Raw genomic sequence first — 53877 nt, forward strand, 5'->3', positions numbered from 1 at the left:
AATGAAACCGAGCTGGCCGGGTGGGCGGGGCACGCCCTCGATTCCGATGCCCAGCGCCATGCTGCTGCCCAGCGTCTTCATGCCAGCGGTATCGAACACGCGCTGATTTCTGCCGGTGCCGAAGGCGTCTTGTGGGCCAGCCAGTACGGCACCTGGCACTCGACGCCGCCCAGCGTTCACGCAGTCAACACCGTGTGCGCGGGCGATACCTTCGTGGCGGGCATGCTGCATGGGCTGCTGAGCCAGCACGACCCCGACGCCACGCTGCGCTTCGCCACGGCGCTGTCTGCCGAAGCCGTTCGCCATGTTGGCGTGGGCAATCCCCACGCCGACGATTTCGACTCACTCCAACAACAGACCCGGGTACGGCGTCTTGACGACACCCACACCGAGGGAGCCACGCGATGAACCTGATCCTGATTACCGCCTGCCCCAGCGGCATGGCGACCACCTTCCTGGCCGCCAAGCGCCTGGAACAAGCCGCCACCCGGCTGGGCTGGCACGTCCATGTGGAAATGCATGGCGAAATTGCCCCTCTGCAGGCGGCTACCGCCGAACAGATTGCCAACGCCGACCTGATCGTGGTTGCCGCCGACCAGGTACCGGCCCCGGAGCGTTTCGAAGGTAAGCGGCTGTTCAAGGCGCCGATTGCCAGCGCTCTTCCCGACCCTACGGCGTTTTTGACCCAGGCAAAACGCGACGCCCCCCTGTACAGCGCCCCGGCCACCACCGCAGCGGCCCCCGCTGGCAGCCCAGGCGGCCAACGTATCGTTGCCGTCACCGCCTGCCCCACCGGCGTTGCCCACACCTTCATGGCCGCCGAAGCGCTGGCCGAGGCGGGCAAAGCCATGGGCCACCAGATTCGCGTGGAAACCCAGGGCTCGGTGGGTGCACAAAACCAGCTCACCGATGAAGAGATCGCCGCTGCCGACGTGGTCGTGCTGGCCTGCGACATCGAAGTGGACCCCTCCCGCTTTGCGGGCAAACGCATTTATCGCACCTCCACCAGCAACGCGCTGAAAAAGCCCCGCCCGACGCTGGAAGCCGCGCTGACTGACGCAGCGGTGGAAGATGGCACCAGCGCCGCTGGCGGTGCCTCGGCCAAGAAGGGGATCAAGGAGAAAGGCGTCTACAAGCACCTGCTGACCGGCGTTTCCTTCATGCTGCCCATGGTCGTGGCGGGCGGCCTGTTGATTGCCCTGTCATTCGTGTTTGGTATCGAAGCGTTCCAGGAAGAAGGCACCCTGGCGGCAGCATTGATGCAAATCGGTGGCGGCACCGCCTTCGCACTGATGATTCCCGTGCTGGCAGGCTACATTGCCTACTCGATTGCCGACCGCCCCGGCATTGCCCCCGGCATGATCGGCGGCATGCTGGCCGCCAATATCGATGCCGGTTTCATCGGCGGCATTCTGGCCGGTTTCCTGGCAGGCTATGTGGCGCTGGCCGTGACGCGGTACGTCAAGCTGCCTGCCAGCGTGGAATCCCTCAAGCCGATTCTGATCATCCCGTTCGTGGCCAGCCTGGTCACCGGCCTGACCATGATCTACGTGATCGGCGAACCCGTGGCCGCCATCATGGCCGCCCTGACCGGTTTCCTCTCCTCCATGGGCTCTACCAACGCCGTACTGCTGGGCATTCTGTTGGGCGCCATGATGTGCTTCGACCTGGGTGGGCCCGTCAACAAAGCCGCCTACACCTTCGGCGTGGGCCTGCTGGCATCGCAAACCTACGCGCCCATGGCGGCCATCATGGCAGCAGGCATGGTGCCTGCCATTGGCATGGGCATCGCCAGCTTTGTGGCGCGCAACAAGTTCTCTGCCCCTGAGCGGGAAGCGGGCAAGGCATCGTTCGTGCTGGGCCTGTGCTTCATCAGCGAAGGCGCGATTCCCTTTGCCGCGAAAGACCCGCTGCGGGTGATTCCGGCCTGTATCGCGGGTGGCGCGGTGACCGGCGCGCTCTCCATGCTGATCGGCGCTCAGCTGATGGCGCCCCACGGCGGCATCTTCGTGCTCCTGATCCCCAACGCCATCACCCCGGCGTTCCTCTACCTGGGGGCGATCATTGCGGGCTCCTTGATTACTGGCCTGGGCTATGCGTTCATCAAGCGCGGTGCTGCACAGGTAGCAGTGGCCAGCTAACGGTTGCACACTGGCCTTACCAGGGGCGGGCCCAGGCCCGCCCTTTTTGTAGCCAAGTCCTTCAGCTGGCCCAAACTCTCGTTTTATTACTCATTTTCAAGCGATTCAAGCCGTACAGCGCTTCCATGGCGCCCAATATGTAGTATTTTTACATAAACAAGAATCACGATTGGAGGCACGCCCTCTGATTCGGAACAACGATGTAAAAACAAATAGGACCGCCCGTTATGTTTCAACTCACCCGCAGCGTTACCTGGCAGGCCCTGGAGCGCCTGCGCGATCAAACCGCCAACGATCGCATTCGCGACTATTTTTCCCACGACCCGAAGCGCTTCGAAAAAATGAGCCTGCGTGTCGGAGGCCTTTTTCTGGACTACTCCAAGCACCAGGTGTCTGATGCGGTACTGGCCAAGCTGATCGAACTGGCCGACCACTCGGCCCTGGTACAGCGCCGCGCTCAGATGTTCTCCGGCGACATCATCAACGTCACCGAAAACCGCCCGGTACTGCACACCGCGCTACGCCATTTGGGCGACGAGCCGGTCTACGTGGACGGCGAAGACGTGATGCCCGAAATCACCCGCACCCGCGAGCAGATCAAGGTGTTCTCCGAGGCAGTGCGTAACGGCGAGTGGAAAGGCTACAACGGCCAGCGCATCAAGGACGTGGTCAATATCGGCATTGGCGGCTCGGACCTGGGCCCCAACATGGCGGTGCGGGCGCTGCTGAAATACCGGCATCCGGAGCTGCACTTCCACTTCGTGTCCAACGTGGACGGCACTCACATTCAGAAGGTGCTCTCACGGCTCGACCCCGCCACCACGCTGTTCATCGTCTCTACCAAGACCTTCTCCACTCAGGAGACCCTGCTCAACGCCAAGACTGCGCGGCGCTGGTTCCTGGAGAACGCCGGGGAAGACGCCGACGTAGGGGCGCACTTCATTGCCGCCTCCACCAACCGCAAAGCGGCCATGGAGTTCGGCATTCGTGAAGAGAACGTGTTCGAATTCTGGGCCTGGGTGGGCGGCCGCTACTCCATGTGGTCTTCCATTGGCCTGCCCATTGCGCTCTCGATTGGCTTCGAAGGCTTTATCGAGCTGCTGGAAGGCGCCCACGAGATGGACCGCCACTTCATCGAAGCGCCGTTCGCCCAGAACATGCCCGTATTGATGGCGCTGATCGGCATTTGGTACATCAACTTTATTGGCGCCGAAACCCAGGCCATCGTGCCCTACGACCAGGCGCTGAACCAGCTGCCCTCTTTCCTGCAGCAGCTGGATATGGAGTCCAACGGCAAGTCGGTGGATATTTTCGGCCACCCGGTGAATTACAAGACAGGCCCCATCGTGTGGGGGCAAACCGGCTCCAACGGCCAGCACGCGTTCTTCCAGCTGTTGCACCAGGGCACCCGCTACGTGCCCATCGACTTCATCGCTTCGCTCAAGCCGGAGCCGGGCGTGGAAGACCACCACTTTGCCCTGCTCACCAACATGCTGGCCCAGGCCAACGCCTTCATGGAAGGCAGCCAGGGCGACAGCAAAGAACTGAGCCAACTGGACCCCTACAGCTGTCCCGGCAACCGCCCTTCCAGCACGCTGCTGCTGGACGAGCTGACACCGAAAAACCTCGGCGCGCTGATTGCGCTGTATGAGCACAAGGTGTTCGTTCAAGGGGTGATCTGGAACATCAACTCCTTCGACCAGTGGGGCGTGCAGCTCGGCAAACGCATTGCCGGTGAGATCAGCGAGCGCATCGACGCCAACGCCGCCGACTTCGACGCCTCCACCCAGGGCCTGCTGGAACTCGTCCGCGCCCACTTCCCGGGCACCGCACACCGCGCAGACCCCGAAGCCGGAGACAAAAAGCCCGCTCGCAAGAAGCGTTAGGCTCAAGCGGCACTGACTGATGGCCTCCACTACGGTGGGGGCCATTTTTTATGCCCAGACTTACGCAGTGCCAGGTAGCGAATCGTTACAGCCCACCGGCCACGCTTTCCCCATAGGGATAAAATCACCGCTTTTCACTGACACTGCCTCTTATTTTCCCTATCGGGAAAGTTCGGCTACTATACGTATTCCAGTCCGGTAATTTTCCTTATAGGGAAACGGGAGCGTATATGCCTACCCTACCTGCCCCAACCAACACAGCGCTTTATTCGATTGAATCCGCCAGCAGTCTTGGCCTGATCATCCGTCAGGCTCGTAAACGTCAGCATCTGACCCTGGAAACTCTGGCGGGACTGTGCGGCGTCAGTATTCGCTTTTTAAGTGAACTCGAAAACGGCCGCGACACATGCGGCATGGGCAGAGTATTGCGCGTCCTGGAAACACTCGGTATCGAGCTTTTGGCACAGCCAATGGAAGAAGGCTAATCGATGAACCACCTTTACCAGGCAATCCAACGCTGCCCCCGCGTGGCGGTATATGGCACGTTAAAGCACGGTCATCGCAATCATCATTGGCTGGGCGACGCAGACATGCTGGGCCAGGACTGCTTGACGGCGATTACGCTTTACGACCTGGGACCCTACCCCGGCGCCAAGCTCATGCCCTCCACAGGCGTTGTGGTGGAAGTATATGCCATCGATGCCGAGCGGCTAGCCCAGCTTGATGAGCTGGAAGATTACCTGCACCACTCCCCCCAAAAAGGGACCTACGACCGGGCGGTGCTGGCGACCTCTCATGGCGATGCCTGGTGCTACCTCTACAACCCCGCCGTCGAGGAAGCATCGCTCATTCGCCGCGGCGAGTGGTAAACCGCGCCAGCGCTCCTTCCGTATCCACGATCTGCGCATACTCCCCCGCCAGATTGGCCAGCGACATGGCGTGCACCTCATCGGCGGTACGCTCCGTGCCCGCGTAATCGCACTTGGCAAACGTAAACGTCGCGTCGCTCACGACCCAGGTACCGAAACCAAGATTGCCTGCGGTGCGCAAACAGTTGATGGCGCACCGATGTCCCTTGCTTGCAGAGCACGACAAACACCCTATACTGTATGGATAAACATATTTTTGGTAGCTCAGTGCGAGGCTCCCGATGACGGCTCATAACCTTCCCCGATACGCCGTGCATAAAGGTCGCGGTGCCACTTACGACCCCCATAACCGTTTTTCACCGACCCGCAGCGTCATGGAGGACGATGGCTGGTGGCAAGAGGAAGCTCACCCATCGCTGGCTACCGAAGTGCGCGAAGAGCCCAGCAAAAGCGCGCTCTCCTGGAACCGCTCACCCGATCTGCCCTTTGACCGCTCCCTGAACCCTTACCGTGGCTGCGAACATGGCTGCGTGTATTGCTATGCCCGCCCTTCCCACGCCTATTGGGACCTGTCGCCGGGGCTCGATTTTGAAACCCGACTGATCGCCCGCAGCGGCCTGGTCGAGCATCTGAAACAGGAGCTTTGCCATCCGCAGTATGTCTGCCGCCCTATCAACCTGTCTGGCAACACCGACTGCTACCAGCCGCTGGAAGCCACTTACCAGACGACCCGGCGCCTGCTGGAGCTGCTGCTGGCCTGTCGCCACCCGGTCACCCTGGTGACCAAGAGCACGCTGATCCTTCGCGACCTGGACCTGCTGGCGGAAATGGCGGAGCACCGTTTGGTGCGGGTATTCGTCAGCCTGACCAGCCTGGACGCCAACCTCAAGCGCACGCTGGAGCCTAGGGCGGCGTCGCCCCAAGCACGCTTGAGAGCCATTCGCGAGCTGAACACGGCAGGCATACCGGTAGGCACGCTGGTGTCACCGATCATCCCGGGACTCACCGACCATGAAATCGAGCGCATCCTCGAAGCGGCCAGCCGGGCGGGCGCACGTACCGCGACCTGGATGCTACTGCGACTGCCCCATGAAGTCGCGCCCCTGTTCGAAGCCTGGCTGAACGCCCATTACCCGGAGCGCGCCGCCAAGGTCATGAGCTTGATGCGCCAATGCCGCGGCGGCCAGAACTACGATGCACGGTTTGGTAAGCGCTTTCGTGGGGAAGGGGTCTTTGCCGACCTGATTGCCCAGCGTTTCCAGCGCGCCAGCCGTCAATGGAACCTGCAATCGCGTACCGAGCAGGGCTTGAACACCCGCGACTTTCGGCCACCGCGGGCACAGGGGGATTTATTTGACTAAGCGGCACGCCTGAATAGGCAAAAATGTTTTTTGCCTTTTTGCACTACCCAGAAGGTATCGAAAAGCGCGCCTGTATCTTCTACATAGGCCTGTGCTGCCAGCGCTCCATTGATACGTACAGCTCCGTGCTTGATAAACTCCCGCGCTTGCCGTTTTGAGCTTGCCAGCCCCCCTTTGACCAGGGCGCTATCCATGGCTTCGCTTGGCGATATGGAGCAGCAAGGCAGGCCATCCAGTGCCAGTTGCTCAAGCTCTTGAAGGGTCAACGCCGTCACGTCTCCGCTAAACAACGCCTGTGAAATACGCTGAGCGGCTTTCAACCCCTCTTCACCATGGACAAATCGCGTCATGCTTTCCGCCAGGATCCGTTGGGCCTGGGGTTTACCCGACAAACGTCGGTCACTCGCCTCGAGTTCGTCGATCTCGTCGCAGGTCAAGAACGTGTAATACCGCAAAAACCGGTATACATCCTGGTCATCGGCTGCCAACCAAAACTGGTAGAAATGGTATGGTGACGTCTTATTCGGATCGAGCCATACCGTTCCTGATTCTGTCTTGCCAAACTTGGTACCATCGGCTTTGGTCACCAAGGGAAGCGTCAACCCCATCACCTGCTCACCGTTCAAGCGCCGGGTCAAATCGACCCCACTGACGATATTTCCCCACTGATCGCTGCCACCAATCTGCAAACGGCAGCCCAGGGTGCGATTCAAATGAGCAAAGTCATAAGACTGTAGCAGCGCGTAGCTGAACTCGGTAAAGGACATCCCTTGCTCAGGCCGCTCGAGGCGCTGCTTGACGGATTCTCGATTGATCATGGCATTCATCGAAAAGTGCTTGCCCACATCACGAAAGAAATCCACCACGCTCAGCCCTTTCATCCACTGTGCGTTGTCGACCACGCTAAAGGGCGCTTCCAGATGCGTTGCCATCAACCAGTAGATCTGTTCATTGAGTGACGTGACCCACCCATTGACGACTTCCGGGGCGTTCAAGGCTCTCTCGGCCGCTTTGAAGCTGGGATCTCCGATCATTCCTGTAGCACCACCCACCAGCACGACGCCTTGATGTCCGGCGTCCTGGAAGCGCTTTAACATCAATAGCGGCACAAGGTGGCCAATGTGTAAGCTACCCGCCGTGGGATCAAAACCACAGTAAACGACTTGCGGCGTACCGAGTAATTCCTTTAACGATGCCTCATGTGTCACTTGAGACATCAGTCCCCGACGATGCAAGTCGTTGAGCAATAACGTTGCGTTCACGCCAAATACCTTTATGTGCCTGATTTATCTAGCGAGGCTACTGGGCGGGGTGGCGTCACACCATATCCCCAAAGGGACAGAAACAGGCTTCAATTCGTTGAGGCGGAGCTGGCAACGATATGATTCAGGAACAGACCAAACAGCTCACCAAGGGAGCTGATCTGCAACTGAGCATAGATCCGCTTCCGATGATTTTTAACCGTGCCATGGCTTATCGCCAGATACTCGGCTATTTCATGACTATCCATGCCTTGTACCAATAGAGCGGCAATTTGCTGCTCCCTGGGTGTCAGCCGAGATTTGCCGAAGCTTTCCACCGACTCACGCAATCTGGCAGCAACATCGCTATCCACCATGGCATTGGCGAGGTGAAACGGACCACGCCAATGCTGCCTACATAGCGAGGAAAGCGTGCTCAGAAATAGACTCAGGCGTTGACATTCATGGTGATGAAAACGCTCCGACAGGGCCGAACGGTCGCCTAGCTTACCTAAATAGACGACCAGCCAACGGTTGCCATCGAGAGCCAAAGCGATACAAATCTCGTCTTTCCAACCTGTTTGATGATAAAAGTTCTGCAGGTAGTCGTCTCGTTCCGACCCTGAACAGAAAACATCGTCGATACCATACACTCCCTGCTCCTGCCGCTCGGCCAGTGAGAGCAAGAAGGGGTCTTTCTGATAGGCGTCCAGTAGATAGCGCTGAAACAATAACTCTCGATGTTCCAGCAGCGAATCAAAAAGATAGATGGGATGTTTGTCAGGCCGGTAACCCACCACCACGGCGCAATCGAAAGCGGCGAGAACCTGCAAGACCCTCATCAGGCAAGAGGTGAACCGAGGCGTATGCAGTGCATCGACGGTATTGGCAAGCGATTGATTGAGCTCAAGTAGCCAGGAATCGTTGGCACCCTCGCCCGAGACTCCATTGATCATGATGTCAGCCCCCTCGCATATTGAACTATGCTAGCGTTAACGCCTCTCGACCATGTTTGACACTCGCCAAGGATATAAATGACGCTCACGCTCAGCAAAACCCGGTCCAGCTTTTACCGCCGCCTATACGTGGCCCACTTGATCGAACAAGGTATTTCCAGCGTGCCTGCGCTGATGGAAGCCACTGGCATGCCCAGGCGCACGGCTCAGGATACCATCGCCTCGCTGAGCGAACTGGACATCGAGTGCGTGTTCGAAAAAGGCGACGGCGAGCGCCATAACATCGGCCACTACGTCATCAAGCAGTGGGGCGCGATCGATCCGCGCTGGGTGGCGCAACATGCTCAGCGGCTGGGTGAGGCGTTGGGCTACCGTGAGTAGGCCCAGGCGCATCGGGCTCGGCCCAGGTCAGCCTCGCGGCGTTGAGTGTGACGCTGAGGGAGCTGGCGGCCATGGCCAACACGGCGATCAGCGGGGGAATGGCCATGATGACCACCAACCCCAGCGCCAGGGTGTTATAGAGCGCCGATAGCAGCAGGTTTTGGACCATGATGCGACGCGTTCGCTGGGCAACCCTCAACAGCCTGGCGACCCCCGCAATACCGGGAGACAGCAGCTGAGCAGCGGCCCCTTCCCGAGCAGCGTCGCTGGCGTGCAGCGGGGCCACGCCCACCGCCGCCGCCGCCAGGCTCAGCGTGTCGTTGACCCCATCGCCCACGTACAGGGTGGGCGATGGCAACGCCTCCAGCAGGCGTGCCTTGGCCTCCGGGGAGCGCTGGGCATAGCACGCTTCCCGCGGTAGCCCAACGCGCTGGCCCAGCCACTGCACCGGGCCCTGGCGATCTCCACTGATCAGTGCCAGCACGTAACCGGCGCTCTGCAGCTGGGCAAGCGTGATCTGGGCATCCGGCACGGGCTGGTCGGCCAGGTACAGGGTGGCCAGCCATCCTTGCTCATCCGCCACCAGCACCTCGGATGCAAAGCCATATGCCGGGTGCTGTGCAGCGGCGGGGATCTCCTTGCCCTGCTGGGCCAGCCACGCGGTACTGCCCAGCCACCAGGTGTGGCCATTGGCGAAGGTGATGGTTTGCCCGGCCCCCGGCGTTTCATGAACCTCCACCTGATCCCGAGAAGTGCCGCTTGCCCAGTGGCGCAGTCCGTTCGCCAGCGGATGCTCACTCTGCCTGACTGCCACGGCCAGCTGTTGGCGGAACAGTTCCTCGTCTTCCCCATCACGGAGCATCGCGTGCAGTACGCGATGCTGCCCCTGGGTCAAAGTACCGGTCTTGTCGAACGCCACCGAGCGTACCTTGGCCAACACTTCCAGCGCGGCAGGGTCGCGCAGCGCAATACCCTGCTGGGTGGCCTGGCTGCTGCCCGCCAGGCTTGCCAGCGGCACGGCCAGACCCACGGCGCAGGGGCAGGCCACCACCAGCACCGAGAGCGCGCGCACGCTCGCTTCATCCCACCCCACGCCCAACAGCCAGGCAATGGGCAGAGTCACTGCCGCCAGCACCAGCGCGGCGGGGCTCAGCCAGGCGGCAAACCGCTCGGCTAGGGTGTGCAGCTCGCCTTTTTGCGTTTGAAAGCGACGCATCTGGTCACACAGTTTGTCCATTCGCCGCTGGCCCGCCGTGGCGGTCACGGTCAGTTCCAGCGAGCCGCCCTGCCCGCCACGGCCCATAAAACGACAGCCTGCATACACTGGCTGCCCGGCACCCACGAAGCGCGGCTGGCTTTCACCGGACAGCGTGGCGGTGTCCAGCCAGCCGTCGGTCTCCAGGCTGCCATCCAGCGGCACCACGTCGCCTGGGGCAACGGCAATGCGTTGGCCCAGCGTGACCTCCTCGATGGCAGTTTCCTGAACCTGCCCTTGATGCAGCACCTGCACCGACGTATCGGGCAGCGCCAGCGCATCGAAGGCTTTCAAGCCCCGCTGACGACACAGCGTTTCGACCAGTCGCCCCACCAATAGCAGGACGATCAGCATCACCGCCGTATCGAAATAGACCTCTACCGAGCCACGCCACAGAAGGCCCAGCGATACCACTACGGCGCCCAGCACGCCCAGGCTCACCAGCACGTCCATGCCGGGCCGCCTTGCCCGCAGTGTGCGCCAGCCCGCCCGGTAAAAAGGCAGCCCGGCATAGCTCACCACGGGAATCGCAAAGGCACCCGACACCCAGGCCAGCACGCTCTCCAGCGCGGCCGTGGGCATGGCCCCGGCGTAGATCAGCAGCGAGGCCAGCATGGTCCACATGCCAAACACCGAGCCGACGATCAAGCGCAGGGTCAAGTAACGGCTTTCCTGCTCCAGCCGGGCATGGGCGTCCTGCAGGTCTTCCAACGGCGCCAGCCGATAGCCCAGCCGCGCCACGTTGGGCGCCAGTGCGTCCAGCGCCGTGGCATCGGGCTCACCCTTCACCCACACGGTGGCGGTCGGGTAGTGGACGCTGGCGTCGAGCACGCCTGGCTGCTGTTTGAGCGCTCCTTCCACCGCCAGCGCACAGCTGGTGCACCACATGCCGTGCAGCGTATACAGCGGTGCTTCCAGGCCGTCGGGTTGGGCCGCGTGCGTGGCCGATGCGTCGCTCAAGGCCACGTTACACGCAAGGCGGAATGCCTATGATCGGCAGCGCCACGAACACCACGCTGAGCGCCGAGAACAGATACAGCCCCGCCGAGACCACGGCATTGAACCGGGCGCGCCCCTGATGGCGCTGGCCCGCTTGCCAGCACCACCAGGTAAGCGCCGCCAGCAGCGCGGTCGTGACGAGACTCAGCAGCAGCATCCAGCCATTGAGCAGCGTGAACACGCCACGCTCCGTGGCGGGAGCCGCCACCTCGCAGGCCACGGCGTGGCCTCCATAAACGGCGATGAACCAGATGCACCACACGGTCAGGCCCACCACGAAGTGGATGGGATGCGTCAACCTCAAGCGCTCGAGTAAAGGTGACATGGCCTCAACCTCCAATGACGCGGGGCAACACAGCGAGCGAGCCCACCAGGATCCAGAACACCACGGCGTTGTAGCGCCACAGCTGTACCACCACGGCAGGTTCGAACGGCGCATGGGCCCCCACGTAGCCGTAGCGCACCCGCAGCGCCTGCATGACCGTCAGCACGACCGCCAGCCCGCCGTGGAACAGGGCATAAATCAGGCCCAACAGCAGCACGGCATCGTGGGTGGTCTCGGTGGGAGCCAAATCGGCGGCCAGCATCACCCAGGTGGTCACGGCCACCTGCACGGCCCCCAGCGCACCGGCCAGATAGAAGCCGCTGGCAAGCCCGGCATCCTGCTGGCGACGCAGCCCACGGATCATTTTGACCATCACGATGTAGCCCGCCGTCATGGCCAGACCCGCTACCACTAGCCCCACCAACGACAGTGGCGACGTATCGGGCATGCTCCACGCCGGGGAGACGGTCCACAGGTAGAACCAGCCAAACAGGTACGAGAGGAAGAACGAGCCGTTGGCAATCAGGAAGGTGCCCATGGCCCACACACCCGGGCCATCCATGGTGCGAGAGTGCAGCGGCGGGTCACCGGGTGACACATCGGCATCCGGCGCGGCCTTGGGATGCGCGCCGTTCTCCCAGGACCAGCGCAGCAGGAACACCCCGGCAATCAGCACGAAGACACCGGCCAGCGCATAGACCCGCACCAGCAGGCTGATACACACCACCGCCAGCGCCATGGCCGCAAACAGCGGCCACCAGGAGTTACCCGGCAGGTGGATGATTTCACGCACCTTGCCGGAGATAGGGTCAGTGCCCCACATCTCACGCCGCCCGTGGGTGGCCACCGCCAGCGAGTGCTTCCCTTCTGCCATGGTGACAGGCAGGTTGGGGTCATCCCACAAGGGGTGACGGGTTTCGATCCTGGGCAGGCTGACGAAGTTATAGGCACTGGGCGGCATGGTGTTGGCCCACTCCAGCGTATCGGCGTTCCAGGGGTTCTGCTTGGCGGGTTTGCCAAAGCGGAAGTGCAGCGCAATATCCAGCAGCACCATGGCAATACCGGCAGACATGACAAAGCTGCTGACCGACGAAAGCAGGTTGTAGATATCCCAGCCCATGCCGGTATCGTAGGTGTAGACCCGGCGCGGCATCCCCAGCAGCCCGGTCCAGTGCATGATCAGGAAGGTGCCGTTGAAGCCCAGGAACGTCAGCCAGAAACCCCAGCGTCCAAGGTTCTCAGAGGGCATGCGCCCGGAAAACAGCGGCAGCCAGTAGTAGAGCCCGGCAATCAGCGGGAAGAACATGCCCCCCACCAGCACGTAGTGCATGTGCGCCACCACGAAGTGGGTATCGTGCACCTGCCAGTTGAACGGCACCAGCGCCAGCATGACGCCGGTCAAGCCACCGCAGACAAAGATGATCAGAAAGCCCAGCACCCACAGCATGGGCAGCTTCATTTTGGGCTTGCCCAGCCATAGCGTGGCCAGCCACACGAACACCTGAATGGCCGTGGGCACTGCCACCAGCATACTGGCCGCCGAGAAGAAGGCTTGCGCCAGCTGGGGAATGCCCACGGTGAACATGTGATGAACCCACAGACCGAAGCTGATGAACCCCGTGACGATAATGGCAAAGACCACCCAGCCGTAGCCGACGATGGGCCTGCCAGCGAAGACTGGAATCAGCGTCGAGATGATCCCCGCCGCCGGCAGGAAGATGATGTAGACCTCAGGGTGCCCGAACAGCCAGAACAGGTGTTGCCACAGAATCGGATCGCCACCACTGGCCACTTCGAAAAACGGCATGCCGACGGCGCGCTCCAGTTCCAGCATGACACTGGCCAGAATCAGCGGCGGAAAGCCCACCACGATCATCAGCGCCATGGCGAGGATGTACCAGGCAAACAGCGGCATTTTATGCAGCGCCATGCCCTGGGTGCGGGTGCGCAAGATGGAGACGACGATTTCCACCCCGGCAGAAAGCGCCGAGATTTCCACGAAGGTAATCCCCAACAGCCAGAAATCAGGGCCAAGGTCAGGGGAGAACTCGCTGCTGCTGAGCGGGGTATACATGAACCAGCCGCTGGAAGGAGCGATTTCCAGAATCAGGCTGGAGGTCAGAATGATGCCGCCAAACAGGTAGCACCAGTAGCCCAGCGAGGTCAGCCGGGGGCACACCAGGTCCCGCGCGCCGATCATCTTGGGGATCATGTAGATCGCCAAGCCCTCCAGCATGGGGATGGCGAACAGGAACATCATGACCGTGCCGTGCATGGTCGTGACCTGATTGTAGATATCCGGCGACATGAAATCCTGATCGGGCATGGCCAGCTGGGTACGCACCAGCATGGCCAGGATGCCGCCGATCAGGAAAAACACCATCCCGGTGATCATGAAGCGCAGGCCCAGCGTCGTATGGTTGACGATGGTCAGTGCCTTCAACCCCTTGGGGTTGCCCCAGATATCGTGCAGGTCTTCGTGGAGCTGCTTCGGGTCCTGCTCAACGGCTTTTTGACTAACGCTACTCATGGGTTCAAGGTCTCCAACCAAGCACCCAGGCTGTCCAGGGTGTCCGTGTCGATATCATCGTGGGACGGCATCAGGTTACCGGGCTTCAGCGTCTGATGATGCTGCAGCCATTGGCTGATGGCGCCATCGTCCATGGCCATCACGCCAGCGCCCAGCGTCGCTCGGCTGCCCACGTCGGAAAGGTCGGGCCCCAGCGTGCCACCACTGATCCCGGCCACCGTATGGCAGCTGGCACAGTGAGTCATGAACGCGCTGCGCGCCTCGTCATCGGCGGCATCGGCCGTGGCCGCTGCTGCCAGCGCATCCTGCTGACGCTCGGCCAGCCAGGCGTCGTACTCTTCTCGGGGCAGGGCTTCGACGAACAGGTGCATGTGGGCATGCCCGATGCCACACAGCTCGGCGCACTGGGCACCAAAAACGGCAGGAATGTCTGCTTGCAGGCGAATACGGTTTTCCCGTCCGGGAATCATGTCGACCTTGCCGCCCAGGCGCGGAATCCAGAAACCATGGATGACGTCGGCGCCGGTCACGTGGAAGTCCACCGGCTCGCCGACCGGCATCACCAGATGGTTGGCGGTGACCACCTCGCCGCCTTCGGCATTGGGGTAGCGCACTTCGAACCACCACTGGTGGCCGATGACTTCGATCACCTCGCCGGGTTCGCCAATGGCCAGCATGCGCTGACCGGCGGGCACGCCAAAGGCGAGCAGCGCCACGATGCTGGCCACGGGCAGCAGGATACCGCCGCCCAGAATCCAGTGGCGAGCCACCTTGCGCTCCTGTGCAGGTGTGCGGGTGACGTCCCTGGGCTTGAAGGCAAACAGCCACAACCCCGTGATGACCGCCAGCACCACGGTGCTGAAGGTCAGCATGATCCACCAAATCAGGGCAACATCTCGTGCAGCCTGCCCAGCGGGGTCTAGAATGGACTTATCGCCCGCACAGCCTGCGGTCAACAGGGCCAGCCCGAGAACCGCCAAAATGGCTATCCGGTTGACCCGCCGACCCGTAACGCGTTGAATGTTGGGCGAGGCTATATTGCTGTTGCGTTCCCTCATATGCTGTTTCCCTTTAGTCTGCCCACAGGAAGTGACCATGGCGCCAACTCCCCAACGTTCGATCAAAAGCCGCGCCTCTTTGGCTGGCCACCCGCTGCACCCCGTAATGATTCACTTCCCCGTTGCTGCCCTGATGGCCCTGGTGGCAAGCGACCTGGCCTACTGGTATACCGAAGACCCCTTCTGGATGCGCAGCGGCCTGTGGCTGGCGGGCGTCGGTGCCTTTGGCGGCTGGGTCGCCTCGATAGCCGGTATCATTGATCTGGTCACGGTGTCGCGCATTCGGCGTCTGATTACCGGCTGGAGCCACGCCATCGTGGCGGTGGTGATGCTCTCGCTGGCGTCGTTCAACTGGCTGCTGCGCTTCAACGAGCCCGACGCGATCCTGCCCTGGGGGCTGGCGGTATCGCTGCTGACCGGAGGACTGATTGCGCTGGCCGGCTGGCTGGGCGGCCAACTGGTTTATGAACACGCCGTGGGCGTGGATGTCGACTGACCACCTGCTCATGGGCATCGGCTAACTCCAATCAAGTGGTTTGGCCAGCACGAATCCCAGTACGGCCAGAATACCCGCCACTGCCAGCAACAGCGCCAGCAGGTTGGCGGGTTTCACACCGCGATAGATGCCCATTTCCAGGCGTAGGATCAGCCAGCCAAAACAGCCGTGGGCAGCCACCATGACCACCACCGCGGCCAGCTTGAAGATCAGCCACCCCCCCATTAACCCGTGAAGCAGGAACAGCAGCGTGCCCGACGCAATGGCCAGCAGCGCGGCAGGGGTGGCAACGGAGTTGTAGAAGTAGCGCGGCATGGGCGGTGAGCCCTGCGCAAAGCCAGCGTCCTTGCGCAGCTGAAGGGCGTGACTCAGCAGCGCAGGTAAGTAAAGCAGCGAACCGCACCAGATAACCAGTGCGGCAATGTGAAGCAATTTTAGCCAGGGCATTGCGGCTTCCTTGCGTTGCATTGGGCAGGGGGAGAAATAACTCCGTTAACCTTAGACAACACTGGCCACTCTGGCTAGCCGTTTAGCTAACGATAATCTCGTAACCCGTGAATTTACGAAGATTTATCACGCCGGTATCGAGTATCAGGTACTGCCCTTTCACGCCCTGCAAGACACCCTCTACCTGTGGCTGCTTATCGAAATTGTGCGACACCACCTTGCGTGGAAAAGCCTCCACCGGGTAGTGGAAGTGGTAAGGCGTTTCATCCAGTTCACGAATGGCATCCTCACCGTGCACCTGGCGCAGTTGCGCCAGCCCATCGGCCAATACGCTCAACAGACGGTCTCGCTCTGCACACAGGTCCAGCGTGGCCACCTCGCCTTTCAGCATCGCCCGCCAGTTGGTGCGGTCGGCGACCTGCTCCTTGAACAGCATTTCGACCATGCCGGACTGCTGCCGCGTATTGACCTCCAGAATGGGCAACGCCTGAATGGCCCCCTGATCCAGCCAGCGGGTGGGCATCTGGGTTTTGCGGGTGATGCCCACCTTCAGCCCCGAGGAGTTGGCAAGATAAACGATATGGGGCTGGAAACAGTGGGCTTCGCCCCACTCGGGTTCGCGGCAGGTGCCCTGGTAGTAGTGGCAGGTTTCCGGCTTCATGATGCAGGTATCGCACTGGGCCAAGCGCTTGAAACACGGGTAGCAATACCCCTGAGCAAAGCTCTTGTTGGTGGCGCGCCCGCAGTGAGTGCAGGCAATGGCCCCGCTCCAGTGCAGGCGTATGAACGACCCTACCCGCTCGTTCAGGCCGACCCGATGCTCCCCGGCACGCAGGTGGTACACCACCTCGGCATCCTTGCGGCCTGGCACACTGGCCGCCATTTTCTGCAGACACCCCTGCACCGGCGTAGCATCGGTGGCAAACAAATCATCAGTCACGGGTGGCATCCCGCGCCAGGCCTGCCATTTCCGGGCTGACGCCCGCTCCCGTGGCACCCGCCCCACAGGTGCGGCGCTCCAGGTAACCCACCCGGTTGGCTTCGGGCACGTTGTTTTCCATTTCATAGCGCATCACCGCCTCAAGGCAGAGCTCAGTCTGCTCGGCGGTCAGGCGACGCCCATCCGGCCACTTGCGCAGGGCAACCGCCTGCTTGAGGCTTTCATAGATGGTGGGCGTCATTTGATGAATCATCTTGTCGAACGTCATGTCACTCACGGTCAGCACCTCTTTTGCGGGTTGCTCAAAGCTTTTTGAAGCGGGAAGAATAATACCAGCCGGTTGCCAGCCCCACGAGCAGGCCACCCAAATGCGCCTCGTTGGCAACGTTGCCAAAGCCCACGGTGCCTGCAATGCCAGTCATGGTAAAGACCATCCAGCCCAGCATGAAGACCACCAGCATTTGCGGCACAAAAAAACCGCTGCCTGGGGCACGCCGGGACATCAGCCACACATGCGCCAGCAGCGCATAGACGACCCCGGACATGCCGCCAAACAGCACCGTGCCGGTCATGTACTGGGCAAGGTTGGCACCAATGCCCGCCAGCAACAGCAATAGCAGCATCGTTTTGCTGCCCTGGCGCCGTTCGATCTGCTGGCCGAAATACCACACCCACATCAGGTTGAAGATCAGGTGCATCCAGCCAAAGTGGAGAAAAGCCGGTGACAGCAGGCGCCACACCTGACCGCCGAGCAAGGTATCGGGCAGCGAACCGTAGACCAGCTGCCCCCCAGAGACACCCACCGGCACGATGGTCAAAGAGACGATCAACAGGTCGCCCCAGATCCCGGTCAATGCAAATACGGCCAGACTGATCAGAATCATCAGCGCCGTCACCGGTACTTGTCGCAGAGTCGCGACCAGCCCTTGGGTGGGCAGCGAGCGCTTGGGTGGCGCCGCGTCGCTGATCAGCTCGTCGCCTCGCTCCCAGCGAGCCACCAGGGCACGGAGCTCATCGTATTGGCGCGGGTCAGCCACCCAGAGGAGCTGGCCGTCTTCTTCATCGGTGATGCGATGGCCTATCCGGTAATGCCATAGGGCCTTGCGCAGCGCTTGAGTGTCTGCATCGGGGGGCAAGAGCATGACGGGGTGCATGACATCTTCCTTTTAACCAGTGGTCATGACGCTTACGCGCACGTTTGCCATCGGATACGCAAAAAAATCCGGCGGAGGGGGCCGCCGGATAAAAGCAAGGGATCATTCAAGGGAACACTTACTCTGATAGCCGGCAGCAGGGTTAGTTCAGCAGTTTTGCAAAAATTATGTAACCAATTGTAATAATTGCTCAAAAGGGTCAATCAAAATCGATCTCCCAGGGCTTGGGCAATGCCCGCTCTTCTCTAGGCACTTGAATCCAGACGAAATGATCGGCATTCAACTGTTGTTCACCGCTCCAACGATAGGCCACCAGTCGACCAAATTTTACCGCACTGTAGTCCAGACAAGCGATATTGGCGGCGGGCAAGGCGGGAATGCCCTCGCACCAGTAGTGGCCGATGAACAGCGGCGGCTGTTCCGGGCCGTAATAGCTGAGCCGCTCGCGCTCCTGCAGCGTCAATGCCCGCGTCTCCAGGTCGCCCGGCAGGTTATCCGGCTGGAATACCACATCGCCCCACTGCTGCGGGTTGGCCGACCAGAAGTGCGCGCGAAAGGTCTGCCGGGTAAAACCGTCGCCCGAGTGGATGGCCACGCCTTCCGGTAGCCGAATGTGCGGGCCACGGGTCAGGCGGTCGAGAATTCGGAACGCCTGGGTCGAGGGGTCGGTGGACTCCACCAGAAAGCGGTCGTCCAGTTGGGCAGACGGTGAACGCAGACGGAGCTGGCGAATCAGCTCATCGTCCCAACAGGCGTGCACCACCCGGATACCGTCCAGTTCCAGGCACAGCGGAATGGTCTTGAACCATGCCAGGGTATCTTCCCACTCGTTGGTATGGTCACGATACTGGTCGAGGGTATCCTGAATGATGCGATTATGGCGCGGCGTATGCTCGCGCAGCCAGCGCTTGGCGCTGCCTGGCGGGGCCGGGTGCATATAGGCCAGGGCGTTGTATTCATGATTGCCCATGACGATATGCGCCTCGCCCTCCTCGACCATGCGCCGCGCGATGGACACCGCCAGCCGAATGCGTGGGCCGCGATCGATCAGGTCCCCCAGGAAGATCACCTTGCGGCGCGGGTGGCGATACACGCCCTTGCGCTGATGGTAGCCCAGCTTCTCCAGCAGCGCGGCCAGGGTGGCACCACAGCCGTGAATATCGCCAATGAGATCGTAGCCCTCCATGTCAATCTCCTAGCCGATGGCTCCAACCGAGTTTGCTGCGCAGCACTTCATAGAAGTTATGCCCCAAGGGGTGTACCAGTTGAACGCGCTCCGGCTTGCGGGTGATCACCAGCACATCGTCGGGCTTGGCCACCGCGCGGGTTTGCCCGTCGCAACTGATATGCGGGTAGGTCTGGTTGGTTTCGCCAATGTGTATACGAATCTCGCTGGCGGCATCGATCACGATCGGTCGGCTGGAGAGGGTATGCGGGAACATGGGCACCAGCGTGACCACTTCCAGCTTGGGATGCATGATGGGGCCGCCACCGGAAAGCGCATAGGCCGTCGAGCCAGTCGGGGTAGCGACGATCAACCCATCGCTGCGCTGGCTATAAACGAACTGGCCGTCGATGAACAGCTCGAATTCGATCATGCGAACCGCTTTGCCCGGGTGCACGACGACTTCGTTGAGCGCTTCGCCGTCACCCACCGCCACGCCATTGCGGTACAGCACGGCATCCAGCAGAAAGCGCTCTTCTATTTCGAACTCGCCTGCCAACACCTCCCCCACGCGCTGCTCCAGCTCATCGGGGGAGATATCGGTCAGGAAGCCAAGCCGCCCGCGATTGACGCCCAGAATCAGCGTGCCACTGCGGCACAGGGTGCGGGCGGCCCCCAGCAAGCTACCGTCGCCGCCCACCACGATGACCAGATCGCACAGCTCGCCCAGCATGCGACGACTGGCTTCCGGCTGGCCATGATGCGGCAGCGCGGTGGCGGTACGGTCCTCGATCAGCACCTTGTAGCCATGGCCAACCAGGTAATCCACCAAGCGCTGGAGCGAGTCCAGCACCTTGTCGCTGCCCAGGCGGCCAATCAGGCCAATGGTCTTGAACGGCGGCGTGGCTGGACGCTGGCGCCCGGCGGCGGTTTGTGAGGTTAAGGTATGAGACATGGGCGACTCTCGCTGGCATCAGCCCACATTATGGGGAGTCACGGGGTATCGGGCAAATCCGACGGCGTGGCGATGACCCTCGCCACGCCGTAAAATCAGCAGCTTGAGTCAGGCCAGGGCAACCTTGCGGCGCTGCAACCACCAGTGGTTGAGCCACAGAGACGCCACCATGATGGCAGCGCCCAGCAACAGCTTGCCCAGGTCTGCATCGCGGTTCCAGATGACCAGGTTGACCACCAGCCCAGCAGGCACCAGCGCGTTGTTCATGATGGCCAGGGTGCCCGCATCCACCCGGGTGGCGCCCTGGTTCCAGGCGAAGTAGCCCACCCCGGAGGCCACCAGCCCCAACCACGCCAGCACGCCCCACTGCACCGGAGTGCTGGGTAGCGCTGACACGTTGCCGAACAGCAGGAAGGCCGGCAGCGCCACCAGCATGGCGCCGATGAAGAACCAGCCAAACACGTTGTGCCAGGCCAGGGTGGGCGGCAGGTCTGCCGCTAAACGGCGATAGCCTACTTGACCAATCGCAAAGCACAGGTTGGCCCCCTGAACGACCAGAAAGCCCAGCCAGAAGCCGCTGTCAATGCCGTCGTAGCGGATCACCCCGGCACCCAGCACCGCCAGCAGCGCAGTGAACAGATAAATAGGCGTGAATCGCTTGAACATCAGATCATCCAGCAGGGCGATATACACGGGGGTGAAAATGGTGAACAGCAGGACTTCCGGCACCGACAGCAGCAGGAAGGATTGGTAGAAGAAGGTGTACATGACGCCCAGCTGAATGGCGCCCAGCGCCATCAGTGCCAGCCGCTGCTTACCCCGCAGCAAGCCTGGCCGTAGAAACGGCAGGAACACCAGTGTAGCAAGTGCCACCCTGATCAGAACGGCAAAGTAGCTATCCACCTGCCCCGCCAGGTAGACGCCAATCAAGGAGAAAGAGAAGGCCCAAAGCGCCGTGACACCGACCAGATAGCTCATCAGTAAACCCCGAAAAACATAAAAGTTGACGGAGATTATACGCAGTTATCGTTGGCTGCCAATGGCCACGGCAAGGAAATCAGCGCTCAGCGTGATGTTTGCCGAGCCAGCGCCAGGCGTAGATCACCCCGGGCAGCCAACCCAGCAGGGTCAGGAGCGTCGCCGTGGCCACCCGCTGCCCGCCGCCATCGGTCAGCCCCACCGCCAAAGGCGGCAGCAATATGGCCAGCGCGCGATAGGCCAGGCGCAAGGCAGCTGGTTCCTGCACGGGGGGCTGCCCCGGAGATGCCTGCGATGCGCTCAAAGAAGCAGGCTGCGCCACCGCTGGCGGCGTGTAGTGCCCCACCGGGTCCGGGGCATGGGCTAGCGTGTTTGTGACCTGCGTATTTGGGGCCTTCGCCTCTGACGCTGCCTTCTCCTGAGCGCGGGCCAGCGCTTTGCGGTGCGCTTCCTTGTTGATTTTCTGCTCCAGGGTTTCGACGCCTTCGGTCAGGTCATCGTGAAAACGCTCCCAGTCTTCCCAGTCATGGGGCGTACCCGCCTTGGGGCGATGGTTACCGGAGCCGCGTGCCCGCTCCCAGGCTTTTTCTTCCAGGGTATTGGGGCGCTCCGGCTCTCGTTCCAGACCGACTCCCTTGCGGTTGAGGTATTCACGTGCGTCCATAAAAGCTCCTGACTACGTCGCTGACGATTCGACCATGGTCAACCGTTGAATGTCTGAAGTATGGGGGCAAGGCAGGGCAAGTTAAATCTCCTACAGTAAATAGAGTTGGCCGTGCCTGGCGGCCACTGCGTCACGCTCGAGGAGACTGCCCATGAACAACAAGATTCCGGATACCGTACGCGACATCATGTCCCGCGATTGCTACCGCGTCTCGGGGGAGACGTCCATCACCAACCTGGCGCAAGGCCTGGCGCTGCATCGCCTGCCTGGCGCACCGGTCGTCGATGCAGCCGACCGGCTGATCGGCTTCATTTCCGAACAGGACGTGCTTGGCCGCGTACTGGACAGCATATATCATGACGACGAGGCGCCATTGGTCAAAGAGCTGATGCGCCAGGACGTGCTGACCACGTCGCCCAACCAGAGCATCACCGACCTGGCTCAGGAGATGCTGGGCAAGAAGCCCAAGATCTATCCGGTGGTCGAACAACAGCGGTTGGTTGGCATCGTCACCCGCCGCGACATCCTGATCGCCCTGTTGACCATTCGACGTCATTGAGCCGACATTTTCTTGATCGCAAAAAAAACCGCTGCTTGAAAAAGCAGCGGAAGCAAGGGATCGAAAACAATAGCCAGAACAACACTATTAGCGACTGCCATCGCGATGTTGCCTGTACACTATCAGACACTGCCCAGAGGAAAAGTTCGCACAAAGGTCAAAATTTTCGTCTTCCCCGGGGTACGCGTATACTGGGCACTCCCCTACTCACCGCGACACAGGGAGCGTGACATGGCACTCTATCTACTGGTCTTTGGCGTTTGCGTCGTGGTGATTGGCGGCGTGCTGCTGGCGCTGATGACCGCCAGCACACCGCGCTATCGCACCGAGCCTCAGGATCTGCTCGCTCTATTCGACAAGGCCCTGGCCAGTCAGGTGAGCGAAACCGAGTGGAACACCATCATTGGCTACCCCATTCGGCATGACGAATACCTGGATAACATACGCCGTCGCGCATCCCACTTGATGGATAGCCACGGCAGGCGTTGGCAGATCGCCCAGGGCAAACCGCTGCTCAACGCCACCGGTCAGGAGGAGCTGCAGGCCCTGCGCGACCACCTGGCGGCCCATACCGCGCTGCGCTAGCCTTGCGTCGTCGAGGAGATCTTCATGCCCAGCACCATCCGCCAAATCCCGCTGGAGAGCGCTACCCGCCACCACGCCCATGACTTTCACCAGATCGTCATTACCCTGTGCGGCTCTTCCGAGTTCGAGATCGAGGGCTTGGGCGGACGCGTCAATGCATTTTCCGGCTGTATCGTGCCCGCCAATCACGAGCATTACTACTCCGGCAGCGGCCATAACCGCCAGCTAATTCTGGACCTGCCGGAAGACGCCCCCGCACTGACGGGAGAGCATCGTGAGCTGGTGGCGCTATTCGATGCGCCGCGTTTTTTTGCACTGGACAGCGCATTACGCCACTACCTGACCTTCGTCGAAAGCGAGCTGGCCCGAGGATTCGACAACTCGGCCACCTCCTTTCAACAGGACCGTCTGGCCGCGACGCTGCTGGGCTCATTGAAAGCCCGCCTGGGGGCAGAGCCATCCGCTGCCCAACGGCGCATCGACCTGCACCAGATCGACCGTTTCATTCGCCGCCATCTGGCCGACGAGCTGCGCGTTGCCGACCTGGCCAGGCTGGCCTGCCTGAGCGAGGCCCACTTCTCGGAACGCTTTCGTGCCCAGACAGGCTTGTCGCCCTGGCAATACGTGCGTCGACAGCGCCTGCACGCCGCTCGGCAGCTGATTCTGCAAAGCCGTCTGCCTTTGACCGATATTGCCATTCAGACCGGCTTTGCCAACCAGAGCGCCCTCTCTCATGCGTTTCGGCGCAGTTACGGCGCGTCGCCCCGTCAGCTACGCCAGGGCGGTGCCTGCACTACGCTCGCTACGTCCAACCCAGCCTCGGGGTCGTCCCCTGCCGCCCCGCTGGTCTCCCCCTGCCGCTAGGCCAGCACGAGACACTCCCCCCCCCTCGACCGCCCGGCAGCGTTGAGAGCTGCGCTGGCAAGTGGCCAGCCGCTCTACTAAAGTCGTAAAACGATCCTTCTTGCCGAGAATTTGACACGTTTTGCCATGAAAACGACATACAACTGACGGGCGCGCGCTCTACATTCGACAACATACTGGGCGCCTGCCCTGCTATCACTGTTTTTAAACGCTAGTGAATCCAGCCATTCGCTTCAGCAGCCTGTTTCAGACCTGTCTTACGGGGGCCTCAATGCTTAATGCCAAGAAAATGCGTGACCCAGCCATCTGGCAAACCGACCTTGATACGCTGATGGCGCGTATTAGCGACCACTACATCGTGGATGAGGACGCCTACGTCAGCGAGCTGATCAAGGTACTGAACGCCGACTCGGACGACTTCTCCCGCATCGAAGCCAACACGGCCGCGCTGGTGCGAGAAGTACGCAACATGGACACCGCCGTCGACACCATCGACGAGCTGCTGCAGCAGTACAGCCTGGACACCCATGAAGGCCTGATGCTGATGTGCCTGGCCGAAGCCATGCTGCGCATCCCGGACACCGCCACCGCCGACGCCTTGATCGAAGACAAGCTGGGCCCGGCCGACTGGCAGTCCCACGTGGGCAAGAGCGAGTCCTGGATGGTCAACGCCTCGACCTGGGGCCTGCTGATGACCGGCAAGGTACTGAAGCTGGACCACCCCAAAGAGGGCCAGCCTGCTCACTTTATCAATCGCATGGTCAACCGTATGGGTGAGCCGGTGATTCGCCGGGCGATGATGGAAGCCATGAAAATCATGGGCAAGCAATTCGTGCTGGGCCGCGATATCAACGAAGCGCTCAAGCGCTCGAAGCCGCTGTTCAACAAGGGCTACACCTACTCCTACGACATGCTGGGGGAAGCCGCCCGCACCCGCGCCGATGCCAAGCGCTACTTCGACGACTACGCCCGTGCCATCGAGCAGGTGGGCAAAGCCTGCAAGACCCTGGGCGACAAGACCCCTGCACCTTCAGTGTCCATCAAGCTGTCGGCCCTGCATCCGCGCTATGAGTTTGGCCGTCGCGAGCAGGTGCTGGCCGAGCTGGTGGACACCGTGATCAAGCTGGTCACCAAGGCGCGCGAGCTGGACGTGGCCGTCACCATCGACGCCGAAGAGGTAGACCGCCTGGAGCTCTCGCTGGAGGTCTTCCGCGCCATTTACCAAAGCAGTGCGGCCAAGGGATGGGGCCACTTCGGCCTGGTGGTGCAAGCCTACTCGAAGCGTGCGCTGCCCGTTCTGCACTACTTGAACCGACTGGCCGACCAGCAAGGCGACGAAATTCCGCTGCGCCTGGTGAAGGGCGCCTACTGGGACAGCGAGATCAAGGAGTCGCAGCAGCTGGGGGTCGATGGCTACCCGGTCTACACGCGCAAGGCGTGTACCGATGTGGCCTACCTGGCTTGCGCCCAGTTCCTGCTCTCTGACGACACCCGCGGGCGCATCTTCCCGCAGTTCGCCACCCACAACGCGCATACCGTGACCACGATTCTGGAGCTGGCCAACCAGGACAGCCGCCCGTTCGAGTTCCAACGCCTGCACGGCATGGGCGAAGCGCTGTATGACGCCGCCCTGGCCCGAGCCCCCAAAGGCACCTACTGCCGCATTTACGCCCCGGTGGGCGCTCACAAGGACTTGCTGCCCTACCTGGTGCGTCGCCTGCTGGAAAACGGCGCCAACTCCTCGTTCGTGCACCAGATCGTCGATCCCGAAGTGCCGGTGGAGTCGCTCTGCAAACACCCCATCGAAACCCTGCGCCAGCAGAAGAGCTTCTACAACAAGCGGATTCCGCTGCCCAAGGACATCTACGGTGCGAAACGCCGCAACTCTCGAGGCGTCAACCTCAATATCCGCAGCCAGTACTACCCGCTGATGGAGAAGATGGCCACGTTCATGGACAAGCAGTACCCCACCCGGCCGCTGCTGGCGTTCGACGTGGCCGAAGCTGCGGGCAATACCCACAGCGTGACATCGCCCTTTGATCGTCGCCAGACCGTGGGCAGCGTGCAGTGGACCACCAAGGAGCAGGCGGCCAAGGCACTGGACGCTGCCTGGGAAGCGTTCCCGCGCTGGGATGCCACGCCGGTTGCCGAGCGCGCGGCCATCATTCGCCGCCTGGGCGATCTGATGGAAGAGCACATGGCCGAGCTGATGACGCTCTGCTCTCGGGAGGGTGGCAAACTGCTCACCGACGGCGTGGACGAGATCAAGGAAGCCGTGGATTTCTGCCGCTATTACGCCATGCGCGCCGAAGAGTCGTTCGGCGAGCCCATCGAGCTGCCTGGCCCCACCGGTGAATCGAACCGTCTGTCCATGGGCGGCAAGGGCGTGTTTGCCGCCATCAGCCCCTGGAACTTCCCGGTAGCCATTTTCTGCGGTCAGATCGTCGCAGCCGCCGTGGCAGGCAACACCGTGCTGGCCAAGCCCGCCGAGCAGACCTCTATCGTCGCGCATCGCGTCATCGAACTGCTTCACGAAGCGGGCATGCCCCGCGATGTAGTGCAGCTGCTGCCGGGCGACGGCCCCACCGTGGGTAGCGTACTGACCTCCGACCCGCGCATCACCGGCGTAGTGTTCACCGGCGGTACCGATACGGCTCAGATCATCAACCGCGCCCTGGCCGCCCGCGAAAACGCGCCGCTGCCAACCCTGATCGCCGAAACCGGCGGCATGAACGCCATGATCGTGGACTCCACCGCCCTGCCCGAGCAGGTGGTCATGGACACGATCCAGTCAGCGTTCCAGAGCGCCGGGCAGCGCTGTTCTGCCCTGCGTGTGCTTTACCTGCAGGATGACGTGGCCGACCGCGTCATCGAGATTCTCAAGGGCGCCATGAGCGAACTGCGGATCGGTGATCCGCGCGATTTGGGCACCGACGTGGGCCCGGTCATCGATGAAGACGCGCGCAAAGGGCTGCTGGCACATATCGACAAGCTCAAGGGCGAAAACCGGCTGGTCGCCGAAACCCCGATGACCGCCGAGCATACTCAGCACGGCACTTTCGTGGCCCCGGTCGCCTTTACCATCGACAGCATCGATGCGCTGACCCGCGAGCAGTTTGGCCCCGTGCTGCACATCGTGCGTTACAAGGCCCGCGAGATCGACAAGGTGATCAACGACATCAACGGTCGGGGATATGGCCTGACGTTTGGCGTGCATAGCCGTAACGAATCCTTTGCCGCTGAAATAGCGCAGAAAATTCGAGTAGGCAATGTGTACATCAACCGTAATATCATCGGCGCAGTGGTCGGCGTGCAGCCATTCGGCGGTCAGGGCCTTTCGGGCACCGGCCCCAAAGCGGGTGGCCCGCACTACCTGCAGCGCTTCGTGACTGAGAAGACGATCACCAACAACACCGCCGCCCTGGGTGGCAACGCGTCGCTACTGGCGCTAGGGGATGAGTAGAACGCTCATCGACATAAACTAACCTGAACTCCTGAAAAGGATCCGTCTCATGGTTGACAATAATAGCGTGACTGCCTGCGCTGCCACGGCCCCCCCAGGCCGTGCACCAGGCACAGGGAACTCGACATCGATACACCGCCATGACCTTTCCGGCGCCCTGCTTGACGGTTCGAGCCGTGGCCAGCCACTGGCCACGCCGAACCGGCAGGGGAATTAACAACAAGATCAACGTGCCTTGGCCACGCACCGCCAAGGCGCTGACGCTGTCGGAGCCAGGGATGTACGAAAGAGCGGCCAGCATGCGCGGGCTTTCGTAGGTGACCTGACTCCGTTCTGACGAACTGGAGAAGTGTTATGGCTACTGGTGTTTGGATTAGCTTGTTTGGATATTTTGCGCTCATGATCGCCATTGGCATTTATGCCATGCGCAAAGCGACTTCTTCCTCGGAAGATTACATGCTGGGGGGGCGTACCCTCAGCCCACAGGTCGCGGCACTCTCGGCAGGGGCCTCCGACATGAGCGGCTGGCTGCTGCTGGGCTTGCCCGGGGCCATGTTCGTGTCGGGCCTGGGCTCTGCCTGGATCGGTATTGGCTTGCTGGTAGGCGCGCTGTTCAACTGGATACTGGTGGCGCCCCGGCTGCGCGAGCAGACCATTCATTACGGCAACGCGATTACCATCCCGGCGTTTCTGGCCAACCGATTCCCGACCCGTGCACTGGCGCTGCGCACCGTGTCGGCCATCGTGATCGTGATCTTCTTTGCCGTGTATACCGCCTCGGGCCTGGTGGCCGGTGGCAAGCTGTTCGAAACGGCCTTCACCGGAGTCTACAACTTTGGCGACATGAGCAACTACGCCATGGGCGTCATCATTACCCTCGGCGTGGTGCTGATCTATACCGTGGTAGGTGGCTTCCTGGCCGTGAGCATGACCGACTTCGTGCAGGGCTGCATCATGATGCTGGCCTTGATCATCATGCCTGCGGTGGTGCTGTTCGGTGACGGCGGCGGTGGTTTCTCACAGGCGTCGGAGACGCTCAATAGCATCGATCCCACGCTGCTCTCCTGGACCACGGGGCTGACGTTCGTGGGCTGGCTGTCGGCGGTGACCTGGGGCCTGGGCTATTTTGGTCAGCCGCATATCATCGTTCGCTTCATGGCCATTCGCTCACAAGAAGACGTGCCTGTGGCGCGTAACATCGGCATGGGCTGGATGCTGGTCTCGCTGATCGGTGCCGTGTCGCTGGGCCTGGCGGGCCGCGCCTTTGCGGTACGTAACGGCCTGGACATCCAGGACCCTGAAACCATCTTCATCGTGCTGGCCAACCTGCTCTTCCATCCGCTGATCACCGGCTTCCTGTACGCGGCGCTGCTGGCAGCCATCATGAGCACCATCTCAAGCCAGCTGCTGGTCTCCTCCTCTTCGCTGACGGAAGACTTCTACCGCCTGTTCCTGCACAAGAATGCCACCGAGCAGCAGTGCGTCGCGGTGGGCCGTGTGTGCGTCGTACTGGTGGGTATCGTGGCCGCCATCATTGCTTCCAATGAAGACTCGCAGGTGCTGGGGCTGGTCAGTAACGCCTGGGCAGGCTTTGGCGCCGCCTTTGGTCCGCTGATCATCCTCTCGCTGATGTGGCCGCGTACCAACGGTGCTGGCGCGCTGGCGGGCATGATCGTCGGTGCCGCCACCGTCATGATCTGGATTTCGTTGGGCTGGAGCGGCTCCTTCCTGGGTGGCCCGGGCGTCTACGAAATCATCCCCGGCTTCATCGCTTCCTTCATCGCCATCCTGGTCGTCAGCAACATGACCGCCGATGCCGGTGAATACCAGCACATCGAGCGCTGATTTTGGCGATGACTCTTACCCCCTACTCTTGACCCTTTTGCCAACCTCACCACCTGCTTCGGCAGGCACTGAGCACTGGCAAGCACGCATCCGAGACCTCCTCGTCAAGGCCCCGCCTTGCAGGAGGTCTCTTGCATTGTTGGCCGCTTGCGCAGCGCTCTTTGCCTCAGGTCAATAACTCACCGCTTCTGGCTGGTTATAGTGGCGCCATGGATCGCGAACCACTCACCCTCATCATGGTCAGGAGCAACATTATGCGCCCGTTCAAGCCCTCTACTCTCATCGCTGCCAGCATGGCCGCTGCAACGCTGGCCGCCAGCAGCCAAGCGTTTGCCTACGGCGCAGGTGATTTCTTTACCCGCGTGGGCGTGGCACAAGTGTCACCCAAAAGCGATAACGGCGCTCTGGCCGATGGCGCCCTGTCGGTAGACGTTCAGGACAAGACCGACTTCGCCTTTACGCTGGGCTATCGCTTTCATGACAAGATGGGCGTCGAACTGCTGGCCGCACTGCCCTTCAAGCACGACATTGCCCTGAACGGCGAGAACCTTGCCTCGACCAAGCACCTGCCACCCACCCTGACGCTGCAGTATTACCCGCTGGGCGGCACCCAGGCACGGGTTCAGCCCTACATTGGCGCCGGTATCAACTACACGCGCTTCTCGGACGAACAGCTGGCGATTGGTGAGTTGGATCTGGACGACTCCTGGGGTCTGGCAGGCCAATTGGGTATCGACCTGCTGATCGACGACAACTGGGCGCTCAACGCCGCCGCCTGGTACCTGGACATCGATACGGACGCCACGGTGAACGGCGCCGCAGCGGGCACCGTCGAAATCGACCCCATTGTGGTCATGGCGGGTCTCAGCTACCGCTTCTAGAAGATGCGGGGCTACCCATCCAACCAAACAGGCCCGGGGCATTTGCTCCGGGCCTGTTTGGTTGAGAAGCACGGCAGCGCCGCGCTGGCGGCTACCTGTTCAGTTGTCCGTCACCAGCTGGTCGACTCTTTCCATGGCGCGAATGACCAGCACCTGGTCGCTGGCGCGCACTTTCTCCTGCATCAGATAAGCGGCCATGGCGGGCGCTACCTCACACTTGGCGGGCATGGTCGCCTGGGCCTCGACCAGCGCGGTCAATCGGGCCACGAACACATAGCGCACCCACTGGGGCAGCGACATGGTATCCACACAAAAGGGCTCCTGACTGGCAAACGCGCTCGCCTCTGGAAGGGGGGTGCGCCATAGGTTGGCGGCTTTCATCGCGGCTTCAAGCTCGAGAAGCGCGGTTTGAAGCTGTTGATGGACGCTCATAAACAGTCTACTCATAAGGAATGGTCGGCGTGATTATCCCAACTCTGTGGGTAACTTGCCACCGAGAGGCATGGCCAACGCGTTTATGCACAGATTCACAGAAAACCTGCAAGAGACTGTGGATAAACTATGGAAAGGTGTCGCAACGGCTACTCCCACGGGGCTTGGGGAATGTTGCTCACTTTTTGACCACCGCGACGATAAGGTATGGTTTTATCAACGGTTACGGCTGACAGTGACCGAGCATCAAGGTAGAGTGCACGCTTGAAATGCGGAAGGATGTCATGCAACCAATTACTACCCTCGATGAGTTCTTTACCCGCAGCGGTGCCGACGTGACGCTCTACCATATGGGGCGTCGTGTGGTGCCCTGCTCGCGGGATACCCTGCGCGGCTTCGAGCAGGCCGAGCACGCCTGGCCCGAGCCTTGGCTGGGTCAGGCGCGTCTGGGCATCGTGTTTCGGCTGGGTGCGATGCCTGAACCGGCTATTTGGTTCCTCGCCCTGCCGCTGGACGAGCAGGGCATGCTCTCGCCTGCACAGCGGGATGGCTTCATCAATCGCCTGCTGGAAACCCTGGGGCGTAATGCCCTGGCGTCAGAGCAGCAGGCATTGACACCTGACGCCAGTGCTAACGTGGATGACCTGATGAAGGACAACCCTCTGGCTTTCACGCCCGACGTTACCTTTCAGGCCATGCTCAATGCCCGTGCCACGCTGCAGCTGGGGTTACCTGCCAGTCAGCATCTGGAGCCGGTAGAAGCGTATTTGAGCGGCCAGCAGTCGATCGATTGGCAAGCACTCGGCGTGCAGGGGCTGGCTGACTTTGCGGTGCGCATGGACGACGATGCCGCCGAGGCGCTGGCCAAGCGGTTTTCCGAGTTGCCTGTCAACGTTATCCATGCGCTATGCTACTGTCTTGAACATCGGCCTTTACAAACGTGCTTGCTGGTGGCCCTGCAGGCCCGTGGCGAACAGGCCGCCAGTGAAGGAGACGTGGAAACCTTGTGCGCCTGCGTGCGAGCGGTGGGCAGCTCACCAGAACCCACGGCAGGCGATTGGTACACGAGTTTACTTCAGGATAGCGCTGCCTGCGGCCCTGATCTGATGGCCGCCATGGCCGGGCGCGGTTGGCAACTGCTGGAAGACGAGAGACGCCTGCCGCTGTTCTTGAACCGACTGGCCGCAGACGAGCGTGCCGATTTTGCGGCCGTCGTGCGTGATATTGCCCTCGTTCCCAGGCTGCGCTTACCGGTTATGTTGACCCTGCGTGACGCACCTGTCGACTCACCCATGCAGGCACGTCTGGCAGGCCTGATGCCACGCCGCGCATAAATTCGTAACAGGTGACGGTCATCATCATGCTGTTCTTCTGCTCTTATTATCTCAGGAGTCACCCGTGAAGGAATTACCCTATCAGGCCAAGGCCGTGATTGGCCGCCGTGAAATGGTCACGCTGACCGACCTGGGGCTTCACCTGTGCTGCAAGGCCGATACCGGCGCGCGCACCTCTGCCCTGCATGCCGAAGAGATCGAAACGGAAGAAGATGCCCATGGGCAGCTGTGGGTCAGTTTCGTCACCCACAGTGGCGGCCCCGAGACGCCGGGGCATCGTTATCGTCTACATTTACATGATAGAAGACGGGTGACCAGCTCGAATGGGCACAGCGAATGGCGCTACGTCATTCGCACACAGATGGAACTGGGCCAGCTCAGCTTTCCCGTCGAACTTACCTTGACCGACCGCAGCAATATGCGCCACCCCATGCTATTGGGCAGGCGCGCCATGCGTCGTTTGTTAGTCGCACCCGGCGCTGCCTTTTTGCACGGCGAGCCTTGAATACACTTAATACGCCTTTTCTGTTTTGGCCCGGAGCCCTGCATGCATATTGCCCTACTTTCGCGTAACCGCAATTTATACTCGACCCGCCGCCTGGTGGAAGCCGCTGAGCAGCGCGGCCATACGGCCCGGGTGGTGGACACCCTGCGCTGCTACATGAGCATCGCCTCCCACCACCCCTCGATTCATTACAAGGGGGCTGAGATCGAGCCCTTCGATGCGGTCATCCCCCGCATCGGCGCCTCGGTGACTTTCTACGGCTGCGCCGTGCTGCGCCAGTTCGAAATGATGGGCACCTACGTGATCAACGACTCGGTCGCCATCACCCGCTCCCGCGACAAGCTGCGCTCGCTGCAGCTGCTTTCCCGCAAGGGGCTGGGGCTGCCCATCACCGGCTTCGCCCACTCGCCAGACGACATTCCCGACCTGATCACCATGGTCAAGGGGGCGCCGCTGGTCATCAAGCTACTGGAAGGCACTCAGGGCATTGGCGTGGTGCTGGCCGAGACCAACCAGGCCGCCGAGTCGGTGGTACAGGCGTTCATGGGCATGAAGGCCAACATCATGGTGCAGGAGTACATCAAGGAAGCCAAAGGCGCCGATATTCGCTGCTTCGTGATTGGCGACAAAGTCGTGGCGTCCATGAAGCGTCAAGCGGCCGAAGGCGAGTTTCGCTCCAATCTCCACCGTGGCGGCACGGCCAGCGTGATTCGCATTACCCCGGAAGAGCGCTCCACCGCTATCCGTGCAGCCAAGGCCATGGGCTTGCGCGTTGCCGGTGTCGATCTGCTGCGTTCCAACCATGGGCCGGTGATCATGGAGGTCAACTCTTCGCCTGGCTTACAGGGGATCGAGAGCGCCACGGGCAAGGACATCGCGGGCATGATCATCGAACATATCGAAAAAAACGCAACGCCTGCCCGAAAAGCGCCCCCCAAGCCTAAAGGCTAACGCCCAAAGGTAAAAATAATCCGCATTAGGGGTGGCAAATCAACGCTGCCACCCCCACAATCTGCGTCACCGAAGGAGGTAGACGCTCATGTTTCTCGACAATCGCCAAGTGGCGATGGACAGCGTGCTGGAAGCGCTGGCCGATAGCATTGATTATTTCCAGGACAATATCGAACGCCTGCGCCCCTCGCTGCGCGACGCGCTGAAGCCTCACTACACGGCTCGACTGAAACAGATGCGCAAGCTGCAGGAGTTGGCCCGTGCCCATCTGAAAATGCTTCCCAGGGATGCCGACGTGGAGCGCGATGACTTTCTGTGGCTGTGGAGCCGTCTGAAAAGCTTCGTGGGCAACGATAGTCAGGTTCTGATCAATGAACTGTTGGAACAAGAGCGCGTCCTGATGCAAGCCCTCTCGACCCTGTTTACCCATCCGCTGCCCGACCCCATCGAACCCGTTGTGGAAGAGTGCATGCAGGGCTGCCGTAAACTGATCCGCGAGCTGTATAGCCTGCAAAAGCGCAAGGCGCACCGCTAAGTCCGGCGCGCGCCGCGTCAAGGCGTCGACGGCTTTGGCGGCCGTCACGGCTCGTCAAACGGCTCGTTAAACACGGGGAGCTCTGGATAGAGCAGGCGCACGCCTTCCAGATCGATCAGCACGTCAGAAGTCGCAGATGGCGGCTCCAGGGGCAGCCGATCACGGCTCAGCACGATGGGCTCCGCTGGCCCCAGAAAGTGAGGCTCCCGGCCCCACAGGTAAAGATCTCCCAGCGTCGCCATGCGCGCCAACCACTCACGCACCTTGAGCCGCCACTCGCCCGCCGAGGGCTGCTCTTCTGCTACACAGCCAGTCACATCCATCCCCAGCGAACGGCCAATGAATATCGCCCGTGGCAAGTGCCAGCTCTGGGTCACCAACAGCGCCTGCTCCAGCTGAAATACATGCCGCGCACGCACCATGGTGTCGTAAGTGCTGAAGCCCGCGAAATCCATGGTCAACCTGTCGGCCGGCACTCCTCGCCGATAAAGGTCGCGCCACATGGCTCGGGGCTCGTTGTAGGCCTGGGTGCGGTTATCCCCGGAGAGCAGCAGATGCTGCACGCGCTCATCGGCTATCAAACGCGCCGAGGTGCGCATACGCGCATGAAAATGAGGGTTACGCAGCCCGCTACGCGTCCAGTGAGAGGTGCCAAACACGATAGCGACATCCGTTGGACGGCACTCGGGCACTTGCGTATGGATATAGCGCGAGGTGCTCAGTAGTACCCAGGCGTTGCCTGCCGCCAATAGCAAAGCCGCCAGCAGCACCATGGCAACCAGCGACAGCAGAAAACGCTTTACCCAACGAAATAACAGGCTGTGCATCCAGCTCCCCAGCAGGGGTTAGAACATGCCGAGCTCAAGCTTGGCTTCATCGCTCATCATGTCACGACTCCAGGCGGGGCTGAAGACGATCTCGGTATGCACCTTGCTGATCTGCGGCGCCCCCAGAATCTTGTTGCGCGCATCAGCGGCAATCACGTCGCCCATGCCACAACCGGGAGCGGTCAGCGTCATGCGGATGGTGACGATACGCTCACCGCTGATCAAGCGTTCGATACGGCATCCGTATACCAGCCCCAGATCAACGATATTGACCGGAATTTCCGGATCGAAGCAGGTACGCAGCTGATCCCAGACGAACTGCTCGATCTCGTCATCGCTGGCTGACTCGGGCAGCGTGGGCCGCGGCAATGGTTCCAGCCCCAGCGCATCGAGATTGCGGCCCTCGATGAGATACAGCCGCCCCTCGAACCCTACGCTGACCGTGCTGCCTTTCGCCTGCATGACACTGACCACGCTATCTTCTGCCAGCGTATCCGTCTTGCCGAACGGAATGGCAATGGCTTCTACATCACGCTGTAGCGGCAGTTTCTGGCCTCGTTCGAGGCTGGCCACTTGCTCGATATCCATAGATGTCCTTAGCGTACCATTTGGATCACACGGTTCAGCGCCGCAACGAACGCATCGACCTCTTGCAGGGTATTATACGCTGCAAACGAGGCGCGACAGGTAGCCTCGACGCCAAAATGGTGGAGCAGCGGCTGCGCACAGTGATGCCCCGTACGAATCGCCACACCCAACTGGTCGATCAGCAGCCCGATATCCTGGGAGTGGGCGCCCTCCACCACGAATGACAGCACCCCAGCCTTGTGCGGCGCAGTGCCTAGAATGCGCAGCCCGTCGATGTGGCTGACGGCCCGAGTGGCATGGGTCAACAGCACGGCTTCCCAATCGCCAATGGCCTCGACCCCTACATCCTCCATCCACTGCAGCGCACGCCCCAGCGCAATCACTTCCGCAATGGCAGGTGTGCCGGCTTCGAACTTGTGGGGAATGTCCGCGAAGGTCGTACCCACGTCGAACGAGACGGTCTTGATCATCTCGCCGCCCCCCTGCCAAGGGGGCATGGCCTCCAGCAGCGCTGCCTTGCCATACAGCACGCCCACGCCCGTGGGGCCGTACACCTTGTGGCCGGAGAAGGCGTAGAAGTCGGCGTCGATGTCCTGAACATCCACTTTTTGATGCGGCGTTGCCTGGGCACCGTCGACCAGAATCAGTGCGCCCTGCTGATGGGCCAACGCGGCCATTTCCTTGACCGGGTTGATGGTCCCCAGCGCATTGGACACATGATTCACCGCCACCAGCCGGGTACGCTCGTTGAGCAGTGTGCGATAGGCGTCCATGTCCAGCGCACCATGAGCGTCTACCGGGATCACCTTGATGGTGAAACCACGCTCGGCGGCCAACAGCTGCCAAGGCACGATATTGGAGTGGTGCTCCAGCATCGAGATGAGCACTTCGTCGCCCGCCTGCAGCTGGCTTCTGCCCCAGCTCTGGGCGACCAGATTGATCGCCTCTGTGGTGCCCCGGGTGAAGATGATCTGGCGAGCATCTTCGGCATTGAGAAAGTCCCTGGCGCGATGACGTGTCGCTTCGAACGCGGCCGTCGCCTCATCCGCCAGGGTGTGCAGCCCACGGTGGATGTTGGCGTTGTAGCGAGCGTAGTAGTCGCCAAACACGTCGATGACCGCCTGGGGAGTCTGGCTGGTAGCAGCATTGTCCAGATAGACCAGCGGCTTGCCGTGCACTTCCCGCTGGAGCACGGGGAATTCGCGGCGCAGGGCCTCGATATCGTAGGCGGCTGTGCTGGCCGTGGTCGCTTTCTCAATCACGCTCTGGGGCATGGGGGACTCCTTGATTAATCGTTCAGCGCAGCCGCTGCTTCCACCAGCCCTGCCAGGTTGAAGCGCTCGGGCAGCTTGCCTGCCACCGCCAGCTCGACTCGCTCGGCAATGGCATCCAGCGTGACCTGTTCCAGCACTTCACCGGCAAAGGCCAGCGTCAGCAGGCCGCGCGCCGTGGCTTCGTCGATACCCCGTGTACGCAGCGCATAGACGGCTTCTTCATCCAGCTGGCCCGTGGTGGTGCCGTGGGAGCACTTGACGTCATCGGCGTAGATTTCCAACTCCGGCTTGGCGTTGATTTGCGCGCGGTCGGAGAGCAGCAGGTTCTGGTTGCTCTGGAAGCCTTCGATTTTCTGGCTGTCGCGCTTGACGTATACCCGGCCGTTGAAGACGCCCTGCGCGCGGTCATCCAGAATGCCCTTGTAGTTCTCGTTGGAGAACGTCAGCGGCGCGTTGTGGTTGACCTTGGTGTGGTTATCCACGTGCTGGCGACCCTGACCGAAGAACAGCCCGTACAGGTTGCTTTCGGCGCCCTGGCCGTCCAGCTCGCAAATCAGGTCGTTGCGCACCAGCGCACCGCCCAGATTCAGGTTGTAGGAGGTGTAGCGGCTGTCGCGACTCTGCTCCACGTGGATACTGGCAATGTGCAGATCGCCCAGCGGAGCTTCCTGAAGCTTGTAGTGGTTGAGGATCGCACCACGGTCCAGCATCAGCTCACCCACCACGTTGGTGAAGTTGGCAGCATCGGCTTCCCCCACGTAGTGCTCGATCAGCGTGGCTTCACTGCGCCCAGCCGCTTCGACCAGCACCCGCGGGTGGCTCATGACCGGCGCCCCGGCCCGTGAGAGAAACTGCAGCAGAATCGGCTTTTCCACTACCGTGCCGGGCGCAATACGCACCACGGCCCCTTCTTCCACGAACGCGGTGTTGAGCGCCGAGAAGGGCGAGAACTCCACGCCGGTCAAACGACCCAACGGGCCACCCACCGCTTCATGGTTGTCGCTGAGCGCTTTGGAGAGCGGCATGACCTGCACGCTGGAAGGCAGGCCTTCCAGGTCAGACAGCGCCGCCGAAAATACGCCATCGACGAAGGTCAGGCGATAGGCTTCCAGTGGCAGTGTCAGCGCAGCCGCCTGCGCCTGGGAGAACTCGGCGTTATCGGCCAGGGCGAAATTTCCCTGAGCAATGGCGCGCACGTCGGTGTATTTCCACTCTTCATCGCGACGGGTAGGAAAGCCCATCGCCTCGAAGCGTGCAGCCCCCGCCTGGCGGCGTGCGGCCATCCAGCTGGGCTCTGCGCCACGCTGTTGGCTGCGCGCCGCCAGCGTATCCAGAAAGGTTTGTGTCTCGCTCATGCCACGGACTCCTCGATGCCTTCGTAACCGTTGGCCTCCAGCTCTTTGGCCAACGCCGCGTCACCGGTCTTGACGATACGACCATCCATCAGGACGTGGACCTTGTCGGGCACGATGTAGTCCAGCAGGCGCTGGTAGTGCGTGACCAGCAGAATGGCACGCTCTTCGGCGCGCAGGCTGTTGACCCCATCGGCCACGACCTTCATGGCGTCGATGTCCAGACCGGAGTCGATTTCGTCCAGCATGGCCAGCTTGGGCTGCAGCACCAGCATCTGCAGGATTTCGTTACGCTTCTTTTCACCGCCGGAGAAGCCTTCGTTGACCGCGCGCTGCAGGAAGCTGGCATCCATTTTCATGAAGTTCAGCTTCTCTTTGACCAGCTTCATGAACTCTGGGGCGGGCATCTCGCCTTCACCACGGGCAGCGCGCTGCGCATTCAGCGCCGACTTCAGCAGGTAAATGTTCTTCACCCCCGGGATCTCAACGGGGTACTGGAAACCCAGCAGCAGGCCCGCCTGGGCGCGCTCTTCGATTTCCATTTCCAGCACGTCCTGGCCTTCGAAGGTGATGGTGCCTTGGGTGACTTCGTAGCCATCCTTGCCCGCAATGACCGCTGACAAGGTGGATTTACCCGCGCCGTTGGGGCCCATGATGGCATGCACTTCACCGGCATTGATGGTGAGCGTCAGGCCTTTCAGAATCTCTTTGCCGTCGACGGTGACGTGTAAATCATTCACTTGCAACATAGTAATCGCCTTTTAAAAAATAGGGGGATGCCTGCGCGGTTAGCCCACCGCACCTTCAAGAGTGACGTTCAACAGTGCTTCCGCTTCTACCGCAAACTCCATCGGCAGCTCCTGGAAGACATCCTTGCAGAAGCCGTTCACGATCATGCTCACCGCATCTTCTTCCGAGATGCCGCGGCTCTGGCAGTAGAACAGCTGGTCTTCACCGATTTTCGACGTGGTGGCTTCGTGCTCGATGGTCGCCGTGCTGTTGCCGATTTCCTGGTACGGGAAAGTGTGGGCACCGCACTTGTCGCCAATCAGCAGCGAATCGCACTGGGTAAAGTTACGTGCGCCTTTAGCGCGCGGGCCGATCTTGACCATACCGCGATAGGACTGATCACTCTTGCCCGCCGAGATGCCCTTGGCCACGATGTAGGAGCGTGTGCCCTCACCGATATGGATCATCTTGGTGCCGGTATCCGCCTGCTGGCGCCCGTTGGTCACGGCCACCGAGTAGAACTCACCGATGCTGTCCTTGCCGCGCAGCACGCAAGAGGGGTATTTCCAGGTAATCGCCGAGCCGGTTTCCACCTGTGTCCAACTGATACGCGAGCGCTCACCACGGCAGTCACCGCGCTTGGTCACGAAGTTGTAGATACCGCCCTTGCCCTCTTCATCCCCGGGGTACCAGTTCTGAACGGTGGAGTACTTGATGTAAGCATCATCCAGTGCCACCAGCTCGACCACCGCCGCGTGCAGCTGGTTTTCGTCGCGCATGGGCGCCGTGCAGCCTTCAAGATAGGAGACCTGGGCACGGCTTTCACAAATGACCAAAGTACGCTCGAACTGCCCGGTATTGGCCGCGTTGATACGGAAGTAGGTGGACAGCTCCATCGGGCAAGTGACGCCTTCCGGCACGAAGACGAACGAGCCGTCGGTGAACACCGCAGAGTTCAGCGCAGCGAAGTAGTTGTCGGCGACCGGTACGACGGTGCCCAGATACTGCTTGATCAGCTCCGGGTAGTCGCGGATGGCTTCCGAGATGGAGCAGAAAATGACCCCGGCTTCCGCCAGCTCTTTCTTGAACGTGGTAGCTACCGACACCGAATCGAATACCGCATCGACCGCCACGCCTGCCAGGGCAGCACGCTCGTGCAGCGGGATACCCAGCTTCTCATAGGTTTCCAACAGCTTGGGGTCTACCTCATCGAGGCTTTGAGGGCGGTCTTCCGGGCGCTTTGGCGCGCTGAAGTAGGAGATCGCCTGATAATCGATGGGCGGATAGTTGAGGTGTGCCCAGGAGGGCTCTTCCATTTTCAGCCACTGACGATAGGCATCCAGACGCCACTCCAGCATCCATTCCGGCTCGCCCTTCTTTTTGGAAATGAAGGCGATGGTGTTTTCATCCAGGCCAGGTGGCAGTGTGTCGCTTTCGATATCGGTGACAAAGCCATCTTTGTACTCGCGACGAACCAACTGTTCCATTTCTTCGCTTGCCATGGTGATACCCTCCGGGCAGTTGGGTGGCGAGTTGAGCTCGCCGTCAATATGAGTGAATGTGGTTGCGACTTACGCGGAAGCCGCCGATAGCGTAATGCTTTGAATGGGTAGCTGAACGGGCAGCTTGATGGGAGCAGTGTCGGCGAGGTGCGCCAGGGTGACGCTCTCCAGCAGCGTGCGAATGGCCAGGGATACGCGCTGCCAGTTGTCGGCCACACCGCAGGTAGCCACCAGGTCGCACTCGCCTTCCGCCTGGCTGCACTCGGTCATGGCCACGGGGCCTTCGATGGCGCTGATGATATCGGCGGCGGTAATCCGCGAGGCAGGGCGTGCCAGCCGATACCCGCCCTGAGCACCGCGCTGGGACTCCAGCAACCCGGCTTTAACCAGCATTTTAAGCGTCTTGCTCACGGTCGGGTGCGGCAGCTGAACGGCTTCGGCCAGATCGGCGGCGGCATGGGAAGTGTTCGGATGGCGCGCAATTTGCGCCATCACCACCGCCGCATAGTCGGTCAGCCGAGAAAGCTTGAGCATGGTGACTCCCGTGTGTGATGACCCGTGTGATTTAAAGGCTTACCCGTCAATTGGGGACCATTTTAGTCCTGTATAAAAATGATGTGAAGCCCTTCTGCAAAATCCTTCGCAAAAGTCACCACTTCGTGACACGTTCGCCGCTGATAACATCAAAAAAGCCAATCATTCTCATTCAGAAAAACTATGACAGCCTGTCAAGAAAACGCCCGCGAACTGATCGCAGGCGTTGGGGGTCAGGCTTTCTTGACGAACATGGACTTCAATTTCATCGGGCCAATGCCGTCTATCTTGCAGTCGATGTCGTGATCACCGGACACCAGGCGGATATTCTTGACCCGAGTGCCCACCTTGACCACCAGCGAGCTGCCCTTCACCTTGAGATCCTTGATCACGGTCACCGTGTCGCCATCGGCTAGCGGGTTGCCGTTGGCATCCCGGATACCGGAGCTGGCTGATTCGGCTTCCTCTTCACCATTTTTCGACCACTCGTGACCACACTCCGGGCACACAAGTTGCAGGCCGTCGTCATAAGTGAATTCAGAGGCGCAGGCGGGACAGTTGGGAAAGTCACTCATGAAAAGGCTCCATCGCTATCGGGTCATCTACAGGGCGTAGAAAGCGGTGGAGCCTACACGGCTTGGGCACAATGCTCCAGCCTGAAGAGAGAGGTCAGTCGCGCTGGTAGGTACCGACCAGCCGATTCATGCCCAGCAGGTGCGGCTCGACGGCACGCAGCAGCTCGGGCAGCGTCAGCCCTTCGGGAAGCGTGGTTGCCTGGTCCAGCGCCAGCACCCAGAAATAGTAGAGGTGGCTACCATGGCCTTCCGGGGGCATTGGGCCGCCATAGCCGGGCTTGCCGAAATCGGACATGCCCACGGTTCCTTGGGTGGTATTCTCTTCCAGCGACGTCATATCGCCCGGCAAGTTATACAGCACCCAATGTACGAAACCGTAGCTGCCCTCTTTCACCAGCGGGGCATCGGGATCGTGACAGATCACCGCATAGCCTTGGGTTCCTTCAGGTGCACCCTGCCAGGCCAGGTCGGGTGAGATGTCCTCGCCTTCACCGGTATGTTTGGCAGGAATGGCCTGATGCTGGCCAAAGGCGGTGCTGCTGACCTGCATGGAAGATAATGCAAATCCCATTGTCATCTCCAAGTCGTCGTTCGTAGGTTCAACTCATCAATGTAGCCAGGCCCTTAACCTAAATCCAACGCCGCCGCATGACGCTGCTGCCACTCTTCGACGAGGCGCCGATTGTCGGCATTCATGCGCTCGTCCAGCACCCCCGGCAGCTGCACGGACTCCCCGCGGGTCTTGAAAGTGATCAGCGGATCTTGCGTGGCCAGGTGCAGGGCATATAGCACCAGCATCAGCTCGTAGGCATCCTGAGTATTGAGCCTGGCCAGCAGAAGTGGCACTGCGGGCGCCCCGATCTCACCCAGCCGCTCAGCGGCGATGTACCAGGGGCGAGGGTTATCCGGACCACCATATTGCGAAACGAAACTGCGGTCTGCCAAGCGGCTGACATAGTAAGCCGCTTCTTCTTCAGGGCTGGCCAGCAGCGGCGGCACCCAATCCGTGACCGGCGAGGTGGACGCACGCGTGGCCGAGGGTGTCACGGGCGATACCGCAGGCTCCACCGTCGAAGGAGACTCCCCTGCGCTACTGGAGGGCGAGGGCTGGCCTGCACACCCCACCAACAGCAGCACGGCTGCCCATGCTGCCGCTTTCCCCACGCGCTTCCCCGCCACCTTCCCTACTCTCTTCCCCACGCTCCTGGCCTGCAGATACATGACTCGCTTCCCTTGTTGAGCTTTCAACAGATTGTCCCTTTATCTTGATACTCGTCCCATGCCTGGACCCGGAGTAAAGTAAATCCTGGCATGAGCTCTTGCCCGAGGAGAATCCATAGCTCAGATACTTTACCCATACGCCACGGCCGCTCACGGCATGCGAGAAGCCTGGATTCATAAAATAAACGTAGCACTTTAAATCACACGGTAGAAGCGCTGCATCATCAATCGCCGATCACGGCGATGAAGCAATGCCAAAAGGCGGGGTGCCCTGCGTTCCCAGCGCTCGGTGGGATCCAGGGTACAGACGGGCGCTGACTTTAACGGCGGTCCAGCTGGCAATTCACCTTGCCGCCGCAACTATTTAAAAAACATGTTTTTTGTGACCTTATAGTACACTTGTTTTTAAAAATTCAAAATCGACATATCGCAAAGAATTTAGCAAAATGCTAATTTGTAAACCATGAGTACACCTAAAGAAAAAAAGCTAAAGAAAGTGCTTGAAGCCATCCCGTCAGGGTTCATGGTCGATACCGCATGGCTCGAACGCCACGGTATCAGCCGTTTCCTTGCGCGGAAGTACGTTGTTAACGGCTGGCTTGAGCGCGTTAACCGCGGCGTTTTCCGGCGCCCTGCGCCGAACGCAACAACCTCTGGCGCAATCGATTGGAAAACTTGCCTGCTTTCCATGCAGCATATTATGCGCCATAACATCCATGTGGGTGGCACAACGGCACTTGCCCAACAGGGCTACGATCACTACCTGCGTCTAGGTAGCAGTGCGCCTGTCTGGGTATATGGCAACGCCACACCCAACTGGCTAAGCAAACTGCCACTGAACGCCCCCATCGTGACTCGCAACACTTCACTATTCGCTGACCCGTCCGTCGGGCTTGCCAGAAACAACATCAACGCCGAAGACACGCTGCCATGGGACTGGATGCTCAACATGTCGGCACCCGAACGGGCGATTATGGAAGCCATGGACGAATTGCCCGACCATGAGAGTTTTCATAACCTTGATATGCTATTCGAGAGCTTGACGACACTGCGGCCAAAAACAGTGGCAGCGTTGCTGCACAGTTGCAAGAAGATCAAGGTCAAGCGGTTGTTCTTTGTCTTTGCGGATCGCCATGACCACCCTTGGCGCAAGCGTCTCGATCCTGCAGAGTTCAACCTTGGCAGTGGCGACCGCGCACTGTTAAAAGGGGGCAAGATACATCCGCGCTATCGCATCATGGTGCCGGAAGCGTTTGTAAAGGCGGAGGTAAATGATGGCGCGTGAAACCTATGAAGCGCAGGTCGCGCTCCTCGTGCGATTCTTGCTAAGCCTACATGACGGTGCGCCCGATTTTGATGCCATTGATCGCCCTCAGGCGGCGGGCCTGCCAGCTGTGCGCTGGAAGCTCGTTAATCTGGAAAAGCTGAAAAACGAAAACGCGGCCAAACATGCCGAACAGCGTCATGAGCTGAAAGTGCTGCTGGGATAAGGAGTGCAGGGCGGAATCTTGAAGCTCTGGCTTCCCGGCCTGCCATTCTGTCATCCCTGTACATCGCCAATCGCCACTGCGCAGGTCCTTGCCATGAAACAGCTATTAATCGTCGCTCACGCCCCTTCCGTCAATACCCAAGCCTTGAGGGAAGCTGCCAGGCGAGGGGCAGAGCACCCCGATCTCGAGCATGTCGTCTGCACGGTGAAAACTCCCTTCGAAGCAGGGCCCGCCGACCTGCTGGCCTGCGACGCCGTTCTGCTCGGCACCACCGAAAACCTCGGCTACATGAGCGGTGCCCTGAAGGATTTTTTCGACCGTAGCTACTACCCAGTACTGGATGAGAAGCAGGGCTTGCCCTGTGCGCTCTACATTCGCGCTGGCCACGACGGCACGGGCACCCAGCGAGCCGTGGAAAGCATCGTGACCGGGCTGCGCTGGCGCTGGGTTCAGCAACCGGTGGTCTTACGAGGCGAGTGGCAGGAGACATTTGCCACACAGGTCGAGGAGCTGGCCATGACGCTAGCGGCCGGGCTGGATAGCGGCATGTTTTGATGCCGTATTAGCGCCCCCTTCCAAACGGCAAAACGGCACCCTAAGGTGCCGTTTTGCGATCACATGGCTGCCGGGCAGTTATTTCAAACGCTCGAACACCGTGGCAACGCCCTGGCCCATACCGATACACATGGTCGCCAAACCCAAGGTGGTATCGCGCTGCTGCATCACGTTGAGCAGCGTGGTACAGATCCGCGAACCGGAGCAGCCCAGCGGGTGGCCCAAGGCAATGGCACCGCCGTTCAGGTTGACCTTTTCGTCCATGGCATCGAGGAAGCCCAGGTCCTTGAGCACCGGCAGCCCTTGGGCAGCAAACGCCTCGTTGAGCTCGACGGTTTGAATATCCGCTGCCGACAGGCCAGCGGCTTTCAAGGCCTTTTTGGACGCGGGTACCGGGCCGTAGCCCATGATGGAGGCATCACAGCCTGCCACACCGGTCGACAGCACGCGGGCAATCGGCTCCAGCCCCAGCGCCTGGGCACGCTCGTAGCTCATCACTGCCATGGCGGAGGCCCCCACCGACAGCGCCGATGAAGTACCGGCCGTGACGGTGCCACTGCGAGGGTCGAACACCGGCTTCAGGTTGGCCATGGACTCCAGGCTGGCATCGGCACGGATCACTTCGTCGTTCTTCACCAATACCTTGAAGCCGCGCTGGTCGTGGCCTTCGACACCGATGATCTCGTTATCGAAGTAGCCCTTCTCCATGGCTGCCTGGGCGCGCTGATGCGAGCGTACGCCGAACTTGTCCTGGTCTTCGCGGGAGATGCCGTGCATCTTGCCCAGCAGTTCGGCGGTCAGGCCCATCATCATGGCCGCCTTGGCAGCGTACTTGCTGGCTGCCGGGTTCACGTCCACGCCGTGGGCCATGGGCACGTGCTCCATGTGCTCCACGCCACCAATCACATAGAAGTCGCCCATGCCGGCCTTGATGTTGGCCGCCGCAATGTGCAGCGCGGTCATCGAGGAGCCACACAGACGGTTCACCGTTTGCGCAGGCACGGTACGGGGAATGCCTGTCATGATCGCCGCGTTGCGGGCGATGTTCATGGACTGCTCCAAGGTCTGGTTGACGCAGCCCCAGATCACATCGTCCACTTCCGACGGGTCCAGGTTGGGGTTCCGGCTGAACAGCGCCTGCATCACGGCAGCGGAAAGGTTCTCGGCACGAACGTTACGGAAAGCGCCGTTCTTTGCTTTTGCCATGGCGGTACGAACACCGTCCACCACCACGATATCTCTCGGATTCAAACTCATCATATTTCTCCTGTGGGTGGTGACTTAGGCCTGAGCGCTTGCCGTGTTGCCCGCGTAGAACTGCTCGTTGTTCTGAGCCATGGCGCGCAGTTTCTCGGTAGGTGCGTAGAGCGGTCCCAACTCTTCGGCCAAACGGTCGGCCAGAGCGACGAACTCGGCCACGCCCAGCGCATCGATGTAGCGCAGCGCGCCACCGCGGAAGGGAGGGAAGCCAATGCCGTAAATCAGTGCCATATCGGCTTCTGCGGGCGTCTCGACGATGCCGTCTTCCAGACAACGTACGGTCTCCAGGCACAGCGGCACCATCATGCGCGCCACGATGTCTTCGTCGGAAAACTCTTTCTGCTCTTTCACGACGTCTTTCACGAGGGCATGGGCCTGCTCATCGCTGACCTTCTTCGGCTTGCCCTTCTTGTCCTCTTCGTAGGCGTAGAAGCCCTTGTCGTTCTTCTGGCCCAGGCGCTGGTTGTCATACATCACCTGAATGGCGGTTTTGCCTTCACGCGCCATACGGTCAGGGAAGCCTTCGGCCATCACCTCGTTGGCGTGCACGGCGGTATCCATGCCGACCACGTCCAGCAGGTAGGCCGGGCCCATGGGCCAGCCAAACTTCTCCATGACCTTATCGACACGCTGGAAGTCGGCCCCTTGCTCTACCAGGAAGCTGAAGCCGCCGAAGTAAGGGAACAGTACGCGATTGACCAAAAAGCCAGGGCAGTCGTTGACCACGATGGGCGTTTTGCCCATGGCGCGGGCGTAAGCCACGGTGGCGGCCACGGCGGCGTCGGAGGTTTTCTCGCCACGAATGACTTCCACCAGCGGCATGCGGTGCACGGGGTTGAAGAAGTGCATACCGCAGAAGTTTTCCGGGCGCTTCAGATTCTTCGCCAGACGGTTGATCGAAATGGTGGACGTGTTGGAGGTAAGAATCGTGTTCTCACCCACCATGCCCTCTACTTCGGTCAGCACCGCATCCTTGACGTTGGGGTTTTCCACCACCGCTTCGACCACCAGATCGACATTGCCGAAATCGCCGTAAGAGAGCGTCGGGCGGATGTTGGAGAGTTTCTCGGCCATTTGCTCAGTGGTGAGCTTCTTGCGCTCTACCTGCTTGGAAAACAGTTTGCGAGCCTCTTTCAGGCCAAGCTCGATGGCATCGTCCTTGATGTCTTTCATCAGGATCGGGGTGCCTTTGCTGGCACTCTGGTAGGCGATACCGCCACCCATGATGCCAGCGCCCAGCACGGCAGTCTGCTTGACCGGCTGAGACTGCTTCTCGTACTTGCTGCCTTTCTTCTTGACCACTTGATCGTTGAGGAACAGCCCCACCAGGTTGAAGGCAACGCTGCTCAGCGCCAGCTTGGCGAAGGACTTGGCTTCGATGGCCTGGGCACGCGCACGGGTTTCTCCGGCCCCTTTCTGAATGACCTTGATGGCTTCCACGGGTGCCGGGTAGTGCGGGCCTGCTTTACCGGCCACATAGCCTTTGGCGGTTTCGAAGGCCATCATCTGCTCGATGGCGTTGAGCTTCAGCGGAGAGGTTTTCTCTTCGCGGCGGGCCTGGTAATCCAGCTCACCGGCATTGGCGCGGTCGAGGATGTCCAGCGCTGCCTCTTCCAGCAGCTCGTGGGCAACGGCGGCGTCAACGGCGCCTACTTTCAAGGCGGCATCGGCACGGTTTTCGGTGCCACCGGCAATCCACTCCACGGCGTTATCTGCCCCGATCAGACGCGGCAGGCGCACGCAGCCACCCCAGCCTGGCAGAATGCCTAGCTTGGTTTCCGGCAGGCCAATCCTGGCTTTCTCGCTCATCACGCGATAGTCGGTGGTCAACAGCACTTCACAGCCGCCGCCCAGCGCCAGACCATTGATCGCCGTCACGGTGGGATACGGCAGGTCTTCGATGGCGTTGAAGATATCGTGGACCTTGAGGTTCATCTCCACCAGGTACGCTTCGCCCTTGTCGAACAGGCTGTGGAATTCAGTAATGTCGGCACCGACGATAAACACGTCCTTGGCACTGCGGATCATCAGACCTTGCACACCACTTTCGGCCTGCAGCGCCTTGACCGCGTCTCCCAGCTCCGCCACCACGGCACTGGAAAGCTTGTTGACGGACTCATCTTTCAGGTCGAAAGTGAGCACTGCGACATCATTGCCACCTTGGGTGTCACGACGCTCCACCGTGATGGCATTGCCTTGATAGATCATTCGCGCTCTCTCCACATAGTGTCGGGCAGGTTAGCTTCGGCGAACCCGCCGCGCATTCATACGGTCGTTTGATTGCCTTAGCTTGGTGGAGTTGCTCGAGTACGTCAACCCCTGACTTTTGGCTAATCCAGCCCTCAGCATAGTCCTTGTGGGGACCTTACATGAATCTCGGCAGCGCATGAGTGGCTGCCATCATTTTTGCGTTTTTGTCCTGCAGACTGCGACGGATGCGGAAATGAGTGCGTATGCTAAGGAATCATCACACTTCACGATTGAATCGAGCGATCACACGATGGGCACTTTATTGAATCCCGCCCGGACACGGGCCGTACAGGCCTGGGTCGAGCGTCTTGTAGAGCGCCTGAAACCATGGAGTTGGCTGTGGCCGCCCATGGCATTTGCAGCAGGCCTGGGCAGTTTTTTTCTGGTGGATCGTCAGCAGTGGCTGGGAGTGGCCTTGGCGGTGGGGCTGCTGGTGGCTTGGCTTCTGCTGCTGTCGGAAAGCCTGATCGGGCGGCTGCTGGCCAGCCGCGGCCACCCTACCCTGCCCAAGGGCATTGCCTCTTTCATTGCCCAGATGATTCACCAGGAGACGCTGTTTTTCACCCTGCCGTTCATCCTGATCACCACGGTGTGGAATAGCGGGCAGACGCTGTTTGCCCTGCTGGTCATGGCCATGGCCGTGCTGTCGATCATCGACCCACTGTATTACAAGCTGGCCGGACGATGGCGCAGCCTGTACTTCATGTTTCATGCGCAATGCGTCTTTCTGGTCCTGCTGGTGATCTTGCCGATCATGCTGCATCTGACCACCCGGCAAAGCCTGCTGCTGGCGCTGGTGCTCACCGTCCTGGTGGCCCTGCCCAGCTTCTGGCATCTGCTGAAGCAACGCAGCTTGGCGCGCTGGTGTGGTTTTCTTGCCTTGACCATGGTGCTGGCCTACAGCGCTTGGCTTGGCCGCGTCTGGGTGCCCCCCGCCAGCCTGTGGATGACGGGCAGCGCGCTATCGCCTGCCTTCGATACCCAGCAGCGCGTGCCCCAGGGTGCCACTCCGCTGACTCCCGAGGCCCTGCGCACCCATGGGCTCTACGTATATACCGCCATTCGCGCACCACGCGGCTTGAGCGAAACCATTTATCATGCCTGGCATCATAATGGTACGCCCATGGACCGCGTTGCCCTGACCATCAACGGCGGCCGTGAACAGGGGTATCGCGCCTGGAGCCATAAACGCAACTTCCCTGAAAACCCCGCAGGGGACTGGCGAGTCGACATCATGACCGAAGGAGGACAACGATTGGGGCTGATCCGCTTCACGGTCTCGGATGACGAGCAGCAGGCCTCCATGGCCGACAGCACCATTCAGCGCAGCGGATTAAGCGCGCTCAATTTACGGCGATTCGTGGCAGGCAGCCGCTCTGACCAGCAGGCCCCCGACGCCACCGATTAGCATAACGCCTTGCATTCAGCGGCGCAGCTTATGACAATTCGCCCACTCACATTTTCTGGTAGCTAGCGACTATGGCTTCAACTATTGGTTTTCGTATTGCCCGATTGCCCCATTTATGGCGCTCTATCATCGACCGCAGGCTGGCACCGCTGGGGCTGACCCAAACGCGCTGGGTCACGCTTTATCACTTGTGGAAGCTCGGCGAAGGCAACCCGCAGTGCGATCTGGCGCGGGCCATTGGTGTCGAGGCACCTTCGCTGGTGCGCACGCTGGGACAGTTGGAAGAGCAGGGGCTGGTGGAGCGACGCGCCTGTGACAATGACCGTCGCAGCAAGCGCATTTATCTCACCCCGGCGGCGATGCCGCTGCTGGAACAGATCGACAGCGTAGTGCTCGCCGCCCGCAAGGAGATCTTCGCCGGGTTGAGCGACAGCGACCTGATCCAGTTGGACCAGTGGCTGGCGCAAATCGAATCCAATGGTCTGGCCATGCAGGCCAGAGACCAGGACAAGCCAGCGGTATGATCCATCGGCGGCCGCGAACAGCTATCTCGTCAGGACAGCTATCTCGTCAGGACAGCTATCTCGTCAGGAGGGTCGACCGCCTGACGACAGCGCCTTGCCGGGAGGGCGGTCTGACAGGCCGCCCAGCGCCTCTTTCAAGGTCATGATATCGCCCAGGTAGCTGGTAAAGCGTTCGGCGGTTTGTGATTCCCACCACCATAGCGTCAAGGCGTACGAGTTGCACTCCAGCACCAGCGCATCCTGGGGCAAACGCTCCAGCAAGGTGCGCAGCGTGACGTCTGCGCTCTCCGGCAGTGGCCGCAGCGGCGCAATACGCCACCGCCAGCCAGCATGAAAGGCTTCCAGCGCCGCGCTGGCATGGCTATCGCGCACCAGAACGAAATCCGGCCCCGGCGTCTCCTGGCCAAACCGCCACCGATAGGCTGGCATGGTGCCTTTGAAATGATGCAGCGGCGGCACGGCCATCTTGATGGTCACCCCCTGCTGCCGCGCACTGTCGCGTAGCGCCATCTGGCGCTTCTGGCGGGGGCTGGGCTTGAGCCACATCACCGGCGCCATCACGAACAGCAGAATCAGAACAATCACCAACCATTCCATTTAGCCACCTCTTGCATTGCCGTGCAGGGCAACGATTGCAAAAAACCATGATCCAGGTCGTTGTGCAGCGCCACTACCCGGCCTAAAGTAAGGTTATCTAACGAAGCTTCTCTTTGTTAAATACCACCAAGGAGATACGCCATGAGCTATCACCACATTCTGGTCGCCGTCGACCTCACCAAGGACTCGCACAAGATCCTTGAACGCGCCGTGGCGATTGCCGAACGCAATAACGGCGCCAAGCTCTCGATCATGCACACGCTGGAGCCGCTGGGCTTCGCCTACGGTGGCGACATACCCATGGATCTGACCAGCATTCAGGACCAGCTGGACGACCACGCGAAAAAGCGTCTGGCCGACATTGCCGCTCCGCACGTCGAGCCCGCCGACCAGCACGTGGTGGTGGGCATGCCCGATACCGAGATCCATCGCTTTGCCGATGAGCACAATGTGGATCTCATCGTGGTGGGTTCCCACGGCCGCCACGGCTTTGCCCTGCTACTGGGCTCTACGTCCACCGGCGTGCTACATGGCGCCCAGTGCGACGTACTGGCCGTGCGCGTCGGCAAGAAAGGCGAAAAAAGCGACGAGTGATCGGCCATGACCGACCCTAACGCCAAAGGCCCCTTACGGGGCCTTTTTTGTAGCGCCTTGAGGGCTATTCGCCGTTCGCCATCGCCTCCAGTTCCATCCAGCGCTCCATTGCCGTTTCCAGCGACTGCTGCGCTTTTTCCAGGGCTTGCAGCCTGGCAGTCACGGCGGTGGCTTCCTGCTGATAAAACCCCGGATCGCCCACTTCCTGCTCCAGCGTCTCGACTTCCTGCTCCAACCGCTCTATTTCGGCAGGCAGCGCATCCAGCTCTCGCTGCAGCTTGTAGGAGAGCTTCACGGACTTCCTGGCAGGCTCGTTGACGGGTTTTTCGACCACTTCTGGTGCAGGTGCCGATGTCGGCTCCGTCTGCTGGCGGGCAGCACCCTCCCAGGGGGCTGGGGGCAGCTTGCCACCTTGTCGAATCCAGTCGGTGTAGCCTCCCACGTACTCGCGCACGCGCCCTTCCCCTTCGAAGGCCAGCATGCTGGTCACCACGTTGTCCATGAAGGTACGGTCGTGGGAGACCAGCAGCAGCGTGCCATCGAAGTCGAGCAGCAGCTCTTCGAGCAGCTCAAGGGTTTCCATGTCCAGGTCGTTGGTGGGCTCATCAAGCACCAGCACGTTGGCTGGCTGCGTGAACAGCTTGGCCAGCAGCAGGCGGTTGGACTCGCCCCCCGACAGCGCCTTGACCGGCTGACGCACACGATCCGGCGTGAACAGGAAATCCTGCAAGTAACTCATCACATGGCGGTCCTTGCCGCCGACAGTGACCCGATCACTGCCCTGCGCCACGTTGTCGTAAACGGTTTTCTCCAGCTCCAGCCCCGCCCGAAGCTGGTCAAAGTAGGCCACCTTTAGGTTGGTGCCCAGCTGCACGCTGCCTTCGCTTGGAGCAAGCTCTCCCAGCAGGATTTTCAACAGCGTGGTCTTGCCCGCGCCATTGCGACCCAGGAAACCGATACGGTCGCCGCGCATGACTTCCAGATTGACGTTGCGCAAGATGGTGCCGTCGCCAAAATACTGGCTAACGCCCTTGAGCTCGACCACCCGCTTGCCCGTGCGCTCGCCGCTGTCCACGGTCAGGTTGGCCGTGCCCTGGCGCTCACGGCGCTGGCTGCGCTCATTGCGCATCGCTTCCAGAGCCCGCACGCGCCCTTCGTTACGGGTTCGGCGCGCCTTGATTCCTTGACGGATCCAGGTCTCCTCCTGGGCCAGCTTCTTGTCGAACAGCGCATTTTCACGCGATTCGATTTCCAGCTCGTGCTGCTTGCGCTCTTGATACTCCGCGTACACGCCGGGGTAGCGGCCCAGCTTGCCACGGTCCAGTTCCAGAATATGGGTGGCCAACTTCGACAGAAAGGCACGGTCGTGGGTGATCAGCAGCACGGCGCCATTGAACGCCAGCAGTTGCTCTTCCAGCCACGCAATCGTATCCAGATCCAGGTGGTTGGTGGGCTCATCCAGCAGCAGCAAGTCCGGTTCCGACACCAGCGCCCTGGCCAGCGCCACGCGACGACGCCAGCCACCGGAAAGCGCGCTCATCTCCGCTTCGGGCGGCAGGCCCAGGCGCGTCAGCACCACGTCGATACGCTGATGGAACGACCAGCCATCAATCGCTTCCAGCCGCGTTTGCAGCGTGGCCATGCGGTTCATGTCCGGGTCGGGGTCGTTGATCAGATGCTGGTATTCCGACAGCAGCTCGCCCGCTTCGGGCAGCCCCTGGGCCACCATGTCAAAAATCGTCATGCCCGATGATTCGGGCAGCTCCTGGGCCAGCACGCCGATTTTCAGCCCCGGCGCGCGCCAGATGGTGCCGTCGTCCGCCTGGATGTCGCCTGCCACGAGTTTCAACAGGGTGGATTTACCGGTGCCGTTGCGCCCGACCAGCGCCAACCGCTCGCCCTTTTCAACCGTGAGGTCGGCGCGATTCAATAGTACCTGGGTGCCGTAAGCGAGTTGCAGCTGTTCGAGTCGTAACAGGGTCACGCAGTGTCCTCCTTCGTCGTGAGGCGCACAGTGTAACGCATGGATCCCTGTAACGGTGCACTCATATAGAGCCCGACGGTACAACGTGCTAACGTCCAGCGTAAAAGGGGCAACGCCTACGGCTGTCTTGTGGCACTTACAGGGTGGAAAAGCGTGACCGTTACCGTCTCCATGCACTTTGTCAACGAGCTGTTTCGTGGCCTGGCTCCCACCGGGCAAGCGGCCACGCGTTATTTGATGCTGTCTGGCATCTCCCCGTTCTTGCTCGAGGCTCCCAATGGCCGTGTAACGGTGGAACAGTTTGCCCAGCTTTACCGGCTTCTGGCGGTGGAGTTCGACGATGAGACGCCCGGTAGACCAGGCGATTGCTCGACCCGGCCCCCCCACAGATCCGAGCATGCACGATTAGCGCACTCGGCTCCTCAATCATCAGTTTCGCTGAAGGCTCAGCACTGCTGCATGATCCGCGCAGCAGGTAAAGGCAGCAGCTGGAACAGCTGGTCCGCCTTTGCCCACGAGAAGTACGCTCGCTGTGATCGGCGTCTCAGCCACTTCACCCACACCAACCGTACTCGGTAGAGGAACAGCTGGAGGGCTCGGATATTGCCCCGGATGCCGTAGTAGGCGTAATGGCCCTGCACCTTCCGCCTCAGCAGCCTATGCTGCTCTCGGATCGGCAAGTGTCGGCTCCAGCGGCACCAGAGCGCAATTCGCTTGAGACCGCGCCGAAACCTGTCCTTCGCCGTCTTGCGCTTGATGATCAGGCGCCCGTGGCGTGACTGCCCCCAGTAGTGGGTGAAGCCCAGGAAATCAAAGGTCTCAGCGCGTTGCCCTGGGCGCGGCCGGAACCGCACCTAT

At 60.8% G+C, this 53877-nt stretch carries 56 protein-coding genes; 26 read left to right on the forward strand and 30 right to left on the reverse strand.

The annotated features are described in order from the left end of the window. From HSS18214_RS0105120 to HSS18214_RS0105140, 5 genes are all read left to right on the forward strand, one after another. The coding region (locus tag HSS18214_RS0105120) for a PfkB family carbohydrate kinase (RefSeq protein ID WP_016914229.1) at nt 1–408 on the forward strand (408 nt) is incomplete at its 5' end. Further along, complete coding sequence (locus HSS18214_RS0105125; protein WP_016914230.1) at nt 405–2141, forward strand: PTS fructose-like transporter subunit IIB; 1737 nt, start codon at nt 405–407, stop codon at nt 2139–2141. The genes HSS18214_RS0105120 and HSS18214_RS0105125, both read left to right, overlap by 4 nt. A 227-nt stretch (nt 2142–2368) precedes the next feature. After that, a complete protein-coding gene (gene pgi / locus HSS18214_RS0105130) occupies nt 2369–4027 on the forward strand; it encodes a glucose-6-phosphate isomerase (RefSeq protein WP_016914231.1) in 1659 nt (552 codons plus the stop codon). A gap of 230 nt (nt 4028–4257) precedes the next feature. After that, nucleotides 4258–4512: a helix-turn-helix domain-containing protein gene (locus HSS18214_RS0105135; protein WP_016914232.1), complete on the forward strand. Its 255-nt coding sequence runs from the start codon at nt 4258–4260 to the stop codon at nt 4510–4512. A 3-nt stretch (nt 4513–4515) separates the two neighbouring features. Next, entirely contained in the window at nt 4516–4896 is a 381-nt protein-coding gene (locus HSS18214_RS0105140; protein WP_016914233.1) for a gamma-glutamylcyclotransferase family protein, read from the forward strand. On the opposite strand, the gene HSS18214_RS0105145 is transcribed toward HSS18214_RS0105140, so the two are convergent. Next, nucleotides 4874–5038 carry an isochorismatase gene (locus HSS18214_RS0105145; protein WP_202801276.1) on the reverse strand — a complete coding sequence of 55 codons (165 nt, stop codon included), beginning with the start codon at nt 5036–5038 and terminating at the stop codon, nt 4874–4876. The two genes, HSS18214_RS0105140 and HSS18214_RS0105145, sit on opposite strands and share 23 nt — an antisense overlap. A gap of 139 nt (nt 5039–5177) precedes the next feature. Here HSS18214_RS0105145 and HSS18214_RS0105150 point away from each other — a divergent pair, with 139 nt between their 5' ends. Continuing rightward, entirely contained in the window at nt 5178–6257 is a 1080-nt protein-coding gene (locus HSS18214_RS0105150; protein WP_016914235.1) for a PA0069 family radical SAM protein, read from the forward strand. Here the strand turns inward: HSS18214_RS0105150 and tyrS are convergent. Beyond that, a complete protein-coding gene (tyrS, locus tag HSS18214_RS0105155) occupies nt 6254–7504 on the reverse strand; it encodes a tyrosine--tRNA ligase (protein WP_272942908.1) in 1251 nt (416 codons plus the stop codon). The two genes, HSS18214_RS0105150 and tyrS, sit on opposite strands and share 4 nt — an antisense overlap. Before the next feature lie 104 nt (nt 7505–7608). Further along, a complete protein-coding gene (locus tag HSS18214_RS0105160; protein ID WP_016914237.1) occupies nt 7609–8454 on the reverse strand; it encodes a helix-turn-helix transcriptional regulator in 846 nt (281 codons plus the stop codon). A gap of 78 nt (nt 8455–8532) precedes the next feature. On the opposite strand from HSS18214_RS0105160, the gene HSS18214_RS0105165 reads away from it, so the two are divergent. Then, nucleotides 8533–8835, forward strand: a complete 303-nt coding sequence (locus HSS18214_RS0105165) for a winged helix-turn-helix domain-containing protein (protein ID WP_016914238.1) — start codon at nt 8533–8535, stop codon at nt 8833–8835. Here HSS18214_RS0105165 and HSS18214_RS0105170 read toward each other — a convergent pair. The 4 genes from HSS18214_RS0105170 to coxB form a co-directional block, all read right to left on the reverse strand. Next, nucleotides 8753–10978 carry a heavy metal translocating P-type ATPase gene (locus HSS18214_RS0105170; RefSeq protein ID WP_156808475.1) on the reverse strand — a complete coding sequence of 742 codons (2226 nt, stop codon included), beginning with the start codon at nt 10976–10978 and terminating at the stop codon, nt 8753–8755. The two genes, HSS18214_RS0105165 and HSS18214_RS0105170, sit on opposite strands and share 83 nt — an antisense overlap. Nucleotides 10979–11057: 79 nt before the next feature. Continuing rightward, complete coding sequence (locus HSS18214_RS0105175; protein ID WP_016914240.1) at nt 11058–11414, reverse strand: hypothetical protein; 357 nt, start codon at nt 11412–11414, stop codon at nt 11058–11060. A gap of 4 nt (nt 11415–11418) precedes the next feature. Beyond that, complete coding sequence (gene ctaD, locus HSS18214_RS0105180) at nt 11419–13944, reverse strand: cytochrome c oxidase subunit I (RefSeq protein ID WP_016914241.1); 2526 nt, start codon at nt 13942–13944, stop codon at nt 11419–11421. After that, nucleotides 13941–15002: a cytochrome c oxidase subunit II gene (gene coxB / locus HSS18214_RS0105185; protein ID WP_016914242.1), complete on the reverse strand. Its 1062-nt coding sequence runs from the start codon at nt 15000–15002 to the stop codon at nt 13941–13943. The genes ctaD and coxB overlap by 4 nt, the downstream gene beginning before the upstream one ends. A 37-nt stretch (nt 15003–15039) precedes the next feature. Between coxB and HSS18214_RS0105190 the strand changes: the two genes are divergently transcribed. Continuing rightward, entirely contained in the window at nt 15040–15498 is a 459-nt protein-coding gene (locus HSS18214_RS0105190) for a DUF2231 domain-containing protein (protein ID WP_016914243.1), read from the forward strand. 21 nt (nt 15499–15519) lie between these two features. On the opposite strand, the gene HSS18214_RS0105195 is transcribed toward HSS18214_RS0105190, so the two are convergent. From HSS18214_RS0105195 to HSS18214_RS0105230, 8 genes are all read right to left on the reverse strand, one after another. Continuing rightward, nucleotides 15520–15945, reverse strand: coding sequence for a CopD family protein (locus HSS18214_RS0105195; RefSeq protein ID WP_016914244.1), 426 nt, complete (start codon nt 15943–15945; stop codon nt 15520–15522). A gap of 82 nt (nt 15946–16027) precedes the next feature. Next, a complete protein-coding gene (locus HSS18214_RS0105200; RefSeq protein ID WP_040460834.1) occupies nt 16028–16894 on the reverse strand; it encodes a DUF2797 domain-containing protein in 867 nt (288 codons plus the stop codon). Further along, entirely contained in the window at nt 16878–17162 is a 285-nt protein-coding gene (locus HSS18214_RS0105205; RefSeq protein WP_026001740.1) for a YeaC family protein, read from the reverse strand. The genes HSS18214_RS0105200 and HSS18214_RS0105205 overlap by 17 nt, the downstream gene beginning before the upstream one ends. 25 nt (nt 17163–17187) lie before the next feature. Next, entirely contained in the window at nt 17188–18039 is an 852-nt protein-coding gene (locus HSS18214_RS0105210) for a rhomboid family intramembrane serine protease (protein WP_016914247.1), read from the reverse strand. Nucleotides 18040–18238: 199 nt separating this feature from the next. Next, the gene (locus HSS18214_RS0105215) at nt 18239–19225 is read right to left on the reverse strand and encodes a metallophosphoesterase (RefSeq protein WP_016914248.1); all 987 of its coding nucleotides are present in this window, start codon (nt 19223–19225) and stop codon (nt 18239–18241) included. 1 nt (nt 19226) lies between these two features. Continuing rightward, a complete protein-coding gene (locus HSS18214_RS0105220; protein ID WP_016914249.1) occupies nt 19227–20159 on the reverse strand; it encodes an NAD(+) kinase in 933 nt (310 codons plus the stop codon). Nucleotides 20160–20267: 108 nt separating this feature from the next. Then, nucleotides 20268–21137: a carboxylate/amino acid/amine transporter gene (locus HSS18214_RS0105225; RefSeq protein ID WP_016914250.1), complete on the reverse strand. Its 870-nt coding sequence runs from the start codon at nt 21135–21137 to the stop codon at nt 20268–20270. A gap of 79 nt (nt 21138–21216) precedes the next feature. Next, nucleotides 21217–21801 (reverse strand): YqaE/Pmp3 family membrane protein, encoded by a 585-nt coding sequence (locus HSS18214_RS0105230; RefSeq protein WP_016914251.1) that lies wholly within the window; start codon nt 21799–21801, stop codon nt 21217–21219. 151 nt (nt 21802–21952) lie between these two features. Here HSS18214_RS0105230 and HSS18214_RS0105235 point away from each other — a divergent pair, with 151 nt between their 5' ends. The 7 genes from HSS18214_RS0105235 to HSS18214_RS0105260 all read left to right on the forward strand — a co-directional run bounded on the left by HSS18214_RS0105235 (nt 21953) and on the right by HSS18214_RS0105260 (nt 29998). Next, entirely contained in the window at nt 21953–22360 is a 408-nt protein-coding gene (locus HSS18214_RS0105235) for a CBS domain-containing protein (RefSeq protein ID WP_016914252.1), read from the forward strand. Between the two features lie 231 nt (nt 22361–22591). After that, entirely contained in the window at nt 22592–22945 is a 354-nt protein-coding gene (locus HSS18214_RS0105240; RefSeq protein ID WP_016914253.1) for a hypothetical protein, read from the forward strand. 24 nt (nt 22946–22969) lie between these two features. Further along, nucleotides 22970–23809 (forward strand): AraC family transcriptional regulator, encoded by an 840-nt coding sequence (locus tag HSS18214_RS0105245; protein WP_016914254.1) that lies wholly within the window; start codon nt 22970–22972, stop codon nt 23807–23809. Between the two features lie 271 nt (nt 23810–24080). Next, nucleotides 24081–27272 carry a bifunctional proline dehydrogenase/L-glutamate gamma-semialdehyde dehydrogenase PutA gene (putA, locus tag HSS18214_RS0105250; RefSeq protein WP_026001741.1) on the forward strand — a complete coding sequence of 1064 codons (3192 nt, stop codon included), beginning with the start codon at nt 24081–24083 and terminating at the stop codon, nt 27270–27272. Between the two features lie 140 nt (nt 27273–27412). Further along, entirely contained in the window at nt 27413–27589 is a 177-nt protein-coding gene (locus HSS18214_RS19020) for a hypothetical protein (protein WP_156808474.1), read from the forward strand. 37 nt (nt 27590–27626) lie between these two features. Further along, nucleotides 27627–29117, forward strand: coding sequence for a sodium/proline symporter PutP (gene putP / locus HSS18214_RS0105255; protein ID WP_016914256.1), 1491 nt, complete (start codon nt 27627–27629; stop codon nt 29115–29117). Between the two features lie 254 nt (nt 29118–29371). Beyond that, on the forward strand, nt 29372–29998 hold the full coding sequence (locus HSS18214_RS0105260) for an OmpW/AlkL family protein (RefSeq protein ID WP_026001742.1): 627 nt from the start codon (nt 29372–29374) through the stop codon (nt 29996–29998). Between the two features lie 99 nt (nt 29999–30097). On the opposite strand, the gene HSS18214_RS0105265 is transcribed toward HSS18214_RS0105260, so the two are convergent. Then, nucleotides 30098–30430, reverse strand: a complete 333-nt coding sequence (locus tag HSS18214_RS0105265; protein ID WP_016914258.1) for a YqcC family protein — start codon at nt 30428–30430, stop codon at nt 30098–30100. Nucleotides 30431–30714: 284 nt separating this feature from the next. Between HSS18214_RS0105265 and HSS18214_RS0105270 the strand changes: the two genes are divergently transcribed. The 4 genes from HSS18214_RS0105270 to HSS18214_RS0105285 all read left to right on the forward strand — a co-directional run bounded on the left by HSS18214_RS0105270 (nt 30715) and on the right by HSS18214_RS0105285 (nt 33755). Beyond that, entirely contained in the window at nt 30715–31764 is a 1050-nt protein-coding gene (locus HSS18214_RS0105270) for a DUF3549 family protein (RefSeq protein WP_016914259.1), read from the forward strand. Between the two features lie 64 nt (nt 31765–31828). Continuing rightward, nucleotides 31829–32269 carry an ATP-dependent zinc protease family protein gene (locus HSS18214_RS0105275; protein WP_016914260.1) on the forward strand — a complete coding sequence of 147 codons (441 nt, stop codon included), beginning with the start codon at nt 31829–31831 and terminating at the stop codon, nt 32267–32269. Between the two features lie 42 nt (nt 32270–32311). Next, on the forward strand, nt 32312–33220 hold the full coding sequence (rimK, locus tag HSS18214_RS0105280; RefSeq protein ID WP_016914261.1) for a 30S ribosomal protein S6--L-glutamate ligase: 909 nt from the start codon (nt 32312–32314) through the stop codon (nt 33218–33220). Between the two features lie 88 nt (nt 33221–33308). After that, the gene (locus tag HSS18214_RS0105285; protein WP_016914262.1) at nt 33309–33755 is read left to right on the forward strand and encodes a hypothetical protein; all 447 of its coding nucleotides are present in this window, start codon (nt 33309–33311) and stop codon (nt 33753–33755) included. 44 nt (nt 33756–33799) lie between these two features. Here the strand turns inward: HSS18214_RS0105285 and HSS18214_RS0105290 are convergent, their stop codons facing one another. The 10 genes from HSS18214_RS0105290 to HSS18214_RS0105335 all read right to left on the reverse strand — a co-directional run bounded on the left by HSS18214_RS0105290 (nt 33800) and on the right by HSS18214_RS0105335 (nt 42315). After that, on the reverse strand, nt 33800–34582 hold the full coding sequence (locus HSS18214_RS0105290; RefSeq protein WP_016914263.1) for a SanA/YdcF family protein: 783 nt from the start codon (nt 34580–34582) through the stop codon (nt 33800–33802). 18 nt (nt 34583–34600) lie between these two features. Continuing rightward, nucleotides 34601–35170, reverse strand: coding sequence for a putative Fe-S cluster assembly protein SufT (gene sufT / locus HSS18214_RS0105295; protein WP_016914264.1), 570 nt, complete (start codon nt 35168–35170; stop codon nt 34601–34603). 8 nt (nt 35171–35178) lie between these two features. Next, nucleotides 35179–36444, reverse strand: a complete 1266-nt coding sequence (locus tag HSS18214_RS0105300; RefSeq protein WP_016914265.1) for an aminotransferase class V-fold PLP-dependent enzyme — start codon at nt 36442–36444, stop codon at nt 35179–35181. Between the two features lie 14 nt (nt 36445–36458). Further along, a complete protein-coding gene (gene sufD, locus HSS18214_RS0105305; protein WP_016914266.1) occupies nt 36459–37799 on the reverse strand; it encodes a Fe-S cluster assembly protein SufD in 1341 nt (446 codons plus the stop codon). Then, nucleotides 37796–38545, reverse strand: coding sequence for a Fe-S cluster assembly ATPase SufC (gene sufC, locus HSS18214_RS0105310; RefSeq protein WP_016914267.1), 750 nt, complete (start codon nt 38543–38545; stop codon nt 37796–37798). The genes sufD and sufC overlap by 4 nt, the downstream gene beginning before the upstream one ends. Nucleotides 38546–38584: 39 nt before the next feature. Further along, nucleotides 38585–40027 carry a Fe-S cluster assembly protein SufB gene (gene sufB / locus HSS18214_RS0105315; protein WP_016914268.1) on the reverse strand — a complete coding sequence of 481 codons (1443 nt, stop codon included), beginning with the start codon at nt 40025–40027 and terminating at the stop codon, nt 38585–38587. A 69-nt stretch (nt 40028–40096) separates the two neighbouring features. Then, a complete protein-coding gene (locus tag HSS18214_RS0105320; protein WP_016914269.1) occupies nt 40097–40561 on the reverse strand; it encodes an SUF system Fe-S cluster assembly regulator in 465 nt (154 codons plus the stop codon). Between the two features lie 233 nt (nt 40562–40794). Then, nucleotides 40795–41136, reverse strand: coding sequence for a zinc ribbon domain-containing protein YjdM (locus HSS18214_RS0105325; protein ID WP_016914270.1), 342 nt, complete (start codon nt 41134–41136; stop codon nt 40795–40797). A 94-nt stretch (nt 41137–41230) separates the two neighbouring features. Beyond that, complete coding sequence (locus tag HSS18214_RS0105330; RefSeq protein ID WP_026001743.1) at nt 41231–41707, reverse strand: YbhB/YbcL family Raf kinase inhibitor-like protein; 477 nt, start codon at nt 41705–41707, stop codon at nt 41231–41233. 53 nt (nt 41708–41760) lie between these two features. Continuing rightward, the gene (locus tag HSS18214_RS0105335; protein WP_016914272.1) at nt 41761–42315 is read right to left on the reverse strand and encodes a hypothetical protein; all 555 of its coding nucleotides are present in this window, start codon (nt 42313–42315) and stop codon (nt 41761–41763) included. Nucleotides 42316–42820: 505 nt separating this feature from the next. Between HSS18214_RS0105335 and HSS18214_RS0105340 the strand changes: the two genes are divergently transcribed. From HSS18214_RS0105340 to HSS18214_RS0105350, 3 genes are all read left to right on the forward strand, one after another. Continuing rightward, the gene (locus HSS18214_RS0105340) at nt 42821–43642 is read left to right on the forward strand and encodes a type IV toxin-antitoxin system AbiEi family antitoxin (RefSeq protein WP_016914273.1); all 822 of its coding nucleotides are present in this window, start codon (nt 42821–42823) and stop codon (nt 43640–43642) included. Further along, a complete protein-coding gene (locus HSS18214_RS0105345) occupies nt 43629–43847 on the forward strand; it encodes a hypothetical protein (protein WP_016914274.1) in 219 nt (72 codons plus the stop codon). Before HSS18214_RS0105340 ends, HSS18214_RS0105345 begins: the two co-directional genes overlap by 14 nt. A gap of 93 nt (nt 43848–43940) precedes the next feature. Then, nucleotides 43941–44402 carry a flavodoxin family protein gene (locus HSS18214_RS0105350; RefSeq protein WP_016914275.1) on the forward strand — a complete coding sequence of 154 codons (462 nt, stop codon included), beginning with the start codon at nt 43941–43943 and terminating at the stop codon, nt 44400–44402. A gap of 78 nt (nt 44403–44480) precedes the next feature. Here the strand turns inward: HSS18214_RS0105350 and fadA are convergent, their stop codons facing one another. Further along, a complete protein-coding gene (gene fadA, locus HSS18214_RS0105355; RefSeq protein ID WP_016914276.1) occupies nt 44481–45659 on the reverse strand; it encodes an acetyl-CoA C-acyltransferase FadA in 1179 nt (392 codons plus the stop codon). Between the two features lie 24 nt (nt 45660–45683). Beyond that, complete coding sequence (fadB, locus tag HSS18214_RS0105360; protein WP_016914277.1) at nt 45684–47870, reverse strand: fatty acid oxidation complex subunit alpha FadB; 2187 nt, start codon at nt 47868–47870, stop codon at nt 45684–45686. Between the two features lie 292 nt (nt 47871–48162). On the opposite strand from fadB, the gene HSS18214_RS0105365 reads away from it, so the two are divergent. Together HSS18214_RS0105365 and slyA are read left to right on the forward strand one after the other, a co-directional pair. Next, a complete protein-coding gene (locus HSS18214_RS0105365) occupies nt 48163–49320 on the forward strand; it encodes a DUF5924 family protein (protein ID WP_026001745.1) in 1158 nt (385 codons plus the stop codon). A 71-nt stretch (nt 49321–49391) separates the two neighbouring features. Next, complete coding sequence (gene slyA, locus HSS18214_RS0105370) at nt 49392–49844, forward strand: transcriptional regulator SlyA (RefSeq protein ID WP_016914279.1); 453 nt, start codon at nt 49392–49394, stop codon at nt 49842–49844. A 63-nt stretch (nt 49845–49907) separates the two neighbouring features. Here the strand turns inward: slyA and HSS18214_RS0105375 are convergent, their stop codons facing one another. Continuing rightward, a complete protein-coding gene (locus tag HSS18214_RS0105375) occupies nt 49908–50441 on the reverse strand; it encodes a hypothetical protein (RefSeq protein ID WP_016914280.1) in 534 nt (177 codons plus the stop codon). A gap of 141 nt (nt 50442–50582) precedes the next feature. Between HSS18214_RS0105375 and HSS18214_RS0105380 the strand changes: the two genes are divergently transcribed. Continuing rightward, complete coding sequence (locus HSS18214_RS0105380; RefSeq protein WP_016914281.1) at nt 50583–51035, forward strand: universal stress protein; 453 nt, start codon at nt 50583–50585, stop codon at nt 51033–51035. Between the two features lie 64 nt (nt 51036–51099). Here HSS18214_RS0105380 and HSS18214_RS0105385 read toward each other — a convergent pair whose 3' ends face one another. Further along, on the reverse strand, nt 51100–53019 hold the full coding sequence (locus tag HSS18214_RS0105385) for an ATP-binding cassette domain-containing protein (RefSeq protein WP_016914282.1): 1920 nt from the start codon (nt 53017–53019) through the stop codon (nt 51100–51102). A gap of 153 nt (nt 53020–53172) precedes the next feature. On the opposite strand from HSS18214_RS0105385, the gene HSS18214_RS19465 reads away from it, so the two are divergent. Beyond that, on the forward strand, nt 53173–53598 hold the full coding sequence (locus tag HSS18214_RS19465) for an AraC family transcriptional regulator (RefSeq protein WP_237718590.1): 426 nt from the start codon (nt 53173–53175) through the stop codon (nt 53596–53598). Nucleotides 53599–53877: the final 279 nt, after the last annotated feature.

Source organism: Vreelandella stevensii S18214 (genome assembly GCF_000275725.1).
GTDB classification, from domain to species: domain Bacteria; phylum Pseudomonadota; class Gammaproteobacteria; order Pseudomonadales; family Halomonadaceae; genus Vreelandella; species Vreelandella stevensii.

Coding starts and splice junctions, on each gene's coding strand:
- HSS18214_RS0105125 (WP_016914230.1), top strand. CDS start 405: ATGAACCTGATCCTGATTACCGCCTGCCCCAGCGGCATGGCGACCACC.
- pgi (WP_016914231.1), top strand. CDS start 2,369: ATGTTTCAACTCACCCGCAGCGTTACCTGGCAGGCCCTGGAGCGCCTG.
- HSS18214_RS0105135 (WP_016914232.1), top strand. CDS start 4,258: ATGCCTACCCTACCTGCCCCAACCAACACAGCGCTTTATTCGATTGAA.
- HSS18214_RS0105140 (WP_016914233.1), top strand. CDS start 4,516: ATGAACCACCTTTACCAGGCAATCCAACGCTGCCCCCGCGTGGCGGTA.
- HSS18214_RS0105150 (WP_016914235.1), top strand. CDS start 5,178: ATGACGGCTCATAACCTTCCCCGATACGCCGTGCATAAAGGTCGCGGT.
- HSS18214_RS0105160 (WP_016914237.1), bottom strand. CDS start 8,454: ATGATCAATGGAGTCTCGGGCGAGGGTGCCAACGATTCCTGGCTACTT.
- HSS18214_RS0105165 (WP_016914238.1), top strand. CDS start 8,533: ATGACGCTCACGCTCAGCAAAACCCGGTCCAGCTTTTACCGCCGCCTA.
- HSS18214_RS0105170 (WP_156808475.1), bottom strand. CDS start 10,978: ATGTGGTGCACCAGCTGTGCGCTGGCGGTGGAAGGAGCGCTCAAACAG.
- HSS18214_RS0105175 (WP_016914240.1), bottom strand. CDS start 11,414: ATGTCACCTTTACTCGAGCGCTTGAGGTTGACGCATCCCATCCACTTC.
- ctaD (WP_016914241.1), bottom strand. CDS start 13,944: ATGAGTAGCGTTAGTCAAAAAGCCGTTGAGCAGGACCCGAAGCAGCTC.
- coxB (WP_016914242.1), bottom strand. CDS start 15,002: ATGAGGGAACGCAACAGCAATATAGCCTCGCCCAACATTCAACGCGTT.
- HSS18214_RS0105190 (WP_016914243.1), top strand. CDS start 15,040: ATGGCGCCAACTCCCCAACGTTCGATCAAAAGCCGCGCCTCTTTGGCT.
- HSS18214_RS0105195 (WP_016914244.1), bottom strand. CDS start 15,945: ATGCCCTGGCTAAAATTGCTTCACATTGCCGCACTGGTTATCTGGTGC.
- HSS18214_RS0105200 (WP_040460834.1), bottom strand. CDS start 16,894: ATGCCACCCGTGACTGATGATTTGTTTGCCACCGATGCTACGCCGGTG.
- HSS18214_RS0105210 (WP_016914247.1), bottom strand. CDS start 18,039: ATGCACCCCGTCATGCTCTTGCCCCCCGATGCAGACACTCAAGCGCTG.
- HSS18214_RS0105215 (WP_016914248.1), bottom strand. CDS start 19,225: ATGGAGGGCTACGATCTCATTGGCGATATTCACGGCTGTGGTGCCACC.
- HSS18214_RS0105220 (WP_016914249.1), bottom strand. CDS start 20,159: ATGTCTCATACCTTAACCTCACAAACCGCCGCCGGGCGCCAGCGTCCA.
- HSS18214_RS0105225 (WP_016914250.1), bottom strand. CDS start 21,137: ATGAGCTATCTGGTCGGTGTCACGGCGCTTTGGGCCTTCTCTTTCTCC.
- HSS18214_RS0105230 (WP_016914251.1), bottom strand. CDS start 21,801: ATGGACGCACGTGAATACCTCAACCGCAAGGGAGTCGGTCTGGAACGA.
- HSS18214_RS0105235 (WP_016914252.1), top strand. CDS start 21,953: ATGAACAACAAGATTCCGGATACCGTACGCGACATCATGTCCCGCGAT.
- HSS18214_RS0105240 (WP_016914253.1), top strand. CDS start 22,592: ATGGCACTCTATCTACTGGTCTTTGGCGTTTGCGTCGTGGTGATTGGC.
- HSS18214_RS0105245 (WP_016914254.1), top strand. CDS start 22,970: ATGCCCAGCACCATCCGCCAAATCCCGCTGGAGAGCGCTACCCGCCAC.
- putA (WP_026001741.1), top strand. CDS start 24,081: ATGCTTAATGCCAAGAAAATGCGTGACCCAGCCATCTGGCAAACCGAC.
- HSS18214_RS19020 (WP_156808474.1), top strand. CDS start 27,413: ATGACCTTTCCGGCGCCCTGCTTGACGGTTCGAGCCGTGGCCAGCCAC.
- putP (WP_016914256.1), top strand. CDS start 27,627: ATGGCTACTGGTGTTTGGATTAGCTTGTTTGGATATTTTGCGCTCATG.
- HSS18214_RS0105260 (WP_026001742.1), top strand. CDS start 29,372: ATGCGCCCGTTCAAGCCCTCTACTCTCATCGCTGCCAGCATGGCCGCT.
- HSS18214_RS0105265 (WP_016914258.1), bottom strand. CDS start 30,430: ATGAGCGTCCATCAACAGCTTCAAACCGCGCTTCTCGAGCTTGAAGCC.
- HSS18214_RS0105270 (WP_016914259.1), top strand. CDS start 30,715: ATGCAACCAATTACTACCCTCGATGAGTTCTTTACCCGCAGCGGTGCC.
- rimK (WP_016914261.1), top strand. CDS start 32,312: ATGCATATTGCCCTACTTTCGCGTAACCGCAATTTATACTCGACCCGC.
- HSS18214_RS0105285 (WP_016914262.1), top strand. CDS start 33,309: ATGTTTCTCGACAATCGCCAAGTGGCGATGGACAGCGTGCTGGAAGCG.
- HSS18214_RS0105290 (WP_016914263.1), bottom strand. CDS start 34,582: ATGCACAGCCTGTTATTTCGTTGGGTAAAGCGTTTTCTGCTGTCGCTG.
- sufT (WP_016914264.1), bottom strand. CDS start 35,170: ATGGATATCGAGCAAGTGGCCAGCCTCGAACGAGGCCAGAAACTGCCG.
- HSS18214_RS0105300 (WP_016914265.1), bottom strand. CDS start 36,444: ATGCCCCAGAGCGTGATTGAGAAAGCGACCACGGCCAGCACAGCCGCC.
- sufD (WP_016914266.1), bottom strand. CDS start 37,799: ATGAGCGAGACACAAACCTTTCTGGATACGCTGGCGGCGCGCAGCCAA.
- sufC (WP_016914267.1), bottom strand. CDS start 38,545: ATGTTGCAAGTGAATGATTTACACGTCACCGTCGACGGCAAAGAGATT.
- sufB (WP_016914268.1), bottom strand. CDS start 40,027: ATGGCAAGCGAAGAAATGGAACAGTTGGTTCGTCGCGAGTACAAAGAT.
- HSS18214_RS0105320 (WP_016914269.1), bottom strand. CDS start 40,561: ATGCTCAAGCTTTCTCGGCTGACCGACTATGCGGCGGTGGTGATGGCG.
- HSS18214_RS0105325 (WP_016914270.1), bottom strand. CDS start 41,136: ATGAGTGACTTTCCCAACTGTCCCGCCTGCGCCTCTGAATTCACTTAT.
- HSS18214_RS0105330 (WP_026001743.1), bottom strand. CDS start 41,707: ATGGGATTTGCATTATCTTCCATGCAGGTCAGCAGCACCGCCTTTGGC.
- HSS18214_RS0105340 (WP_016914273.1), top strand. CDS start 42,821: ATGAGTACACCTAAAGAAAAAAAGCTAAAGAAAGTGCTTGAAGCCATC.
- HSS18214_RS0105345 (WP_016914274.1), top strand. CDS start 43,629: ATGATGGCGCGTGAAACCTATGAAGCGCAGGTCGCGCTCCTCGTGCGA.
- HSS18214_RS0105350 (WP_016914275.1), top strand. CDS start 43,941: ATGAAACAGCTATTAATCGTCGCTCACGCCCCTTCCGTCAATACCCAA.
- fadA (WP_016914276.1), bottom strand. CDS start 45,659: ATGAGTTTGAATCCGAGAGATATCGTGGTGGTGGACGGTGTTCGTACC.
- fadB (WP_016914277.1), bottom strand. CDS start 47,870: ATGATCTATCAAGGCAATGCCATCACGGTGGAGCGTCGTGACACCCAA.
- HSS18214_RS0105365 (WP_026001745.1), top strand. CDS start 48,163: ATGGGCACTTTATTGAATCCCGCCCGGACACGGGCCGTACAGGCCTGG.
- slyA (WP_016914279.1), top strand. CDS start 49,392: ATGGCTTCAACTATTGGTTTTCGTATTGCCCGATTGCCCCATTTATGG.
- HSS18214_RS0105375 (WP_016914280.1), bottom strand. CDS start 50,441: ATGGAATGGTTGGTGATTGTTCTGATTCTGCTGTTCGTGATGGCGCCG.
- HSS18214_RS0105380 (WP_016914281.1), top strand. CDS start 50,583: ATGAGCTATCACCACATTCTGGTCGCCGTCGACCTCACCAAGGACTCG.